Here is a 57,671-nt window from a genome sequence, read left to right as displayed (position 1 = left end):
ATCATGCAGATGGAGATGGCGTTTGCCAGTTCGATGCAGAAATCACGGTCGGACACGCCGTCCAGACTGTTGGCGCAGGGAGCCGCAAAGCCCAGCTTTTCGGCGGTGAACTGGCGGTCCAGCGGGTAGGTGGTGCCAGCCAGCGCGCCGCTGCCCAGCGGGCACTGTGCGTCCATGCGGGCGGTGGCATCCTCAAAGCGCTGCAGGTCGCGCAGCAGCATGGAGGCGTATGCCATCAGGGCGTGGCCAAAGGTGATGGGCTGGGCGCGCTGCAGGTGGGTGTAGCCCGGCATGACGGCGGTGGTGTTCTCACCGGCCTTTTTGCAGATGACCTTGATGAGCTCCACAATGTAGGCCTGCAGGGTGTGGCTGTAGTCCCGCAGGGTCAGGCGGATATCCAGCGCCACCTGATCGTTGCGGCTGCGGCCGGTGTGCAGCCGCTTGCCCGCATCGCCAATGCGGGCGGTGAGGGTCTGCTCCACAAAGGTGTGCACATCCTCGGCATTGGGGTCGATCTCCAGCCTGCCGGCTGCCAGATCGTCGGCGATGGAAGCCAGACCGTTGAGGATGTCCTCACAATCCTTTTCCGAGATGATGCCCTGCTTTGCCAGCATGGCGGCGTGCACGCCGCTGCCGCGCATATCCTGCGCGATCATGCGCTGGTCGAACCGGATGGAGGAGTTGAAGTCGTTCACGCGGGAATCCACGGCCTTGGAAAAACGGCCCTTCCAGAGTTGTTCTGCCATAAAATTGTCCTCTTTTTATTTACCTCTAAAAACGGCAAAGCCGCCGCAGGGGAAAACGCTCCTGCGGCGGTGCCGCCGGCAACGATGCCGGTTGGATGGAACTTCCGTGTGAAAGTGTGAAAACACACGAAAGGGAAGATGTTATAGCTGCTTACTTGACCTCCGGCCAGTTCTTGGACAGCTTTGCGCGCTCCTTGATGGACAGGCCGAACAGGTTGATGAAGCCTGTTGCATCAGCCTGATTGTAGTCCTCGTCCTCACCGAAGGAAGCAGTCTGCTCGTCGTACAGGGTGTACGGAGAGGTGACGCCGGCGTTGATCATGTTGCCCTTGTAGAGCTTGAGCTTCACATCGCCGGTGACGGTCTTTTCCAGACTGTCGGCAAAGGCATCCAGAGCCTCGCGCAGCGGGGTGAACCACTGGCCGTTGTAAACGATATCGGCATACTTCTGGGCCAGCTGAGCCTTGAAGTGAGAGCTTTCCTTATCCAGAGTGATGGTCTCCAGAACATTGATGGCCTTGTACAGGATGGCACCGCCGGGGGTCTCATACACACCGCGGCTCTTCATGCCCACCAGACGGTTCTCCACGATATCCAGCAGGCCGATGCCGTTCTCGCCGCCCAGCTTGTTCAGGTATTCCACCAGCTCCACAGCGCCCATCTCCTTGCCGTCCACGGCGGTGGGGATGCCCTTTTCAAAGTGGATGGTCACATAGGTGGGCTTATCGGGAGCCTGCTCGGGGCTGATGCCCAGCTCCAGGAAGCCGGGCTTGTTGTACTGCGGCTCGTTGGCGGGGCTTTCCAGATCCAGACCCTCGTGGCTCAGGTGCCACAGGTTCTTGTCCTTGGAATAGTTGGTCTCGCGGTTGATCTTCAGGGGGATGTGGTGAGCCTCGGCGTAATCGATCTCCTCGTCACGGCTCTTGATGTCCCACTCACGCCACGGAGCAATGATGGCCATATCGGGGCACAGGGCCTTGAGGGTCAGCTCAAAACGCACCTGATCGTTGCCCTTGCCGGTGCAGCCGTGGCAGATGGCGTCTGCGCCTTCCTTGATGGCAATATCAGCCAGAGCCTTTGCGATGCACGGACGTGCAAAGCTGGTGCCCAGCAGGTAGTCCTCGTACTTTGCGCCGAACTTCAGGGTGGGGAAGATGTAGTTCTCCACAAAGTCCTTCTTCAGGTCCAGCACGTACAGCTTGGAAGCGCCGGTAGCCTTGGCCTTTTCTTCCAGACCATCCAGCTCCGTGCCCTGACCCACGTCACCGGAGACAGCGACGACCTCGCAGTTGTTGTAGTTTTCCTTCAGCCAGGGAATGATGATGGAGGTGTCCAGACCGCCGGAGTATGCCAGCACGACTTTTTTGATGTTTTCCTTTTTCATAGGTGACGCTCCTTTTTCATAAAAATACACTTTTGTCTTCTGATGCGCACTTTCCCTTCGCATCCTCTTCCGTTGCGTTTCGGTTGATGCTTTTATTATACGCCGCGCTGTTTTTTCGTCAATAACAAAACCATACAAACCTTTTTTGCTTCCGGCACCCGTTTTTCGTTCATGTTGCATCTTTATGCGTTATTTGCAGAATATATTCATATTTTATGCATTTTCACAGTATATATTCGGGGCACATGCATCCCGCCCGGGGCATGTGCGGACTACAGCACACGGAAAGAATTCACACCGCAAAAACAAAAAGCCCGGGACCCTTTTGTGAGCCGTCTGGCCCTGAAAGAGTCCCGGGTTTCGTTTTCGCTTTATGCGCCGGAAAATGGCCCGCCCGCCGCGCTCCATGCGCGGCACAGCAGTTCCTTCTGGGCCTTGGGCAGCTGCTTGAGGGCATACTCCCGCCGCAGGGCGGCGCGCTTATCCGCGCACAGTTCGAGATAGGCAAAACCCCCGGCCCCTCTGGCACGGGTGTACTTTGCGCCGCGTCCGCTCTGGTGGGCGCACAGGCGGGCGGCAGGGTCGGTGGTCCAGCCGGTGTACAGCGTACCGCCGGTACACCGCACCATATACACAAAGGCGGGCTTTGGCCGGGCGCACGGCTCAGATGCGGCCATTGTTCTTTAACACCTGACGGCAGGCCGCAAGGGCGGTCTCCTTATCCTTGGCCGTGATGAGGAAGCGGCTGGCGTGGCAGAAGCTGATGCCCGGGATGCCGCTCTTCTGCTCAATGACCTCCTGCGGCTGGCCGGCCCAGCTCTGGGGGAAGGGCAGCTTGGGGCGCTTGGTCTTGTGGTCGGTGACGCACTGGGCGCTCCAGCCGCCGCGCTGGCTGGGGTAGATCACGAACAACGCGTCCGTCTTGTACAGGCCGTTCTTCCACGGCAGATAGCAGGGCAGCACCACGATGCCGTCCCGGGAGTTTTTGTAAGCCTGCTGCACCTTTTCGTCGGCGCGGTTCACGGCGTTGGCGCTGGCGATCTGGTTTTCCAAGATCTGCTTTGCCACGGCCACCGCCTTGAAAAAGCAGGTGTCCTGATCCTCTTTGGAGTCCCACACCGGGTTAAAAAAGCCAATGGCATCGCACAGGCTGTTCTGCTCGCCGGTGTTATCGTTGAGGTCCAGCGGCTGGATAAAGTTCTCGTCAATGAGCCGGGCCTGCCGCTCGCCCACAAGGCCGGGGCCGAGCACCCGCCACAGCAGGCCGAAGGCCGCATAGGGCACGCCATTGGGGCGGCACTCCCGCGGCTCCTGATGGTGGTCGAACATACCAAAGCCCACATCGTACACGATGCCGTCAAAATCATCCGGCACCACAAAGCCGCGGGTGATCTTGATGTCCGGGCGCAAAATTTGCAGCAGGGCAGTGGCAAACACATCGTCGGCGTGGAACTTGCCGGCGTGGGTAAAGCCGTTTGCAGGAATTTTCATAGATGTACCTCGTTCCCAATAAAATGTCTGGCAACAGTATAGCACACTTTGCAGAAAGGGACAACGAAAAGCCCCGGAACGGGCACGCCATTCCGGGGCTTCTTGAGCGTATTCTTACTTTTTCTTTGTGGTGCGTGCCTTTTTAGCGGCAGGAGCGGCGGGCTTTTCCGCCGGGGCGGTCTCCGGCTCGCCCAGAGCCAGAATGCTGCTCAGTTCCTTCTGAGCTGCGGCATTCGTGGCATCGGTGGTGGCCAGCACGTCGGCGTAGAACTGCTCCATGCCCTCGCGGGTGGAGAAGGTGGCAACGTACATCTGGTTGCCCATGGCACCGCTCAGGGCGTCCGGGATGCGGTCCACCATGCGCATGTTCTGCTGGTACTTCTGCATGATCTGCTCGTGGCTGTACACAAAGTGCTTGCCGTCGCGGCGGCCTGCAAACGGGCAGTAGAAGTGCTCGCCCACCGGCATATCGGTGCCGCCAAAGGCGATCATGTCCGCCCAGATCTTGTAGACGTTGGTGGAGCGGGCAAAGTTGATCATGTCCGGGGTAAAGCCGCCGCAGGGGCGCATGTTGACCTCCAGCGCCACGATCTGGCCCTTTTTGCCCATGCTGGCCTGATTCTCGGTCATGCGGAAGAACTCAAAGTGGATGAAGCGGCTCTTCACGCCAAAGCTCTTGACGGCGGCACGGCCTGCAGCGCGGGTGTCCTCGGGCAGGTCCTTGATGATGTAGTAGATGGAGTTGTCGTTGTCGTTGACGATATCCATGATGGACATGGGGCTGACGTTGCCGGCCTCAAAGATGGGGTTGCCGTTGGCATCGATGATGGCATCGTAGCTGTTCACCTCGGCCCGGACGAACTCCTCCATGATGTACTCCACATCCGGGTGATGGGCCGTCTTCTGCACGAGGAACTTTTTCAGGTCCTCGTCGCTGGACAGCTTGTGGGTATCGGATGCGCCCACGCCGTTATCCGGCTTTACCACCACCGGGTAGCCCACCTCGTCGATGAACTTCCGGCAGCCCTCGTAATCGTCCACCATGTGGTAACGTGCGGTGGCGATGCCGGCCTTCTGGTAATACTCCTTCATCTTGCTCTTGTACTTGATGCGGGGCATATCGGAGGTCTGGAAGCCGGAGGTGATGTGGAAATCGGTGCGCAGGGCTGCGTCCCGCTCCAGCCAGTATTCATTGTTGGACTCCAGCCAGTCGATGCGGCCATACTTGAAGGCAAAGAAGGCCACGGCGCGGTAGACCTCGTCGTAGTTTTCCAGACTGCCCACCTTGTAGTACTCGTTCAGGCTGTCCTTCAGCTCTGGCTTCAGCTCATCGTAGGGCTGGTCGCCGATGCCCAGCACATTCATTCCGTTGTTTTTCAGCTCACGGCAGAACTGCCAGTAGTTGGTGGGGAAGTTGGGCGAAATAAAAATGAAATTCTGCATGGTTTTATGATTCCTCTTTCCTCTATAAACCTCTATAAAGGCGGCCTCGCCCTCTCCGTCCGCTCGCAAAGCTCGCGTCCACCTCGTTCCCCTTTCTGTCGCTTGCGCGACATCTTCCCCCGACCGGGGGAAATCTGTCAAAGGGAGAGGCCTTGGCAGTACGGCAAGGCCTTTTGGTTTTGCCAAAGGCTCCCCCTTTGGGGGAGCTGTCACCGAAGGTGACTGAGAGGGCGAGCCATTTTACTCGCCCAGAATATACGGCATGTAATATGCAGTCTGCTTATACCACCAGTTCCAGTCGTGGTTCACATCGTGGCCCCACAGGTCTACCCAGATGGGGATGTTCTTGGCCTCGAAGATGCGCTTGAGGAACCATGTGGTGTCCGGCTGCTCCCAGTCGCCCTGACCGCAGCAGATGACCGCCTTCTGGCTACGGAACAGCTGCATATAGGGGTGATCCTCCGGGAAGTTCTTCATGTAGTCCACGGGCGAGTTCATGTACACCAGCTCGTCCATATAATTGCCGAAGCCATAGTGGGCCGTGTAGATGCCGCTGAGGGCCAGACAGCCGCAGAACACATCCGGGCGGCGCAGGTACAGGTTGACCGCATGGGTAGCGCCCAGACTGCAGCCAAAGGCAATGACACCGGGCAGGTCGTCCCAGCCGTTGCGCTCCTTGGCCATATACTGGATCTTGGGCACAGCCTCCTCCACGATATAGCGCAGCCACTGCTCATAGCGGCGAATGCGCCAATAGGGGTCACCCTGCGTGTCGGACCAGGTCTCCTTGTCCATGGTATCAATGGAGATCACCATGATCTTACCGGCATCGATCCACGGGGCAAGGGTGTCGGCCATGTGGAAGTTCTCAAAATCGAAGAAGCGGCCATCCTGACAGGGGATGTACAGCATCGGGCGGCCTGCGTGGCCGTAAATTTTACACTCCATGTCGCGGCCCAGCGCCGGGCTGTAGTCCTTAAAATACTGCATTTCCATGGTGTTTCCTCCTTTTAGGGTTTACTCCTCCACCTCATACATCAGGGTGTGGAACATAAAGGGCAGCTGTTTTTCCCAACTGGCTTCGCTGTGGGTGCCGCCGGGCACGATGCGGCTGGTAAGGTGGATGCCCCGGGTCATGACCTTTGCGCACATCTCTGCAAAGCCGCAGCGCATCCCGTCGTGGTTGCCCATCTCGCGGGAGCCGTAGTCCATGTACAGCACGGTGCCCGGCTCCAGCTTTGCGCGGCCCACAAGGCCGGAAAGCTTTTCCGGCGACACCCAGATAGACGGTGACAGCGCCGCCGCACGGCTGAAAGTGTCGTTGTACTGCAAAAGGGCGTACAGGCTCATCAGGCCGCCCATACTGCTGCCGCCGATGAAGGTGTGCTCCCGGTCGGGCAGAGTGCGGAAGTTGCGGTCGATGAAGGGTTTGAACCGGTGGATATACCAGCTCATGGTGGCCTGACCCGTGCCGTCGAAGTGGCCGAACTGCGGGTCGTCGAACCGGTAGGGCGAATACTCCACCAGCCGTTCGTTGTTGGCTCCGGCGTTGCACTCCACCGCCGCCACGATCAGCGGGGTGTCGGTGTAGTCCAGATAATCGGCCACGCCCCAGCTTTTGCCAAAGGTGGCATCCTCGTCAAAAAAGACGTTCTGGCCGTCGAACATATACAGCACCGGATACCGGCGGTCGGGGTCAGCTTCATACATCGTGGGCAGATAAACATATACTCTGCGCTGCTCGGTGCCGTTGACGGCAGGGTAGCTCACGCTCCATTTTTTGACCATGGATCCATTCCTCTCAATCTTTCCCGCACGCCTGCCGCAATGCAGGCCGCTGTTCTGTTTTCAGTTTAGCACTGCAGGGCACAGAAAGCAATTGCGCCGGGAAATTTTGGAGGTTTGACGGATACTCCTTCCGTCATCGCTGCGCGATGCCACCTCCCTCAATGAGGGAGGCTTTGGCAGTACGGTAAAGTTTCCGGTTTTGCCAACGGCTCCCTCTTAGAGGGAGCTGTCGAGCGTATGCGAGACTGAAGGAGTTTTCCGATATACGGCAAACGCCGCCGAGCGGAGGCCTGGCGGCGTTTGCTGCTATTCTGAATAAAAAGGTTCTCTCCGGAGAATCGGGATCAGTTCTTTTTCTCAACAGGCACGATCCAGCCCTTGGTATCGGGGATCTTGCCCCACTGCATACCGGTCATGGTGTCGTACAGCTTCTGGGTGACAGGGCCGATCTTGCCGTCGCCGATGTAGGCGTGCTCGCCCTTCCAGACCAGCTCCTTGACGGGGGAGACGACAGCAGCGGTACCGGTGCCGAACACCTCTTCCAGCTTGCCTTCGCGGGCAGCAGCCATGATGTCGGCAATGGCGATCTTGCCCTCAACGACCTCATAGCCCCAGTCCTTCAGCAGCTCGATGCAGCTGCGGCGGGTAACGCCGGGCAGAACGGTGCCGACGGTAGCAGCGGTGTACACCTTGCCGTCGATCTTGAACATGATGTTCATGCTGCCAACTTCCTCGACGTACTTCTTCTCCACGCCGTCCAGCCACAGCACCTGTGCGTAGCCCTGCTCCTCGGCCAGCTCGCCGGCCTTGATGGAAGCAGCGTAGTTGCCGCCGCACTTGGTGAAGCCGGTCAGGCCGGGAGCGGCGCGGATGTACTCGTCTTCCACGTAGATGCGGACGGGGTTGATGCCCTCGGCATAGTAAGCGCCCGAGGGAGCGCAGATGATGCAGAAAATGTAGTGCTTGGAAGCGTGCACGCCCAGACCCACGTCGTTTGCAAACACGAAGGGACGGATATACAGGGAAGCACCGTCGGAATGGGGCACCCAGTCACGGTCCACGTCCACCAGCGTCTCAACGGCCTGAATGTAGTCTTCCACAGGGATCTTGGGGATGCACAGACGGTCGGCGGAGTCCTGGAAACGCTTTGCGTTGCAGTCCGGGCGGAACAGCTGGACGGTATCATCGGCCGTGCGGTATGCCTTCATGCCCTCAAAGATCTCCTGAGCGTAGTGGAACACGACAGTAGCCGGGTCCAGTTCAAAGGGGCCGTAGGGGACAATGCGGGCATCGTGCCAGCCTTTGCCCTCGGTGTAATCCATCACGAACATATGGTCGGTGAACTTCTTGCCAAAACCCAGATTGCTCTCGTCAGGCTTTGCCTTCGGAGCAGTGGTACGGGTGATCTTGATATCCAACATGATTTATTTTCCCTCTTTCCTGATCTCGGGCGCAGCGAGTGAAAACGCGCCCGCAAACACCGAATGTTGTTTTCTATTATAATAATATGAATGTGATTTACAAGGAAACGAAAAATCTTTCATCTTTGGATAGGTTAAGTTGCGCTAAATTGCCTGCTTTTCCATGTGCAAACTGCCCAAAATATGATACAATGAGGGCATAAGCCGGATCTTACAGGCTCAGAAAGGAGCTTTTGCACAATGATAAAAGGTGTTATTTTTGATATGGACGGGCTGATGTTCGACACCGAGCGCATCTGGGCCACCCTGTGGAAGCCCGCACTGGCCACACTGGGCCTTCCTTATAAGGAAGGGCTGGACGCTGCCGCGCGCGGCTCGGCAGGCGATTCCATGCGGGCCGTGCTGCGCCGCTTCTACGGCCCGGACTGCGACACCGATGCCATCATGGATGCCCTGCACGCGCAGGCGGAGACGGCCTTTCAGGCACCGCCGCCCAAAAAGCCGGGTCTGGATGAACTCATCGCCTATCTGGAAGCGCAGCACATTCCCATGGTGGTGGCTTCCTCCAGCCGGATGGCATCCATCCTGCGGCACCTCAACAACTGGCACATGACCGATCACTTTCAGGCCCTTATTTCCGGCGAGCAGTTCACCTCGTCAAAGCCCGACCCGGAGATCTTCCTCACCGCGGCCAAGGCGCTGGGCACAGCCCCGGCTGAAACGCTGGTGCTGGAGGACAGCTACAACGGCGTGCGGGCCGGTGCCCGGGGCGGCTTTGTCACCGTGATGGTGCCGGACCTTGCCCCCGCCGACGACGAGATGCGCCGTCTGTACACCGCCGAGTGCAAAGACCTGCGCGAGGTGAAAAAGATGCTGGAGGAGGGGAAGCTTCTTTCCGAAGCCTGAAATATACAGTTGGTCTTTTACATTTTCACGCTAAAAAAAGCGGAGAACATCCTCAAGGAAGTCTTTGTCCGACTTATCCAGCAGTCCTCCCGTGTGGAGCTGGGCAAGAAGTTTGAAAGCGGCTTCTATGCCAAACCCGACACCTCCAGCCCGCAGGCTGTACCCGCCGCAGGCGAACCCACCATCTCCATGACGGCTCTCTTGGAATTGCTCAAGGATGCCGACCCGGAAATGAAGGCAAAGCTGCGCCTGGCACTGCTCACCTGATGCAAAAAAGGGCACTGATTGCAATGCAATACAGCGCCCTACATCATCGGACATGGAAAACACCGACCGTGCAAAAACCGTGCAGAAACCGTGCACCCATGGCTTACAAAACAAAAAAGCCATGAAATCTTTCGATTTCACGGCATTTTCTGGTGCGATGGAAGGGACTCGAACCCCCGGCCTACTGATTCGTAGTCAGTCACTCTATCCAGCTGAGCTACCAACGCATACGTTCCGCTCGGAACATGATGTATTTTATCACTCAGACTGGGTTTTGTCAACCGTTTTTTGCAAATATTTTTATCTTTTTCAAAAAGCAGCATTTTTTATGATTTTTCTTGTATCGTTTTTGTCGTTCTTGTGCTATAATAACCTTACTATATGTTTTTAATCTGTGTCCGTGCAGGGGTACAGGAGCTTTGCGGGCAGCACCGCGTGGAGGCTGCGCCGCCGGGTTTTCTCTGCAGCGAGACACCACGGAGGGTAGATCCTATGAAACTGGTAAGCGTGGAAACTCCCGAAAAGAGTGTCTGCAAAATGACCTTCAGCGCCAGCCCCGAAGAGCTGGAAGCTGCATCCAACGCCGTTTACGAACGCACCCGCGCCTCCTATACGATCCGCGGCTTCAAGAAGGGCGAAGCGGACCGCGCACAGATCGAGGCTGACCGCGGCGAGCACACCTTCTGGTACGATGCCATCAACGATCTGATGGACAAGGACGTGCCCGCGCTGTATGATGCCGCCATGGCAGAGCACGGCTTTGTGGCTGTTGACAATCCTGTGTACGATCTTGTGAGCGTGAAAAAGGACGAGGGCTTTGTGGCCACTGCCACTGTTGCCCTGCAGCCTGAGCTGAACCTGACCAAGACCACCGGCTTTACCGCCGAGTGCGTCACCCCGGAAGTGACCGACAAGGAGATCGACAATGTGCTGGAGCGCCGCCGCGCTGCTGCCGCTGAGCTGGTGCCGCACAAGGGTCCGGCCGTAAAGGGCAACATCGTACATATCGATTACGAAGGTCTGCTGGAGGGCAAGCCCTTCCAGGGCGGCACCGCAAAGAACCAGGCCGTCCAGCTGGGCAGCGGCCGCATGATCCCCGGCTTTGAAGAGGGCATTCTGGGCCATAAGGCAGGCGAGGAATTCGAGATCTTCGTCACCTTCCCGAACCGTTACCACGCAAAGGATCTGGCCGGTAAACCCGTCGTGTTCAAGATCAAGCTGATCGACGTATGTGTGCGCCAGATCCCTGCTCTGAACAGCGACTTTGCCAAGAAGGTTGCCAATGTGGACACCATGGACGAGCTGCGTGCACAGGTCAAGCAGCAGCTGCACGACGGCAAGCACGCCGGTGCGCTGAACCGTGCCAAGGATCAGATCCTGACCCAGCTGGCCGATGCTTCTGAGGGCGAACTGCCCAGCGTGCTGGTGGAGACCACCTACCAGCAGCAGATGGAGCAGATCCAGCAGCAGCTGCAGATGCAGCGCCTGAGCCTGGATCGCTACCTGAGCCAGATCCACGAGACCCGCGAGAGCTTTACCGCCAAGGTGCGCTCTTCTGCCGAGAAGACCGCCCGTGTGCACATGGCTCTGCTGCAGATCGCACAGCAGGAAAATCTGGTGCCCACCGAGGAAGATATCGATAAGGCTCTGGCCGCTCGTGCAGAGCGCGCCAAAAAGACGCTGGAAGAGATCAAGGAAAAATCCGATATTCCCGCCATGCGCCGCAACGAGGGCATCCGCAAGGCTGCCGACTGGGTGATCGAGCACTCCACCATTGAAGAAAAGTAAGTTCTGATACAGAGAAAGCCCGTGCAGTTTCCGGCTGCACGGGCTTTCTTTTTTCATTTGAAGGGCAGGGGATATCAGCTCAGAAGGTTAAAGCCCATAATGACCACGCCCAGCACCACCAGCACAATACCGGTGGCACGGTTCAGGGTCTTGGGGTCTGCCTTATTGGCAAACACAGCGGCAATGCGCGCCCACAGCAGGGTGAACACCACGCACAGTGCCCAGACGAACCAATTGGGCGCACCGCCGATCATAAAGTGGGAGACAGCACCGGTCAGGGCGGTGAAGGCCATAATGAACACGCTAGTGCCCACGGCGGTCTTCAGCTCGTAGCCCAGCACACTGGTGAGGATGAGCAGCATCATCATGCCGCCGCCTGCGCCGATGAAGCCGCAGATGAAGCCGATGAGCACACCGCACACGATGGACTGGATGGCACGCTTTTTGGCGCTGACACCCTGCATAGCTTCCTTGGTCGTCATGACCGGGCGCACAATGAACTTGATGCCCAGCAGGAAGGTCATGAACACCGAGAAGCCGCCCATGGTGGCAGCGGGCATTCTGCTGGCCACCCAGCTGCCCACCACCGTGAACACCAGCACGCTGGCCATCATGATCAGGCCGTTTTTGATATCCAGGTTCTTGTTTTTGTGGTAGGTATAGGCCGAGACGGCGCTGGCCAGCACATCCGAAGAAAGGGCGATGCCCACCGCCATATAGGGGTCCATGTGCAGGAAGGTGATGAGCATGGGGCTGATAACTGCAGCCGCGCTCATACCGGCAAAGCCGGTGCCAAGGCCGGCCCCCATGCCGGCAAAAAAGGTGACAAGAACCGTAAACAACACGTTCATTTTATGCGTTCTCCTTTATAATTTCGTCCAGATTTTTCCCGATCAGCTCCATGGTCCGGAAAAAGACCTCCTGATCGGCCGGCTCCACATGATCCAGCAGGCGCTTGAAAAAGGCATTCTGCACCACACGCCCCTTGCGGATGATCGGGTCTGCCTTGCCGGTGCAGAGAAGCTTTGTTTTGCGGCGGTCGCTGGCCACGGCATAGCGTTCCAGATAGCCCTCCTGCACCAGCTTATCCACATTCATGGAGACGAGATTTGCCTTGATATGGCGCACCTCCACGATGTCCCGGGCCGTTTTATAGTCCGGGTTGTTGGCGAGGAACAGCAGGATGTCCAGCGCCGTCTGCGACAGGCCAAGCTCCTGACACAGCGGTTTGCAGACGGCATTGTACGCCTGCGCGGTCTTGATGGAAAATTCGATATTCGGGTTCACAGCAGGCCAGTCCTTTCATCTTTGAATGATTCATTTTTGAAGTATTATAGTGCAGAAGAGGAGAGATGTCAAGTGGGAACTCCCTCAGTCGCGGCTTACGCCGCGCCAGCTCCCTCAAGGAGGGAGAGAGCAAACCCTCTCAGGCGCTCCCGCGCCAGCTCCCCCGAAGGGGGAGCTTTTTGTCATCTTCCGGTTAGCACAAATAAAGCTCCCCCTTCGGGGGAGCTGGCGAACGCAGTGAGCCTGAGAGGGTTCTTCCCGCCGCGCGGCTGTTTCCGCAGGAAATCAGCGCGGCAGATGCTGTTTTCCTCCACGACCCCACCCGTGAAAACGCAATGCCGGGCGGTCCGCAGACCGCCCGGCATTGCTCTATTATAAATAATTCTTCCGCTGAATATGCGCAGAGCAGCGCGGAGCGCATTCCAATCGTTTTTCTCAGAACAGCACCACAGCCGCCAGACGCACCAGCAAAGCGCACAGCCATGCCACGGCGCACTGGTTCACCACCATGATGACCGCCCACTTATTGCCCAGCTCCCGCTTGACCGATGCCACTGCCGCGATGCAGGGGGTGTACAGCAGGCAGAACACCAGCAGGGGAGCCGCCTGCGCCGGGGTGAGGGCCGCCGACAGCGCAGCTTCGGAGCCAAAGAGGATGAGCAGCGAGGACACCACGCTCTCCTTTGCCATGAAGCCGGTGATGAGGGCGGTGGAGATGCGCCAGTCCGCAAAGCCCAAAGGCCCGAACAGCGGGGCGATGTCGCCCGCAATGCGGGCAAGGATGCTGGCCTGCGGGTCGGCGGTCAACCGCAGCTGCAGGTCAAAGTTCTGCAAAAACCAGATGACGATGGTGGCCGCAAAGATCACCGTGAAGGCCTTCTGCAAAAAGTCCCGGGCCTTTTCCCACAGCAGCTGTGCCACGTTTTTCAGGCCGGGCAGGCGGTAGTTGGGCAGCTCCATGACAAAGGGCACCGCCTCGCCCTTGAACACCGTGCTCTTGAGCAGCAGTGCCGCCAGCACGCCCACCGCGATACCGGTAAAGTACAGCAGCACCATCACAAGGCCCGCATACTGCGGGAAGAACGCCGCCGCAAACAGGCTGTAGATGGGCAGCTTTGCCGAGCAGCTCATGAACGGGGTGAGCAGGATGGTCATTTTGCGGTCGCGCTCCGAGGGCAGGGTGCGGCTTGCCATGACACCGGGCACGGTGCAGCCAAAGCCGATGAGCATGGGCACGATGCTGCGGCCCGAAAGGCCGATGCGGCGCAGCAGCTTATCCATCACAAAGGCCACGCGGGCCATGTAACCGGTATCCTCCAGCATGGAGAGGAAGAAGAACAGCACCACGATGATGGGCAGAAAGCTCAGCACGCTGCCCACGCCGGTAAAGATGCCGTCGATGAGCAAGGAGTGCACCGCCGCATTGACGTTCCAGTTGGTAAGCGCCGTGTCCACGATGCCGGTCAACGCGTCGATGCCCGTTTCCATCAGGTTCTGGAAGAACAGGCCGATGACGTTGAAGGTGAGGAAGAACACCAGACCCATGATGGCGATAAAGGCCGGGATGGCGGTGTACTTGCCGGTGAGGAATTTGTCGATGCGGTTGGAGCGCAGCTGCTCTTTGCTTTCGTGGGGCTTGACCACTGTCTTGGCTACCAGCTCCTGAATAAAGGAGAACCGCATATCCGCAATGGCGGCGGCGCGGTCCAGCCCGCGCTCCCGCTCCATCTGCACGATGATATGTTCGATCATCTCTTTTTCGTTCTGATCCAGCTGCAGGGCTTCCTCGATGCGCCGGTCGCCCTCCACCAGCTTGGTGGCGGCAAACCGCACCGGAATGCCCGCCGCCCTGGCGTGGTCCTCGATCAGATGGATGATGCCGTGGATGCAGCGGTGCACCGCGCCGCCGTGGTCGTCCTCACTGCAGAAATCCATGCGGCCGGGCCGCTCCTGATACTTTGCCACATGAAGTGCGTGGTCTACCAGCTCATCCACGCCCTCATTCTTGGCGGCGGAGATGGGGATGACCGGGATGCCAAGCATGGCCTCCATCTTGTTGATGCGCACCGTGCCGCCGTTGCCGCGCACCTCGTCCATCATGTTCAGCGCCAGCACCATGGGGGTGTCCAGCTCCATGAGCTGCATGGTCAGGTAGAGGTTGCGCTCGATGTTGGTAGCATCCACGATGTTGATGATGCCGGTGGGCTTTTCGCCGATGATGAATTGGCGGGTGACGATCTCCTCGCTGGAATAGGGGGACATGGAGTAGATGCCCGGCAGGTCGGTGACCTCGGTCTCCGGGTGGCCCTTGATGGCACCGCTCTTGCGGTCCACCGTCACGCCCGGGAAATTGCCCACATGCTGGTTGGAACCGGTGAGCTGGTTGAACAGGGTGGTCTTACCGCAGTTCTGGTTGCCAGCCAGCGCAAAGGTGAGGGTCCTGTCCTCGGGCAGGGGATTCTCCCCCTTTTTGATATGGTATTTTCCGCCCTCGCCAAGGCCGGGGTGATCCACCATTTTATCATCTGCCAGAACCGCCGACATTGCCGGGGCCTTTTCGGTTGGGGTGATGCCGATCTGCGCGGCATCGTCCAGCCGGAGGGTCAGCTCATATCCATGGATGCGCAGCTCCATGGGGTCGCCCATGGGTGCCAGCTTGACCAGCGTGACCTCCGCCCCCGGGATCAGGCCCATATCCAGAAAATGCTGGCGCAGTGCGCCGCTGCCGCCGACGGTATCCACAACAGCGCTTTTTCCGATCTGCAATTCTTTTAATGTCATAAGATCGACCTTCTCATTTTATCCACTGTCAACGTGTGTTAGTTTGTGTTAACAATAGTAATATAGGCTAACTTTGCGCGGTTGTCAATAGATAAAATGGGGGAGATGCCTGCAAATCGAACCCTCTCAGACTCACTTTGTTCGCCAGCTCCCCCGAGGGGGGAGCTTCTTGGCTTCTTCCGGTCAGCACAAATAAAGCTCCCCCTTCGGGGGAGCTGGCATCGCGCAGCGATGACTGAGAGGGTTCGGCTTTTGGCATGGCGGCACAGTTTCCGGTTGAATTGCGAAGTGCACGGTTTCACCAGAGGCTCCCTCCCCGAGAGAGCCGGCAAAGTCGTCAGGTTTTGGCTGAGGGAGCTCACGCAAAAAAGCCGTGCCCCCTCTTTTCAGAGAATGCACGGCTTTGAAAGTTTATGCGTTTACTTCACAGTGTGGTAGCCATCGGGGTTGTTCTTCTGCCAGTTCCAGCTGTCGGCACACATTTCCTCGATGCCGTATTCCGCCACCCAGCCAAGCTCGTTCTTTGCCTTGGTGGGGTCTGCATAGCACTCGGCAATGTCGCCGGGGCGGCGCGGGTCGATCACATAGGGGATCTCCTTACCGCAGGCCTTGGAGAATGCGTGGATCACATCCAGCACGCTGTAGCCCTTGCCAGTGCCCAGATTGCAGATGAACAGGCCGCAGTTCGTTTCCAGCTTCTTGATGGCGCACACATGGCCGCGGGCCAGATCCACCACGTGGATGTAGTCGCGCACGCCGGTGCCGTCCGGGGTGGGATAGTCGTTGCCAAAGACATGCACCTTTTCCAGCTTGCCAACGGCCACCTTGGCGATATAGGGCATGAGGTTATTGGGGATGCCGTTGGGGTCCTCGCCGATGAGGCCGGACTTGTGCGCACCAATGGGGTTGAAGTAGCGCAGCAGGGCCACGTTCAGGCTGGGGTCTGCCTTGCACACATCCTGCAGGATGCGCTCGGTGAACACCTTGGTCGTGCCGTAGGGGTTGGTGGTGGCACCGGTGGGGAAGTCCTCGGTGATGGGCACGCTGGCGGGGTCGCCATAGACGGTTGCGGAAGAGCTGAACACGAAGTTGTGGCAGTTGTGATGGCGCATCACGTCCAGAATGACCAGCGTGCAGTTGAGGTTGTTGTAATAGTATTCAATGGGCTTGGAAACACTCTCGCCCACTGCCTTGTAGGCTGCAAACTGGATCACAGCAGTAATGTCCGGGCACTCAGAGAAGATGTGCTCCACATCCTCGTGCTTGGTCATATCTGCCTTGTAAAAGCGGAAGTCCTTGCCGGTGATCTGCTTGATGCGGTCCAGCACCACCGGAGATGCATTATAATAGTTATCTGCCACAACAACGTCGTAGCCAGCGTTCAGCAGTTCGATGCAGGTGTGGCTGCCGATATAACCGGCGCCGCCGGAAACCAAAATTGCCATAGCCTAGTACCTCTCTCACTCATTTACATTACAGTTGATGCCGGCATTCCCCGGCCTTGCCTAAAGAATACCGCTTTTATGGTTCAGAATCAAGGGATGCGTCTTCTATTTAGATAAATTTTTGTTGCATCTTTGTTTTCGAGGTTTTGATTTAAAAACGTTTTTTGGCATTTTGTCATGGATAAAAGGCACGGTTTGTGCAAAACATAGAAATGGCGCGAAAACTCCCTCCGTCAAAGCCTGACGGCTTTGCCAGCTTCCTCGGAGAGGGGGCTGGCATCGAGCGCAGCGAGATGACTGGGGGAGTTCTCCTCCTGCCACGCAAAAAACGCCTGCCGGAGCAGACGTTTTTTGTGGTACATCATTTTTTACAATTTTCCGCACTGCTTGCCGGTGAAAAAGCGCAGGGTGGTGGTGGCGCGGAACACCTTGCCTGCCCGCAACACCGTGGTGGGGAACTCCGGGTGGGAAGGGCTGCAGGGGTAGTGCTGGGTCTCCAGCGCAAAGCCGCCGTACTTCTGCATGGGCACGCCGCCCTTGCCGGGGGTGGGGCAGTCCTGCAAAAAGTTTCCGGTGTACAACTGGATGCCCGGCTGGGTGGTGTACAGCTTCATGCTGATGCCGGTCTTTTCACTGGTGACCCATGCGCAGATGCTCTGGCTGGAGCCGCGGGCGCGGTCGATCACAAAGCAGTGGTCGTAGCCACCGCCCACCATGGTGGTCTGGGCAAAGCCGGTGTCGATATCCCGGCCAATGAGCTTTCCCTCGGTAAAATCCATGGGGGTGTTTGCCACCGGCAGAATGGCACCGGTGGGGCAGGTCTGATTGTTGCCTTCCAGATAGTTAGAGGCATAGATGCGCAGCTTCTGGCCCAGAATATCGCCCTCACCGTTCAGGTTGAAGTAGCTGTGGTTCGTGAGGTTCACGATGGTATCCGCATCCGAAGAGACGCGGTAATCCATGCGGAAGGTATTGTCCTCGGTGAGGGTATAGCGCACCGCCAGCTTCAGGTTTCCCGGGAAACCGTCCTCACCGTCCGGGCTCTCGGCCTCCATCAGCAGGGTGTCGCCAAAGGCCTTCACCCGGTACAGCTTACGGGAGAAGCAGCCGTGCAGGTGGTTGGGGCCGTTGTTGGCTTCCAGCTGGTAGGTCTTGCCGCCCACGCTGAAGGTGGCATTCTCGATACGGTTGGCATAGCGGCCCACGAACGCGCCGCAGCAGGTGCTGCCGGAGGACGTGAAGTCATCCTCATAATCTGCCATGGTGTCGTGGCCCAGCACGACATCCACCGGGCCGTTCTTGGCCGGAACGATGATGTTTTTAATGATGCATCCGTAGTCCAGAACGCTCACCGTCAGGCCGCCGGGGTTGGAAAGGATGTACTCTGTAACATTTGCGCCCTGTTTGGTCACACCGAAGGGCTTGGAGCGGATCTGTGCCATTGGGCATTCGCCTCCTCAGATTTTACTCGGACATACAGTCAGGCAGACTTCCACTGTATTCTATCTTATTTATGATTATATCACAGTTTTATATCTTTGTGGGGAACGGATTTTAGAATTTGCATCCAATTTTTCCAGCTATTTTTTGTTGAAATTATTCAGTTGGCGGGGTATGCAGCACAAAAAATCCAAGCCGCTCCGCTAAAGAATTTTTTGTGTTACGCCGATTTACAGTCGCTTGCGCGACGAAACGTAAGGGCAGCAGCATGTTTTCATGCTGACGCGAATGCTCCCGCAGGGAGCCAGCATCAGCACATGCCGTTTGCCGTTACGACCTTTCCCGTGAAAACGCAATGCCGGGCGGTCCGCAGACCGCCCGGCATTGCTTTATTATATATAAATAATTCTTCCGCTGATGATACGCAAAGCAAAGCGGCGCGCATTCTAAATCGTCATGCTGTCGTCAGGTTTCCGGCTGTGCCGTGCCCGCAGACTTCTGCGCCGCAATGAACTCGGCTGCATCGTCCGGAATGTCGTCCAGATCATCGTCGCTGCCAACATCCACGTTGAGCGGCGGCTTCTTGAACAGGATATCGTACAGCACCGGAACGATATACAGGGTCATCAGGGTAGCGTAGCTCAGGCCGCAGATGATGACGATGGCCATGCCGCTCATCAGCTGGCTTGCCATATCGCCGCTGAACACCAGCTGCAGCATGGCCAGCACGGTGGTCAGGGTGGTCATGAGGATGGGGCGCATACGGGTCTTGCCGGTAGCCACCAGCGCAGCGCGGCGCTCCATGCCGCCAATGCGCAGCTGGTTTGCATAGTCCACGAACACGATGCCGTTGTTGACAACAGTGCCCATCAGCACGATGAAGCCCATCAGGGAGATCATGGTGAGCTGCTGGCCGGTGATCAGCAGGCCCAGCAGGCCGCCGGTAAAGGCCAGCGGCACCGTGAACAGCACGATGAAGGGGGACAGCAGGCTCTGGAACTGTGCCACCATGACCAGATATACAAAGGGCAGGGCCAGAGCCATCCACTGCACCATTTCGTTCACCATGTAGTCGGTGCCCTCGGTCTCGCCGCCCAGCGTGGTGCTGCAGCCCTCCGGCATCTCACCGCTGGCTGCGTACTCATCCAGCTTCTTCTGCAGCACGCGGGACTGCACCATGGTGTTGTAGCCCTTCAGCGTATCTGCCGTCACAGTGACAAACTCGGTCTGGTTCTCGCTGGTAATGGCATCCGGTGCGGTGCCGGTGGTCCAGCTGGCGATGTCGTTCAGGGTGCAGGTACCATTGGTCACTGTGCCGTCTGCCGACATTTCGGTGGTCTCAAAGGTAAGCTCCATCATGTTTTCCTTGGTGACGGGGTCCAGATTGTCCGTGATCTGGACATCCATGGTGGTGCCGTTCACCGTGACGGGGGTCTGGGCGGTGGCGGTGGTGGTGAGCTTTGCCGCGATCTGCTGGTACACCTGCGCAACGGTCAGGCCGTAGGCGCGCACCTTGTCGCGGTCCACCTTCAGGATGATGGTGGCATCGCCGCTGCCAAGACCGTTGTCCGCATTGGCAAAGCCCTCGGTATCGTTGACGATCTCCATTACCTTCTCGGAAACGGTGGTCAGCGTTTCCGGATCCTTGCCGTAGACCTTGACCGACAGGCCGGTGGCCAGCTGGCTGGTCAGATCATCGGTCATGCCGTACAGCTTGACCTCAGCGGTGCAATTCTCGATCTGGGACACTGCATCCTCCATGGCCTGCCGGGTCTTTTCCACCTCACGGGAGGAAAGGCTCTTGCTCATCATAACATTGATCTTGTATCTGCCGTAGGCATTGGCGGAGTTCAGGATATCGGTAATGGCGGTGGGCAGGCCCAGCTGGCTGATATCCAGACCGGCCATGCTGGTGTCGGTGGTGATGCCCACCTCTTCCACGTTTTCTACATTCAGGGCCGCCTCTGCCACCTGACCCGCAATGGCATAGGATTCCTCCTTGGTCAGGCCGTCGGCGGTGGACAGGGTGATCTGCGCCTCGTTGCTGGTGATGCTGGGCAGCAGCTCCACGCCCATGTTCAGCACCTGCCAGCCGCTGAACACCAGCAGTACCACCGCCGCAATCAGGGGCAGGGCACGGTGCTGCAGGCACCATTCCAGACTATGGGCATACTTTTCCTGCACCTTTTCAAACCAGGCAAGGCGCTTGGGTTCAGCTTTTTTCAGCACAGTAGAGGATGCCGCCGGGACCACCGTGAGCGCCACGATGAGGGAGGCCATCAGGCAGTAACCGATGCACAGGGACATGGGCATCATCAGGCTGCGCACAATGCTGGCCGAGAACACCACCGGCAGGAACACGCACACCGAGGTAAGGGTGGAGGCCACCACCGACATGCCCACCTGTTTTGTGCCCTGCACGGCAGCGCGGGCCGCAGGCACGCCGCGGCTGCGCAGACGGTAGACGTTCTCAATGACGACCACCGAGTTATCCACCAGCATACCAATGCCGAGGGAAAGGCCGGCCAGGGTCATCACGTTCAGGTCCAGCCCGGTAAAGTACATGAGCACCACCGCGAACAGAACGGACAGCGGGATGCTGATGCCGACCACGAGGGTGGGCTTGATATCCTTCAGGAAGATGGCCAGCACGATGATGGCCAGTGCAGCGCCCACCACCATGCTGGTGAGGATGCTGTTGATGACAATGGTGATGTAGTTGCCCTGATTGGACAGCACCACCATGTGCAGGCCGTCGTATTGTTTTTCCAGCTCTTTAAATGCGGTCAGGCAGTTGTCGGAGACCTCGCCTGCACTGGAAGTCGCATTCTTATAGATTTTGAGGATGGATGCCTTTTCGCCGTTCAGGCGGGTGTAGCTGTCGGCGGAGTTATCAATGACCTCCACATCCGCCACATCAGAAAGGCGCACGTCGCCGTAGCCCTCCACATGCAGCAGCAGGGCACCGCTGATGTCCTTCACACTGTCGTACTCTTCGCCGACTTTCAGCAGCCAGGACTCGCCGTCCTTATCCTGCACGTAACCGGCCGGCATGGAGAAGTTCTGGGCATAGATGAGCTGCGCCAGCGTTTCAATGTCCAGCTGCTTTGTCACATCGGCCTGTGCCAGAGCGTTGGTCTTGGCCGTCTCGTACTCTGCCTTGGCAGCCTCCAGCTGCTTTTCGTACTCGTTCAGCATTTCACGCGCTTCGGTGAACTGCATATAGGCGTTGAGCTGCTGCTGGGAGAAGCTGCCCAGTGCGCCGGAGAACTCGGTCATCAGCTGGGGCACATTGTCCATGGCCTTGATGGTGCTTTCCAACGTGTTATAGACCACATTCAGGCTTTCCTGCAGCTGCATCTCATTGGCAAGATCCTCTGCGGTGCTGCCTTCGGAGCCGGTCTCGGTGTTCACGCGCTCCTGCAGCTTCTGCAGGGCGGTAGTGAGCTTATCGGTAATGGTGCGCAGCTCAGCCACAATATCGATCAGAGAGTCGATATCCCGCATACCGGTCTCGTTGAACTTGTCCATGACCTTCTGCAGACCGTCGCGCACCTCGATCAGGGCCTGCTGGATCTCAGGCTCCTTGAACACAGCGATCAGGCTGTTCACACTTTCCAGAAGAGCCTGCGCCTGCGCACGCACCGTTTCCACTGCGGCGCCCACCTCGGTGCTCATCTGGCTCATGACCGAGTTGGACACCGTACTGCCAAAGTTTTTCAGCTGCTTTTCGTATTCCCTGCGTCCGGCGGTGATCTGTGCCTCGGCGCTTTCCAGCTGGGAGCGGGCTTCAGCCAGCTGGGTATCGATCAGTTCCAGCAGCTTTGCGTTGATCTCGTCGATCTTATCCTGATTGAGCTGCACCTGCACCAGCTTTTCCACCAGACCGCTGGACGAAACGCTGGACACACCGCCCTTGCGCTGCACTTCCGGCACAAGGGTGTTCTGGATAAACTCAGAAAGCTCGTACTGGTCGGCACCTTCGCGGCTGACAGCCACCGTCATGAAAGCGTTCATGTTCAGGCTGTACTCAATGATGGAGGGGGTCAGGCAGGTGCTGGGCAGGTCGCTTTTGGCCTGATCCAGCTTGTTGGACACCTTGACCAGCGCGCTGTTCATATCCGTATCCTCGGTAAACTCCATCAGCAGCAGGCTGTAGTTTTCTGCCGATGTTGCGGTGATCTTGGACACGCCCGGCACTGTGAGCGAGTTCTGCAGCACATCCGAGACCTCGCTCTCCACGCGCTCCGGGCTTGCACCAGGATACACGGTGACCACCATCAGATACGGTGTGTTCACGTTGGGCAGCAGGTTCGTATCCATCTTTGTGACCGCTACAAAGCCCAGGATCAGGATCATGACCACTGCAACCAGCACCGTAAACGGCTTTTTGACACTGAATTTTTCCATTTTCTCCTACCGTTTCTCTGCCTTGCCGCAAAGCAGGACAGCTGCTTTCCCTGCGGGAAAGGCTACACTTCAACATTTTTATTATACACGCAAGCCCCCGCCTTGCAAGAGCGGGGTGGGATTCTTTTGCGATTCTTTGGATACTTTCGCAAGATTTTAACATTTGCCGTTCCGTTTTTCCATTTTCCGGCTGCGGGTGCGACCAAATTCGGTCAGTCTTCCTTTATGGATACGCGGCAGCAGGGCAGATTGTTGCACCTTTTTAAAATTTTTCTGCCGAAGCGCCAGAGCCGCTTTTTGTTTTTTGCGTGGAAATGTGCATTTGAATATGTTATACTAGAGTACAGAATGGATCAGCAGGCTCTTTTTCGGGCCTTATCCTATAGATTCGACCGATAAAAACGAGGAACACTATGAAAAAAGTCATTTCCGTCCGTTTCAAAGAGAACGGCAAAAGCTATTATTTTGATCCCGCCGGGGCCGACATCAAAACCGGCGAATATGTGATTGTGGAGACCGCCCGCGGCGTTGAGTGCGGCGAGGTGGTGCAGGGCGTGAGGGAGATCGCCGATGCGGCAGTGCCCAAGGCCCTCAAGCCCATTACCCGCATGGCCGACAGCGTGGATATCCGCCGGATGCGCCAGAACCGTGAGGACGAAAAGCGCGCCTACCGCACCTGTCAGGAGTGCATTTCCCGCCACGGCCTGGAAATGAAGCTTGTGGAGGCCGAGTATACCCTAGACCGCTCCAAGATCATGTTCTACTTTACCGCCGATGGCCGCGTGGACTTCCGCGAGCTGGTCAAGGATCTGGCCGGTATCTTCCACACCCGCATCGAGCTGCGCCAGATCGGCGTGCGGGACGAGAGCAAGATGATCGGCGGCCTTGGCATCTGCGGCCAGCCCTTCTGCTGCAGCCGCTTTTTAAAGGACTTCCAGCCCGTGTCCATCAAGATGGCCAAGGAGCAGGGCCTTTCGCTGAACCCCACCAAGATCAGCGGTGCCTGCGGCCGGCTGATGTGCTGCCTTGCCTACGAGGAAAGCGCCTACGAGTACCTGAACAGCATCATGCCCATGGTGGGCAGCACCGTGCGCACGCCGGACGGTCTTGGCACCGTGCTGGAGGTGAACCCGGTCTCCGGCTACCTGCGGGTACGCTGCGGCACCGAGAGCCTTTCGCCCCGTTACTATAAGGTGGGTGTGTGCGAATATATCAGCGGCGGCAAGCGTGCGCCCCGCCGCCCGGACCCGGACGACGATTACTCCGGCGTGCGCAACCCGGCCCCGGTGGTGGCTTCCTCCGACGATGGCGAAAAGCGCTGCGCGGGCGGCTGCTGCGCCCGGAAGCGCGCTGCCGAAAAGGAGTGAGGGACGCGCCGGAGGTTCTGAGGGGTTAGTCTGCTAAAACTAACCGTTCTTCGTGATTTTTGCCAAAAAACTCCTGCAAATTTGGCCATAAGTTAGCCTGTGCTTTTGTGCAACCCAACAAAAAACAGACTTTTGTGTTTTTCGGGTCACGGTTAGTCTTGCCTTTTCTCACCTGCTTTGTTAAAATGCAGGCAAGGATATGATTTCCGGAGAGACATGCACAGCCGTGCCATACATGACTCTTCATACAATACTTCGGGCACGGAGATAAAAAGGAGAGTTTATTATGGCACACAAGGTTTCTGACGCATGTGTTGGCTGCGGCGCTTGCGAGGGCGCTTGCCCGGTTGGCGCTATCACCGTTGATGGTGTTGCTTCTGTGAACGCAGACGCTTGCATCGACTGCGGCGCTTGCGAGGGTGCTTGCCCCACCGGTGCTATCACTGCTGAATAATTTTAGCAGCTGCACAAAAAACGCATCAAAAGCAGCAGGCCTGTCCAAAACAGGTCTGCTGCTTTTTTGTTTTGCAGTAATTCGCACAAATTCCCCGAGCAATTCCACGCATTTTTTTGAGAGGGTACGGCACACTTATCTATGGAACATTCTACCGAAGTCTTGTATAATAGAACTATGGTTTATTGCTCGCCGGAGCATCGTTTTGGCTCCGACGCGCTGCTGCTGGCCCGTTTCTGTGAGCCAAAGCGCGCCCAGAAGGCCGCAGACCTGTGCTCCGGCTGCGGCATCGTGGCGCTGGAATGGCACGACCGCGGCCACCGCGGCCCCTGCATAGGGCTGGAGCTGCAGCCCGAGGGCAGCGCTCTGCTTTCCGCTGCGGTGCAGGAGCAGGACATCGGGCACATTGAGCCTGTCTGTGCCGACCTGCGCGCTTTCCGGCAGGGCGAGGGCAGTTTTGACGTGTGTGCGTGCAATCCGCCCTATTTCACGGATGGGCCCCAAAGCCAAAACGCAGCCCACGCCCTTGCCCGGCACGAGAACACCTGCACATTGGACGATGTGTGCCAGTGTGCGTTCCGCCTTTTGAAGGACGGCGGGCGCTTTGCGCTGTGCCACCGGCCGGAACGGCTGGCGGAGGTGCTGGCGGTGCTGCGGGTCAACCGGCTGGAGCCGAAGCGGCTGGCCTTTGTAAAGAACAAGGCGGACGGCGCGCCATGGCTCTTCCTTGTGGAAGCGCAGAAGAACCGCAAAACCGGACTGCGGGTGGAGCCGGATGTGTTGATCAGCGCCGGTGCGGCGTTATATGGGAGGTAAACTATGGCAGGAACTCTTTATATCGTGGCAACGCCCATCGGCAATCTGGACGATATGCCGCCGCGCGTAGCAGCCACCTTTGGCGCGGCAGACTTTATTGCCGCCGAGGACACCCGTGTGACCATGAAGCTGCTGAACTTTCTGGGCCTGAAAAAGCCCATGGTCAGCTACTATGAGCACGCCCTGCAGAAGGGTGAGGGCATCCTGCGCCGCATTGAAGCAGGCGAGAGCTGTGCCCTGTGCAGTGATGCGGGCATGCCCTGCGTCTCCGACCCGGGCGAGGTGATCGTGCGGGACGCACTGGCCCGGGGCATCAAGGTAGTGCCAGTACCGGCGGCTTCCGCCTGCGTCACAGCGCTGGCCGTGTCCGGGCAGGACACCTCCCGCTGGGTGTTCGAGGGCTTTCTGCCCGTGAACCGCAAGCAGAAAAAAGAGCGGCTGGCTGAGCTTTTGCAGGAAAAGCGCACCACCATCTTTTACGAAGCGCCCCACAAGCTGCGCACCACGCTGGACGATCTGGCCAATGCCTTTGGCGCAGACCGCAGCATCACCCTGTGCCGGGAGCTGACAAAGCTGCACGAGGATATCTGGAAGACTACCCTCGGCGAGGCGGTGGAGCACTACAAGACCAACGAGCCGCGCGGCGAATATGTGCTGGTGATGGCCGGTGCGCCGGAGACCGCCGACCCGGAGCAGGAGCTGACGCTGGAGCAGGCAGCGCAGCGAGCGCTGGAGCTGACCGGGCAGGGCTTTGGCCCCACCGCCGCAGCCAAGGCGGCGGCACAGGGCACACCTTATTCTAAAAGCGAAGTGTACAAGCAGCTGCTGGTATTGCAACAGGGCCAGCAGGCTGGTGAATGACAGCATCTCAGGTAAATGGTAATAGAGGAGGACCCCTTTTGTGACAAAGCTTCTGGTTTTGAGCGACAGCCACGGCGGACGTGCCGCCATTGAGCGCGTGCTGATGAAAGAGAGCAAAAGCATCGATGCCCTGATCTTTCTGGGCGACGGCCTGCGGGATCTGGAACTGGCTCTGACGCTGTACCCCAAGCTGCGGGCCTACTCGGTGGCGGGCAACTGCGATTACGGTGCACTGGAACCCACCGACGGCCTTGCCGCCTTTGACGGCGTGGTGATCTTTTACACTCACGGTCATATGTACGGTGTGAAATACGATCTGGATACGCTGGCAGATGCCGCATCTGCCCGGGGTGCCGAGGTGGCGCTGTTCGGTCACACTCACATCCCCCATGCAGAGACCCGCAGCAAGGTGTTTTTGTTCAACCCCGGCTCCTGCGGCCGGTGCTACACCGGGCCGGACACCTACGGCATCCTGACGCTGGACGAAGGCAAAGTGACCGCCTATGAACATAAAGAGGTACCCAAACAATGAGCATCAATGAGGTGCGCTATCTGCCGGAATGCGGCAGCACCAACGCTTACGTGAAGGAACATTTTGAAGAGTTCGGCCCGGTGGGTGCGGTGTATACCGAGAACCAGACCGCAGGCCGGGGCCGCCTTGGCCGCAGCTGGGTGAACGCCGAGGGCAAGGCCCTGTATTATACAGCAGCCATCCGGGAACCGCTGGCCCAGCCTGCCACCCTGCCGCTGCTGGCAAGCCTTGCCGTGCGCACCCAGCTCAAGCTGCGCTACGGCGTGGACTGCCAGATCAAGTGGCCCAACGACCTTCTGCTCAACGGCAAAAAGATCGTGGGCATCCTGTGCGAGGGCGTGAGCTACGGCTACCAGCAGCAGGGCCGGGGCATTTTGTGCGGCATCGGCATCAATCTGGCCCAGCCGCAGAGCTACTTTGATGCCGCCGGTCTGCCCAATGGCACCTCGCTGGCGCTGCAGGGCGCAAAGGTGGATCTTTCCACCGACCCCGCATGGCTGGCCGAGGGCCTGACCGACTTTGGCTTTGACCGCAACATGTATGTGTTTGCCCGCGATGGCTTTGCACCCTTCCGGGAGGAATACAAGGCCGCCTGCGTCAATCTGGGCCGCCGGGTCACCTTCGACCTGCCGGACGGCGGGCAGGGTGCAGGCGAAGCCGTCGATGTGGACGAAGAGGGCCGTCTGGTGGTGCGCACCGACAGCGGCGAAGTGCACGTTTTTACCGGCGAAGTATCGGTGCACGGCATCTATGGGGCCGTGTAAAAGCACTCTTTATAATATATGAGCGTCCCGGGAATTTTCCTCGGCTGGTTCAGTCGAGGAAAAACCCGGGGCTTTTTTCAGCTTTGTCCAAGGCCCGCCGAAAGCAGGGAAAAGGAAAGCTTTTCCATCCTTCCTCTGGACAGGCGCGCACGCTGTTAAAAGGCATTCTTTTCCTGCAGAACTGTTCTTCATGTGCGCACAGTTTTGGAATTATATGGAAATTTTTCGCACGCTTTTGCCCAAATTTCCCGCAAAATGCTTGAATAAACGAATTTTTTGTAAATTTCTTGTGTACATTTCCAGTTGCCAATTCAGTCATACTTTAGTATAATAGAGTACGTGCCAGCGCGTCCTTTTGGATGGGATGCGCGTGTTTAGGAAATCGGAAAACGGACAGCACAAGCGCCCTGCCCCAAAAAGCAAGGCGCTTGTGCTGTCGCAAGGAGAGCAAACATGAAAGATCAAGAATCCTTCAAGCCGTATATTCCTGCGGAAAAGATCACCGCAGAAATGACGGCGACCTCTGTGATCATGGGCATCATCCTGTCCGTGGTCTTCGGCGCTGCAAACGCTTATCTGGGCCTGCGCGTCGGCATGACTGTTTCTGCCTCCATCCCGGCAGCAGTCATTTCTATGGGCGTGATCCGCGTCCTGCTCAAGAAGAACTCCATTCTGGAGAGCAACATGGTGCAGACCATCGGTTCCGCAGGCGAGAGCCTGGCCGCCGGTGCCATCTTCACCATGCCCGCACTGTTCCTGTGGGCAAAAGAGGGCCTGTGCGACAAGCCCAGCATCCTGGAGATCACCCTGATCGCCCTGTGCGGCGGCATTCTGGGCGTTCTGTTCATGGTGCCCCTGCGCAACGCCCTGATCGTCAAGGAGCACGCCACCCTGCTGTACCCGGAAGGCACCGCCTGTGCAGACGTTCTGCTGGCCGGTGAAGAGGGCGGTGCAAACGCCTCCACCGTGTTCTCCGGCATGGGTCTGGCAGCCATCTTCAAGTTCATCGTCGATGGCCTGAAGATGATCCCCGCCGACATTGCCGTGGCCTTCAGCTCCTTCAAGGGTGCTCTGGGCATGGAAGTGTACCCCGCTCTGCTGGGCGTGGGCTACATCGTCGGCCCCAAGACCGCTTCCTACATGTTCACCGGTTCTCTGGTGGGCTGGATGGTCATTATCCCGCTGATCTGCCTGTTCGGCGCAAACATCTCCCTGTACCCGGCAGCAGCCGGCACCACCATTGCTGATCTGTATGCAGCAGGCGGTGCAGACGCCATCTGGTCCAACTACGTCAAGTATATCGGCGCAGGTGCCATTGCTACCGGCGGTATCATCTCGCTGATCAAGAGCCTGCCTCTGATCGCATCCACCTTCCGTGATGCCATGAAGAGCATGAAGGGCGGCAGTGCTTCCGGCACCTCCCGTACCGAGAAGGACCTGCCCATGCCCTTTATTCTGGGCGGCATCCTGCTCATCATCCTCATCATCTGGCTGGCTCCGGCCATCCCCGTCAGCCCGCTGGGTGCTCTGCTGATCGTCATCTTCGGCTTCTTCTTCTCCACCGTCTCTGCACGTATGGTCGGCATGATCGGCAGTTCCAACAACCCGGTCTCCGGCATGACCATTGCCACCCTGCTGATCGCTACCATGATCCTGAAGGCCACCGGCAACGTTGGCATCGAGGGCATGATCGGCTCCATGGCCATCGCCTCTGTCATCTGCATCTGCGCTGCCATTGCTGCGGATACCTCTCAGGACCTGAAGACCGGCTACCTGCTGGGTGCGACCCCGGTCAAGCAGCAGATCGGTGAGCTGATCGGCGTTATTGCCGCCGGTCTGGCCATCGGTGGTGTGCTGTACCTGCTGGACAGCGCATGGGGCTACGGCGGTGCCGAGGTCCCCGCACCGCAGGCTACCCTGATGAAGATGATCGTCGAGGGCATCATGGGCGGCAACCTGCCCTGGAACCTGGTGTTCACCGGTGTGTTCCTTGCCATTGCTCTGGAGGTCCTGCGCATCCCCGTGATGCCGTTCGCCATCGGCCTGTATCTGCCCATCTACCTGAACACCTCCATCATGATCGGCGGTGTTGTGCGCTGGTTCATGGACAGCCGCAAGAATGTTGACGCGAAGCTCAAGGAAGAGCAGACCACCCGCGGCACCCTGTTCTGTGCCGGTATGATCGCAGGCGAGGGCCTTGTGGGCATCCTGCTGGCTGTGTTTGCCGTGTTTGGCATCAGCACTGCCCTGAGCATTGATCTGGGCAACATTGGCGGCGTGGTTCTGATGATCGTGATGATCGCATGCCTGCTGGCCTTCTCCATGAAGAAAAAGAAGAACTGATGAGTAAGAAAAAGCAGTCCATCAACTATCTGGACCTCATTCCGCAGCGGGCGGAAACCCTGCGCTGGCACACAGACGAAGCCACCGGCCTTATCACCCTTGAGGTGGAGAACACCGGTGTGTTCAATACGATCGCGCAAAAAGTGTTTCATAAACCGCGCACCACACAGGTGCATCTGGACGAGACCGGCAGCTATCTCTGGCCGCTGATCGACGGCCAGAAGACCGTTGCAGACCTTGCTGAATGCATGAAGCAGCAGTTCGGCGAAAAGGCCGAACCCCTGTACCCGCGCATCATCAAGTATTTCCAGATCGTGGAATCTTACCACTTTATCAAGTTCCTCAACCAATAAGCACAAAAGAAGCGGCGCTCAGAGCCTGTTGCAAGGTACTGAGCGCCGCTTTTCTTATTCTTTTTTGCTGCTCCAATCTACCGCATCTGCGGCCACGGCATTTTATCTTCTGCGCCTTCTCTTTTTGAGGTTCAGCGAGCTGCCGCCCGCGGCAAGAGTGACCGCCGTTAATGCAGCGAGGATGAACAGCAGTGCACACAGCAGAAGCACTGTGGCTTTGGTGTCGGTGCGGAAGTCGGAGACGTACTCCCGGTGGGTCACAAGGTCCACCGTGCCCACTTCATCGCCGTCCAGATACACGGTGGCTGTACCCACCACACTGCCGCTTTTAACGGTGGCCGCAATGCTCTCCGGCAGGTCGAAGGAGTAGGTGACGATATCATCCGCGTGGCCGTAGCCGCTCACCGGTGCGGCAGCATACAGCTCCACTGCCGGTTCAGTGCGGCACTTGGTCAGGTCTACGGTGGTCAGCACGGTCTGGGTGTCCACCAGCGGGCGGTCGGCAAAGCTGGCAAAGGCCCAGTCGAACAGATCATCGCACTCGGCAAAGAGGTGGTCCGGCGTATCGCAGCCAAGGATCACCAGCCCGTAGGTGTGGCCGTCCTTTTCCGCAAAGGCCACGATGCAGCGGCCTGCCAGCGTGGTAAAGCCGCCCTTGACCCACCGGACATACTCCCGGTAGTTGGCGCTCTCGCTGTTCATCAGGCTGTTGGAGCTGCTGATGGTGTGCTCAGCCTTGCGGAGGTTCGTGGCCGGCAGCACATAGCTGGCGGTGCCCGCCACCTGTGCAAAGGTCTGGTTTGCCGCACAGGCGGCGGCGATCTTTGCCAGATCCTGCGCAGTGGACACGTTGCCGTAGTCAAACAGGCCGTGGGCACAGGTAAAGTTCGTGCCGGTGCAGCCCAGCTCCTGGGCACGGGCGTTCATCTGCTTGACGAAATCCAGCACGCTGCCGCCCACATCGTAGGCAATGACGCTGGCGGCGTCGTTGGCGCTGACGATGAGCATGGCGTTCAGCAGGTCGATGCGGCGCACCGTCTCGCCGATGCGCAGGCCCATAGTGGTGCCGTTGGCGTTCTGGATATCCCGGAACTCCTGGGTCAGCGCGGTAGGCACGGTCACTTCACCGTTCAGATCCTTGCCGCTTTCCAGCAGCAGCAGGGCCGTCATGAGCTTGGTCAGGCTGGCAACATACTGCTGCTGGTCAGCATTCTGGTTCAGGATGGTCTTGCCGGTGTCGGCGTTGAACAGGTACACCGCCTCGGTCTCGCTGGCGGTCTGGATGGGCATGGGATATACCGCAAGGCCCGGCAGTGCAGCAGCAGCGGCCAGTGCCAGCGTGAGCACCAGCGCCGTCATGCGGCGGAAGATGGTGTTTTTGAACATGAGCGTGCCCCCTTGTATCTGCTTGCCGACGCACGGCAAAAATTTTTGTTTTGAAACAGCTCCTACTTGCCGGAAAGGCTCTGGCTTGCTATACTACTTTAAAGAATACCATAAACCAGCCAAAAGAGAAAGAGAGAAAGGCGGTTTTTAACAATGTTTCTGTCCTTTTGTGGAAAAGTTCCCCGCGACGAGGGGGCTGCTTTTGTAGCGCCCAACGCCACCGTGCAGGGAGATGTGATCCTGAAAGCCGGTTCCACGGTGTGGTACGGGGCCGTGCTGCGCGGCGACGACGGCACTTTGACCATTGGCGAAAACTCCAACGTGCAGGATAACGCCGTGCTGCACTGTGATGTGGGCGGTGCTGTAATGCTGGGCAAAAGCGTCACCGTGGGCCACGGTGCGCTGGTGCACGGGTGCACGGTAGGGGATGGCAGTCTGATCGGAATGCACGCCACCCTGCTCAACCACTGTGTCGTGGGCAAAAACTGCATCATCGGCGCGGGTGCGCTGGTGCCGGAGGGCATGGTGATCCCGGATAACTCGGTGGCTGTGGGCGTGCCCGCAAGGGTCATCAAGCAGGTAAGCGCGGCCCAGATCGAGGCCAACCTGCACAACGCCGCCCACTACGTAGAACACGGCAAGCTTCACGCCGCCGAGCTTGCCAAGGGCTGACCCTGTGCCGATTTTACAGTTTTTTGCCACATTTTTTCGTCTTTCCGCCAAAAAGCCGACATTTTAATTGACACCTGCGGTCTTGTCTGCTATAGTGAAATTGGCAGTTTATGTCATTCTGGAATACCAGAATTTTTGTACACCGCGCTGTTTGGTTTTTATCATTGGGGGAATTTTGTAAAAAGTTCATTGCAGGATGTTTTTTCACAAAAATGTAATGACTTTTCACTTAAAATCGGGTATACTATATCCTGCGGGGAGACGGGGCCGCAACCGTCTTTCCGCACATGATTCCTCCTCACACCAAAGCAATACCCCAAACAGAAACTCCCTCCGGTGTACCGCAAGCGCCGGAGGGAGTTTCTGTTTGCATCAGCTTTTGTATTTTATGATTTCCTGCAATCAAAGGAGAGATTTTTATGTCTGAACTGATCACCCGCCGTACCTTTTTAAAGACCACCGGTGCTGCTGCACTGGTCGCTGCCGCCGGCAGTATGCTGGTTGGCTGCGGCGAAGGTTATGGTGCAACCCCCGGCAACCCGACCCTGCCCACCATTGACACTGGTACTTTTGCTACATTCGGCAGCACATATGTGGATATGGGGCCGCTGACTGGCACTTGGGTCTCCCGTCCTACTTACGAATCGGACGGATGGCGGCATAATTATCTTTACACCGGTCTTTCTATTGATAACTCCTATAACACAACTTCTTCCGTTACGATTTCTACCAGTAATTTTACCTGCAAACATAATGGTACTACCGAATCTGGTCTGAAAGTGTGCAGTCTGGGCAATTTTGGCCTGAACAGCGCCGGAACCGGTTTCAAGTATGTTTCTTCCGTAACCGTTGCCAAAGGTGATCGTAAAACTTTTCCTATCTATATTGACCTTGGCCCGGTGAATACGACTTCCCTCAATGTCAGAGGCGTTTTTACGGTTGAGCTGAAACTGGGCGGAAAAACGGCCACCTTTAAATATCAGCCCATCTACGATGACCCCACTATTGAATAAAAATCATGATGCTAAAAACCGGAAGGGCACAATGCTCTTCCGGTTTTTCTTTTTGCATTACAGCGCGCGGAACTTTGCCGCAAACACGCTGAGCACGATTTTAGGGTTCACCTGCGCGCCAAGGCGCTGGATGGCGGCTTCGGCCAGCCGCAGGGCACGCTGGGCGGCAATGCCCTGCACCGGTGCGTGGGGGCTTTGCCGCAGGCCCGCTGCCGCCACCGCACGGAAGTCCGTCAGCAGGGCGGCGGCACCGGCCTTGTCCTTTTCGTAGGCGGCCAGCAGGCAGGCTGCGGCATAGCTGTCACGGTCGGCAGCGGCCTTTGCCAGCTGCAGGGCCTTTTCCACCTGCGCGGTGCGGGCTTCGTCCTGTGCGGCGGCAAGCACCGTGCCAATGTGCCCGTCGAACAGTTCGCTGTACAGCGCGGCCGTCTTTTTGTCCACCCCCTGTGCGGCGCAGTAGCGGGCGCACTGCTCCGGCGAGACAGGAGCCACTGCAAAGCTGACGCAGCGGCTGCGGATGGTGGGCAGCACGCCTGCCAGCGAATCCGCCGTAAGCAGGAACAGCACCCCCTCCGGCGGCTCTTCCATCACCTTCAGCAGGGCATTGGCGGATTCCTCGTTCATCTTTTCCACGTGGTAGAGCAGCACGGCACGGCCCTCGGCCGAAAGGCTGGTGTTGAAGATCTCGCTGCGCATAGCCTTGACCTGACTGACCAGATATTTTCCGCCTGCGCCCATACCGGCAACGCTGATCGCTTCACGCACGATGCCAGTCTCCACATGGCCGCTGTCGCGGTCGCCAGGCTTACCCACAGCACGGCAGCATTCGCCCCGCAGAAGGGCCTCAGCGGGCGCTCCGCCTGCAGGGTAAAGATAATCTGCCGCAATGCAGCGGGCCGCAAAACCGGCTCCAAGGCCCTCTTCACCCACCAGCAGCACGCTGTGGGTCAGGCGGCGGGCTGCCAGCATCAGCTGCACGCTGCTTTTCAGTTCTGCATTGCCCTCCATGCGGTCCAGCATCATGATGTTTCTCCTTACCTTCTGTTTCTCCGCTTCCACTGCTCACGGCGTACCCACGCGCGGACAGAACGATAGGCCATCGGGCCAAAGAACAGCCAGACGTTCGCCATGCTGAGCAGCAGGCTCAGCTTTTGCGGCAGCGGCGCGCCCAGAAAGCTGAGCACCCACAGTGCTGCCGCAAAAAAGCCAAAATATTTTACCCGGATGGGGATGACAAAGAACAGCAGCACCTGTACCTCCGGGTACAGCATGGCAAAGGCCAGCAGCAGCGAAAGCGACAGGCAGTAGGTGCTGCCGGTCACGCCGGTGAGCAGACAGGCCAGCACGGTGCCCAGTATCCCGGAGAGCAGATACACCGTATAGCGGAAATCGCCCCACTCCTGTTCCAGCGCTGTGCCGATGAACCATGTGAAATAGATGCCCAGCACCGCGCTGAGGATGCTGCCGCCGTAAGAGGGGATGAACGCAAAGGTGATGATGCGCCAGATCTGGCCGCGCAGCAGAAAATAGCGGCTGAGTGCCAGCCAGACACTGACGGTCTGGTTGACAAACAGCTCGATGGCCAGCACAAGGATCTGCCCGCCCACCAGAATGTTGGTCAGATTCGGGATGCCGAAGCGTCCGTATTTGCGCTCCAGCTGGTTGAGCCAATTGTTCATATAGGGTGCCTCCAACGCATTGTATTCCGATATCGGTGAGTTTTGCCGCATTTTTCTGCTGTTATTGTACCATGATTGGCCGGGGCATTCAAGGCAATGCCACAGTGTGGAAAACTGCCGCATCTTCCGCCCAAAAATACAGCTGTCAAGCGGATCTTGCGGCACAAAAGCACAACCGGAAAGTGTACGGAGTTTCCTGTCTGGAATGAACTTTTCACTTTTTCCACCGGGTTTTCCACCGTTTTTGTGAAGAAAAGGGCAAGTTTTCCATGAGGTTTTCCACTTTTTCCACCGGGTTTTCCACAACAAAAGGGCATCAGCCCTATACACACCGTAATTCAGGCCGCAGCTTTCTGGTAAGTTTTGGGCAAAAATGCGGGCATTCTGCCTTTTATAAAAAAGAAAGTCGAAGGATTTTCTTTGCATTCTACAAACCGTTCCTGAGCGGTGATTTATTTTTCTCCAATCTGGAATGAACCGGCCACAAGTTTTCAACACCGGGCCGCTGCCGTTTTTCTGTGTGGAAAAGGCGGGGAAACATGCAGTTTTCCACACCGGAAAAAGCAATGCCGGGCAGTCCGCAGACTGTCCGGCATTGCTTTATTATTTACATCATATTGTGGAACACCAGCTGTGCGATCTGGAAATACAGGATCAGGCTGCAGGCATCCACGATGGTGGTGATGAAGGGGGTAGCCATGATGGCCGGGTCGGCACCCAGCTTCTTGGCTGCCAGCGGCAGCATACCGCCCACCAGCTTTGCCAGAATGACGCTGAAGAACAGCGAAACGCTGACCACGATGGCATAGCCCATCACGTTGGCGTACTGGCCGGGGAACAGGAAGGTGTACATCAGGTAGATGCGCAGGCCGTTCACGATGCCCAGCACCGCGCCCACGATGGCAGACACCCGCAGCTCCTTGCCCAGCACCTGCAAAAAGTCGCTGGGCTCCACCTCACCCAGAGCCAGGCCGCGCACCATCAGGGTGCTGATCTGGTTGCCGCAGTTGCCGGCGGTATCCATCAGCATGGGCATGAAGGAGACCAGCAGCGGCAGGCTGACAAAGGCCTCCTCATAGTGGGTGGTGACCATGCCGGTAAAAGTGGCGGACAGCATCAGGATCAGCAGCCAAGGGATGCGCTGCTTGGCGTGGGTCCAGACGCTGGTGCCGAAGTAGGTGGTGGCATCGTCGTCCGGCAGAATAGCAGCCATCTTCTGCATATCCTCGGTGCTCTCGTCGGTCAGAACGTCGATTGCATCGTCGATGGTGATGATACCCACGAACATGCCCTCGTTGTCCAGAACAGGCATGGCGGTAAAGTCGTAGCGCTGCATCTCACGGGCCACGTACTCCTGATCGTCGGTCACTTTCACAGTGACCACGTTATCATCCATGATCTCGTTGATGGGAGTATGCGGCTCTGACAGCAGCAGGCTTCGGGCAGAAACAACGCCCTTCAGGCGGTTGCGCTCCACCACGTAGCAGGTGTACACGGTCTCTGCGTTTTCGCCCTGCTTGCGGATGGCTTCAAAGGCCTGCGCCACGGTCATATCCTCGCGCAGACGGACATATTCGGGGGTCATCAGGCTGCCGGCAGAGCTTTCGGGGTAGTTCAGCAGCTTGTTCAGGCTCTCACGGGTCTGCTTGGAGGATTTTTCCAGCACCCGCTTCACCACGCCTGCAGGCATATCCTCCAGCAGATCGGCGGCATCGTCCAGACTCATCTCTTCAATAGCGCCCACAAGCTCCACATCTGAGAAGGCGTTCACCAGATCGTCGCGGGCTTCGTCGGACATATAGGCAAAGGCCTCGGTGGCCACTTCCTTTTTGAGCAGGCGGAACACCACAAGGCGGTTGTTTTCGTCCAGCTCTTCCAGCAGCTCGGCAAGGTCGGCGGGCTGCTCTTCCTCGGTGACTTCGCGCAGCTTGACGTACTGCTTCTTGATGAGCAGCTTGAGCAGGCGGCTCTTGGTGAGCATCTCAGGGTTGGCCTTGACCTCTTCGTCGTTGGCTTCCTCTTTTTCGGCCTCGCGCATGTCCTGCTTGAGGTCTTCAGTAGCTTCCTCGTTCAGATCTTCAGCCAGCTTCTGGCGGACCTCGGCGGGGATATCAGCAGGCAGCTCCTGCACCGGCAGCGCCTGTTCCGCAGCATCAGCCGTCAGCTTCTTTTCTTCCATATCCATTGGGCGTACCTCCTCAGTTTTTACGGAACAGGAGCAGCTCCTGTATCCGGAGGACGCAGCAGATCGGGAAACAAAAAACGCGCCGCCTTGCCTGCCGGAATGCCGCAAACGCCGCATTCTGCGCACACAAAGCCGCGCCTTCCTCTGCTCTGTTTTGCGGAAAGATGCACCGTTGAAGCGGTGCTTTTCCGCAGGACTCAGCGAAGGAGGCGAACGGTTGGGGAAAACGCAGTTGTTTTTGTTTTCTGATCCACCGCGCCGGTGGTTCTACTTCGACTATGATCCGGGTCCATTTTCCTGCGTTCACCTCCAAGTTTTCATATTCATTTTTATTATAGCGCCGCAAAAAAACGGGGTCAACCCTAAACCACCGATTTACCGGAATTTTGCAAAACAAAACACCCTCTTCCGTGTTGCGGCGCACGAAAAAGGGTGTTTTGTTTGGATATTGCCTTGGTGTGAGGAGGAATCATGTTACTTGGGTAAGCGGTTGCGGCCCCGCTTCCCATGGCAAAAGTATAACAGCTTTCACAATTGAATTCGTTAAGAAGCTATGAAGAAACTGTAAAAAGGGAATGGTATCTTTTGGAAGATTTTGTGATAACATTTTTTGATTGACCTTCGTTTTTTCACATGCTAAAATGGAACTGTAAAAGCGGCTGTTGTGATGCCAGATCACAGCAGCCGCTTCTCTTTTACACAAAAAATACGCCCCGGTCACCTTGCGGTGAACGGGGCGCTAAAACGAAGCTCGTTTTTACTGCGGCAAGATCCCTGCAAAGCAGGTCTTATGCAGCAGGCGGAGCAAGGTATCTGCAAGCAGACCTTATGCTCCTGACACACGCGGGGTGTGCTTTCAAGGACCCTCGCGGGCGCTTTGGTATCTCATATCCCGCTGCGGTGCTTCGCACGGAACAAAGCACCGCCCGGGAAGTGAAATCAGATAGAACTCGTATGGCGAATGCTGTACTTCAGCACATCACCTGCATGGATGGATGCGTTTCTCCGCTTCGTACCGCTGCATTGCGCAGTAACCGCCGGTACGGGGCAGCCGCCCTCTTGCATTGTGGGGCTAAGGTGCCGCAAATATCTGCATCCAAAGCGCAGAAGAATGCTTACTTGTACAGGTCGACCAGACGGGTCAGGTGCTCGTAGCGGTCGTTTGCAACTTCCTGGTTGCGTGCGAACAGCTCCTTAGCACGGTCGGGGAATGCACGAGTCAGGCGGCTGTAACGGGTCTCGTTAGCCAGCAGTGCCTGATACTTCTCGTTATCCACAGCCTTGGAGGTCAGGGTGAACGGATTCTTGCCCTGAGCCTTGTTTGCCGGGTTGAAGGTGAACAGGTTCCAGTAACCGGCCTCAACTGCCTTCTTCATCTCGTTCTGGCAGTTGGTCATGCCGCCCTTGACACCGTGCAGCTCGCAGGGAGCGTAGCCGATGATCAGAGACGGGCCGGGGTAAGCCTCAGCCTCAGCGATGGCCTTGACAGCCTGAGCCGGGTTAGCACCCAGTGCGATCTGAGCAACATAGATGTAACCGTAGGTCATAGCGATCTCGGACAGGCTCTTCTTGCTGATTTCCTTACCAGCAGCAGCGAACTGGCAGACTTCACCAATGTTGGAAGCCTTGGATGCCTGTCCACCGGTGTTGGAGTACATCTCAGTATCGAAGACCATCACGTTGACATCCTCGCCGGAAGCCAGAACGTGGTCCAGACCACCGAAGCCGATGTCGTATGCCCAGCCGTCACCACCGAAGATCCAGACGGACTTCTTGGCGATGAACTGCTTGCTCTTCAGGATCTCTGCAGACTTCTCGCAGCCGGCAGCAGCAGCCTTCTCCAGCTCAGCGATCAGGGCCTTTGCGGGCTCGTCGTTGGCCTTGGTGTTGTTCTTGGTCTCCAGGAACTTCTCAAAGGCAGCCTTCAGCTCAGCAGAAGCCTTGTCGGAACCAGCAACCTCTGCGATCTCCTTGATCAGGTTCTCGCGGACGGTCTTCTGGCCGATGTACAGGCCCAGACCATGCTCTGCGTTATCCTCGAACAGGGAGTTGCACCATGCAGGACCATGGCCGCTGTCCTTGTTGACGGTGTACGGAGAGATGGAAGCGGTGCCGCCCCAGATGGAGGAGCAACCGGTAGCGTTGGAGATGTACATCTTCTCGCCGAACAGCTGAGTGATCAGGCGAGCGTAAGAAGTCTCGGCACAGCCTGCGCAGGAGCCAGAGAACTCCAGCAGCGGCTGGTTGAACTGAGAACCGATAACGGTATCGTCAGCAAACTTGGAAGGCTTCTTGGAGATGTTGGCCACGCAGTAGTCGAACACTGCCTGCTGATCGGCCTGGCTGTCCTGCGGCACCATGGTGATAGCCTTGGTGGGGCAGACGGTGACGCACTCGCCGCAGCCCATGCAGTCCAGAGGAGACACAGCCATAACAAACTTGTACTCGTTTGCGGGCTTGTTGTCGCGGCTCTTGGTCTGTGCAGGAGCAGCTGCCAGCTCGTCGGCGGTCAGCTGGAAGGGACGGATGGTAGCATGAGAGCAGACGAATGCACACTGGTTACAGCCAACGCACTTTGCAGCATCCCACTCGGGGACGTTGACAGCGGTGCCGCGCTTCTCGTATGCAGAAGCGCCCTGCTCCCACTCGCCGTTTGCATTTGCCACGAAGGAAGAGACAGGCAGGCTGTCGCCGTCCATACGGGCAATGGGCTCCATGACATCGCGGATCTGCTTGACCAGCTCCGGACGGCCGGTGAGAGCCTTGGGTGCGGGATCAGCCTCGGGGTTGGACCAGGATGCGGGCACGTCCACCTTGTGGATGGCGTCAACGCCTGCATCGATAGCCTTCCAGTTCATCTCAACGACGTCCTGGCCCTTCTTGCCGTAGCTCTTCTGAGCTGCCTGCTTCATGAAGTTGACGGCATCCTCGATGGGCATGACGTCAGCCAGCTTGAAGAATGCAGACTGCAGGATGGTGTTGGTGCGCTTGCCCATGCCGATCTCGATAGCCTTATCGATAGCATTGATGGTATACAGCTGGATGTTGTTGTCAGCGATATACTTCTTTGCCTCGGCGTTCAGGTGCTGGCCCAGCTCCTCATCGGACCACTGGCAGTTGATCATGAACACGCCGCCGGGCTTGACATCCTGGACCATCTTCATGCCCATGTGGATGTAAGCGGGGTTGTGGCAGGCCACGAAGTCAGCCTGGTTGATGTAGTAGGGGCTGCGGATGGGCTTGTCGCCGAAACGCAGATGGCTGATGGTCACGCCGCCGGTCTTCTTGGAGTCATACTGGAAGTATGCCTGAACATACTTGTCGGTATGGTCGCCGATGATCTTGACGGAGTTCTTGTTAGCACCGACAGTACCGTCGCCGCCCAGACCCCAGAACTTGCACTCCTTGGTGCCAGCAGCTGCGGTGATGGGAGCGGGCTTGACTTCCGGCAGAGACAGGAAGGTGACGTCATCGGTGATACCCAGAGTGAAGCGCTCCTTGGGCTGATCCTTCTCCAGCTCCTTGAACAGAGCAAAGATGGAGGACGGCGGGGTATCCTTGCTGCCCAGACCGTAACGGCCGCCGGTCAGAACGACATCGTTCAGGCCAGCCTCACGCAGGGTAGCGGCAACATCCAGGTACAGGGGCTCGCCCAGAGAGCCGGGCTCCTTGGTGCGGTCCAGCACAGCCACCTTCTTGGCGGTCTTGGGCAGGACCTTCAGCAGGGAAGCGGAGACCCAGGGACGGTACAGGCGGACCTTGACGATACCGACCTTCTCGCCCTTGGCGTTCAGGTAGTCGATGACCTCATCAGCAACGTCGCAGATGGAGCCCATAGCCACGATCACACGGTCAGCATCGGGTGCGCCGTAGTAGTTGAACAGATCGTAGTTGGTGCCCAGCTTTGCGTTGATCTTGGCCATGTACTTCTCAACAACAGCAGGCAGAGCGTTGTAAACGCTGTTGCATGCCTCACGATGCTGGAAGAACACGTCGCCGTTCTCGTGGGAGCCGCGCATCTTGGGGTGTTCGGGGTTCAGAGCCTTCTTACGGAACTCCTCCACAGCCTCCATGTTGCACATTTCCTTCAGATCGGCGTAATCCCACTTCTCGATCTTCTGGTACTCATGAGAAGTACGGAAGCCATCGAAGAAGTTCAGGAAGGGAACCTTGCCCTCGATGGCGCACAGATGTGCGACAGGGGACAGATCCATAACTTCCTGCACGCTGCTCTCGACCAGCATTGCAAAGCCGGTCTGACGGCATGCCATAACGTCGCTGTGATCACCAAAGATGTTCAGGGACTGAGTAGCAACGGTACGTGCAGAAACATCGAACACGCAGGGCAGCTGCTCAGCAGCGATCTTGTACATGTTGGGGATCATCAGCAGCAGGCCCTGAGAAGCGGTGAAGGTGGTGGTAACAGCACCTGCACCCAGAGAGCCGTGCACAGCGCCAGCAGCGCCGGCCTCAGATTCCATCTCGACGACCTTGACCTGATTGCCGAAGATGTTCTTCTGGCCAGCTGCAGACCACTGGTCCACAGAGTCAGCCATCGGAGAAGACGGGGTAATGGGGTAGATGGCAGCCACGTCCGTGTAGGCATACGCTACATGGGCGGCAGCGGTATTGCCATCCATAGTTTGCTTTGCTCTAGGCATTTTTCTTCCTCCATTATTCAGAATTTGGTACCTTTTGCGCGGGGCAATATGCCCCACATGGGACCGGAGAACCCCATAAAGGCACTATTGCTTGTATACTATAATAGCAAATTCCGCCCATAAAGTAAACGCAAACCGCTCAACAAACGCACCAAAAATAAAGAATTTTTTTTAGCGCTTTTGTACGTCTTTAGTTCGTTAAAGTGAGCACTGGCGCGGATTTTCCGGTTTTGGCCTGCCTGCTTTGCCAGATCCTGTAATTTTTTTCGCAAAAAGGGGAGGGAACCCTCTCAGTCACGGCTTGCGCAGCGCCGCGCTTTCTCAGAAAGCGGCGCTGCAAATGCTGCTTTCCGTTACGACCCCTCCCGTGAAAAGGCAATTCTGGAAAATCCGCGTTTGTGTAGCAATGAAAGCCCCAGTGGGGCTTTCAAGCGGCAGAGCGGTCTGCGTTAGCAGATGGAGGGGCTTTGCCCCGACAAGCTCCGCAGATTTTCCAGAATTGCGAAATTATAAATATTCTTTCCGCTGATTATGCGCAAAGCAAACGCGGCGCGCATTTCAAATCGTCCCATCCTCTTATATTTATCATCTCTTTATTGACAACAAACCTCATTTTGCCGTAAACTGAAGCCATAGAAAACCGGCGCTGTGCCGGGCAAAGAGGGTAATAAAATGGAGAAGACCGTGCATTACGAAAAAACACTCACCAGCGAGGTGCTCTTCGAGGGCCGGGTGATCACCCTGACAAAAGACACTGCTCTGCTGGAAAACGGCAAGACCGCCGAACGCGAAGTGGTGCATCACCACGGCGGTGCGTGCATCCTGCCCTATTTTGAGGACGGCACCATCTGCATGGTGCGCCAGTTCCGCTACGCCATGCAGCAGGAGCTGTGGGAGCTGCCTGCCGGCAAGCTGGAAAAGGGTGAGGACCCCTTTGAAGCCGCCAAGCGGGAGCTGGGCGAGGAGTGCGGCCTGACCGCGGACAATTATATCTCTCTGGGCCAGTTTTTCCCCACCGTGGGCTATGACACCGAAGTGATCTATACATGGGTCGCCACCGGCCTGCACAAGACCCAGATGCATCTGGATGCCGATGAATTCCTGACCCCTGACCGTGTGCCGCTGGATAAAGCTTATGAGATGGTCATGAGCGGCGAAATCCGGGACGGCAAGACCATTGCCGGTATCCTGAAGCTCAAGGCCCTGATCGCCGAGGGCAGGCTGTGAACATCCTGTATGAAGATGCCGCCCTTGTGGTGCTGGACAAGCCCGCCGGACTTTCCAGCGAAGAGGGCGTGCCCGCAGCCCTGCGGCAGCTGTGGGGCCAGCCGGATGCCTTTGTAGGGGTGGTGCACCGGTTGGACACGGGTGTGTCCGGCCTGATGGTGTTTGCCAGAACGCCCGGGGCTGCGGCCGCACTCAGCCGTCAGATCACCCAGAGCCAGAACGCCTACGCTGTGCAGGATGGCAGGGCCGAAGGAAAGCCGGAAGTGCCGCAGTTCATCAAGCAGTACCGTGCCGTCATTGCAGGCGGGCCGGACGAAGCACTGCCCGCCGAAGGCACCCTGCGGGACTGGCTGTTCAAGGACAGCCGCCGGGGCCGGGTGTTCCCGGTCAGCCGCCCGCGCAAGGGCGTGCGGGAAGCCGTGCTGGAATACCGCATCGTGAAAACGGCAGGAGAGATGAGCCTTGCTGAGATCACGCTGCACACCGGCCGCACCCATCAGATCCGGGTGCAGTTTGCATCCCGGAAGCATCCGCTGGCCGGAGACGGCAAATACGGAAGCCGCGTAAAAGGCAGCATTGCCCTGCAGAGCTGCGGCCTGCAGTTTTTGCACCCGGAGACCGGAAAGCCCATGGCATTCACGCTGCCGCTGCCGGAGGGTGCGTTCTGGAAACCGTTTGAAGGATAATGCATTTCCATTAGGTGAGAGGTATGGAACAATACAAAACTGATGCTGAGATCTATGCTGTGCTGGAGCGGGAGATCATTGACCTGACCATCCGCCCCGGCTCTTCGCTGAGCGAAAATCCGCTCTGTGCCCGCTTTGGCGCACCGCGCACCCTGATCCGGGTGGTGCTGCAGAAACTGCAGGAAAACGGGCTGGTAAAGATCGTGCCTTACAAGGGCACCACCGTTACCCGGCTGAACCGCCGCATCGTGGACGAGCTGATCTACGAGCGCACCGCCGTGGAAGCCCGCGTATTGCGGGATTTTTCGCCCCGGTGCACCCCGGAGCAGCGGGCGTTGATCCGCAGGCGGGTGGAAGCCTACGAGGCCCTTGCGGCCATGGAGAGCCCGGATTACAACAAGCTGTACGAAGCCGACCGTGCCCTGCACGGGACATGGTTTGCCGCCATGGATAAAATGTACCTGTGGAGCACCCTGCAGAACGCCCACGCCGACTACAGCCGCTTCCGGATGCTGGACACCATGACCACCGGCGGCCTTGCCGAGGTGATCGCAGACCACCGCAACCTGATGAACGCCATCGAGCGGTGCGACCTTTCCGCCTTTGAACCGTTGGTGGAACGGCACCTGTACGGCGGCATCCGGCGGCTTGGCTCCAAGCTGACCGAGGAATATGCCGATTATTTTGAGCCGGAAAAGTAATTGTTCTATGTGGAACATTTTATAAAACGAAAGGGCACAGCGCATTGCAGCGCCGTGCCCTTTTGTTTTATGCTGTCTGAATTTCAGAACACCCCGGAAATAAAAATTTCCAGACCAATGCCAATGAGGATGATGCCGCCCAGAATGGATGCCTTGCCGGAGAGCTTGGTGCCAAACTTTTTGCCGATGCGCAGGCCCGCCATGCAGATAAAGAAGGTGACCACCGCAATGATGAGCGATGCCGCAAGTGCCATCAGCCAGCCGTATTCCGAAATGGTGAAGCCCACCGAAAGCGCATCAATGCTGGTAGCCACGCCCTGCATGAGCAGTGCACCCGCACTCAGCTCTGCGGCCTCTTCGGCCTCTTCGCCCTTGATGCCATCCACAAGCATCTTGCCGCCGATGTAGCCCAGCAGTGCCAGCGCGATCCACGGGATGAACTTTTCAAACGAAGAGAACAGCTCCACAATGGTGTGCACGCACACCCAGCCCGTCATGGGCATCACGGCCTGAAAAAGGGCAAAGGTGCCCGCGATCCTGCACATGGTTCCCCTGCTCATGCGGGGGTCGTGCAGGCCGTTTGCCATGGACACCGAGAACGCATCCATTGCAAGGCCCACGCCCAGCAGGGCACTGTTGAGGAAAAATACAAAACTCCATTCCATATTGTCTGCCTCCTGAATCTGACCAGAATATCGGGCAATACAAAACCCGGTCCCGGGCGCACATGTACGTCCGGGACCGGGTGATTTTTTTGAAACCAACTCCATGTGCACGGGCGCTGTTCTATGCGCCAAAAACACATGAGTCTCGCAAATGAAAGCAAGCCAGACCGGAACCAACGGTCATCATGTTGACTTGCTGCGCCCTGCAAAAGCGCCTGCTACTCCCCCACGGGTATTTGTGATTGTTTTGCCATTGTAGCATATCTTTGCAGGGAAGTCCAGACAAACCTGCGCGGTTACACGGTATTTTTCCATCGGCGGGCAAAATACCAGTCCTGTGAAATAATAAAACACAGGGTGTTGCCCAGTGCCCTCAGGGTAACAGCATGTTCCTGACGCAAGGCCCGGCGGGCGCAGCGCTCGTACTCCCGCGCCTGCTGCATCCGGGCACTCCGGCGCTCTTCGGCGGTCAGGTGCATTCCCACATCGATCAGGGAGTGCAGCAGTGCCCAGTACAGCTCACACAGCGAACCCGTGATGCCATGGCGGCGTACGCACTCAAACACAGTATAGTTTGCTTCCACACGGTCGAGATTGCGCAGGGTGACTTTGCTGTTGACGATGCTGCCCGCCACCTTGCGGTAAAGGTACAGCGCATCCGGGATATTCGCGATTCTGTCCGCTTTTTCGTAGGCGTAGGCGATCAGCAGGGTGTCCTCGTTCAGCTTGCCCTCTGCAAAGCGCAGCTGCGCAAAAATGCTGCGGTGGTACAGCTTGTTCCACACCACCATGTAGGGCAGAAGGGTGCTGTGCTCCAACGCCTGCTCCGGGGTCAGCACCTCCCGCCGCACATGCAGATACTGCTTCCGGATGGGGGTCATGGCTTCGTCCACCTGCCGGTAATTGCACACGGCCATCTGTGCACCGGCCTCCTGCGCCGCATGGTAAAGCTTTGCGCAGAAGTCCGGCGTGATGGTGTCGTCTGAATCCACAAAGGCGATCCATTCGCCCTCTGCCGCGTCCAGCCCGGCATTGCGTGCCCCGCTCAGACCACGATTCTTCTGGTGGATGACCCGGATGCGGCTGTCCTTTGCCGCTGCGGCATCGCACAAAGCAGGGCAGCTGTCCGGAGAGCCATCGTCCACCAGGATCAGCTCAAAATCCGTGAAGGTCTGGGCAAGGATGGAAGAGATGCAGGCGCTCAGAAAACGCTCTGTCTTATATACCGGCACGATGATGCTGATCTCCGGCTGTTTTTTATGTTGTTCCTGCACAATAAACTCCTCATTGCTTCAGGTCGTTTTCTGCCGTCTTTCCGCCCTTTTGCGGCATAGATCCAGATAACTGCAGGCCGATGCAGCGCAGACCACTGCCGCCCACAAATTTTTTAGTGTTACGCCGCGGGCTTGCATCAGCCGATGGCGGGCTGTACGCTCATACGCAAAGGCTTCCTTCATCCGGGGGCTTTTGCGCTCTTCCGGTGTCAGGTGCAGCCAGATGTCCCACACGGCAGTCAAAATCGGGCGATAGGCTGCACACAAAGCATCCCGGATGCCGTTTTGGTACAGCACATCAAACAGGCGGTACCATGCTTCCACCCAGTCCAGTGTTTTCAAGGTAGTCTTTCGGTGCATGGCACTGCCGGTAACGATGCGGTAATTGTATAAAAAATCCCATACACCGCAGGCAGAAGCTGCTCTTGCGTAAATGACCGGCATGAGACAGGTATCTTCAAATGCCTTGTTTTCTGGATAGCGCAGATTTTCCAGCAGTTTTCGGCGATAAAGCTTATTCCACGGAACCTGAAAATCCGACACCACCATCCGGCGCAGAACTTCCTCCTGCGGCAAAAACTCGTTCAAAAGGCGATGTTCTCCGCCTGCAAGCGTTTTGCCCGTTTCATCAATGCACTGACTGCTGCAGATTGCAAAATCTGCACCCGTTTCCAGCACTGCCTTATGCATTTTTTCCAGATACTCCGGTTCCACCGTATCATCCGAATCCACAAACGCGATCCAATTTCCCTGTGCTGCATCCAGACCCGCATTGCGGGCTGTGCTTACACCGCCGTTTTGCTTGTGGATCACCCGCACGCGGCTGTTCCTTTTTGCTGCTGCATCGCACAGGGCAGGGCAGTTGTCTGGTGAGCCATCGTCCACAAGGATCAGTTCAAAATCCGTAAAGGTCTGAGCGAGGATGGAATCAATGCACTCATTCAGATATTTTTCCACCTGATACACTGGCACGATGATGCTGATTTCCGGTCTTCCACTTTCTGTTCTTTCACTCACAGTATTTTCCTTCCGCTGTCATGCCCCATATTTATACGCAAAGAACCATTTTGGATTCAGGATGCACAAAGCAGTTTCCAGTTGATTACGCAGCGTGAAACCGCCTGCGCGGCTCAACTCGTCCTTTGCTTTTGCCACACAGGCGGCAGCCTGCTGCACCTGTTCGCTTTTGCGTTCTTCCTGTGACAGTTTTCTCTTGAGTTTACGGAAGATGCGCTTTGTAACTGTATACTGCAGGCAGGCTTCATCATATTTTCGGTATTTCATTGTATACTGAAACAGCGCATAGTTTGCATGGACTTCTTCCAGATTTTTCAGGGTTACAGCCGCGTGCATAATGCTTCCCGAACGCAGCCGATATTGATAAAGAGGCTCCGCCACACAAGCTGCTTTATTTACCCGTTCCAAAATTTCCGGTGCAGTGAATGCATCTTCATAATTTTTTCCTTCTGGAAAACGAATTTTCTCAAATACTTCGCGGCGGCACAGTCGTGTCATTACCATATAGAACGGTGACAGCTGGATACGGTGAACGATTTCTTCTCTTGAGAGAACTTCGTCTTTTAAACAATGTTCCTGATAACTGTCCAGTTCTTTATTTTCTTTCATGCGCAGAATATTGCACACAGCCATTTCCGCCCCAGCCTGCACTGCAGCATGAAGCATTTTTTCACAGAAGGTAGGGTCGATCATATCATCTGAATCCACAAAGCCAAGCCAATTTCCCCGTGCAACATTAATTCCGGCATTTCTTGCCCCGCTCAGCCCCTTATTCTGCTGGTGGATCACCCGCACGCGGCTGTCTTTTTCTGCCGCAGCATCGCACAGGGCAGGGCAGTTATCCGGGGAGCCATCGTCCACCAGGATCAGCTCAAAATCCGTAAAGGTCTGTGCCAGAATGGAATCAATGCATTCGTTCAGGTATTTTTCCACCTTATACACCGGCACGATGATGCTGATCTCCGGGGATTTTTTTTGCTCTGTCATGTTCCTTAAACCACTTTCTGTGTTTATTTTTATTCCTCACACGCTATTTCTATTATACATGGTTTGGATGGATTTGAAAAGAAGCCGCCGTGCAGAAATCTCTGCGCGGCGGCTTCTTTCAAATCTTATTGTGTTTTCAAGGTTTACTCTTCGCCCTTATCGTCGGCTTCCGGGGCTTCTGCAGCGGCAGCAGCATCCGCAGCTTCCATGGCGGCAAGCTGCTCTGCGGTGGGCTCTGCATCAGCATCGGAGGTGTCGATCTGCTCGGTCTGGGCCTCGTCGTCGTGGTCGGTGCGGGCAAGTACCATCACCTTGTCGTTCTCACCCAAGCGCATCACCCGCACGCCGGAACCGTAGCGGCTCTGCAGCGGGATCTCGTTTGCGTGCAGGCGGATGATGATGCCCTCCTGACTGCTCAGCAGTACATCATCCACATCGTCCACGATCTTGACCGCAGCCACCTTATCCTTGGCGGCATCGTAGTTGCGGATGCCCTTGCCGCCGCGGGCGGTGATGCGGTAGGTGTCGATGTCCGACCGACGGCCCTTGCCGTTCTCGGTGACGGTGAGCACCGTGCCGCCCTCGCGGCAGATGCACACGCCCACAACTTCATCGCCCTCGGCCAGACGGATTGCGCGCACGCCGTGGCCGCTGCGACCCATGGGACGTGCATCGGCTTCGTTGAAGCGGATGGCCTGACCGTTGCGGGTGGCAACAATGAGCATATCGTGGCCGGTGGTCAGGCGGGTCCATGCCAGAGCATCGCCCTCGTTCAGGGCAATGCCGATCAGGCCGGACTTGCGGATGTTGGCATACTGTTCCAGCGGGGTGCGCTTGATGAGGCCCTGCTTCGTGACCATGGTCACAAAGCCGCCCTCGGTGTCGGCTTCCTTCGACTGGCAGATCATGTTGGTGACCTTTTCGCCCTCGGCCAGCTGCAGCAGGTTGACGATGTTGCTGCCCTTGCTGGTGCGGCTGCCCTCGGCAATGGTGTAGCCCTTGATGCGGAACAGACGGCCCCGGTCGGTAACAAAGAGCACATAGTCGTGGGTGGAGCCGACGAACATCTCCTGCACGATGTCCTCTTCCTTGCGGGTCATGCCGGAGATGCCGCGTCCGCCGCGGCGCTGTGCCTGATAGGTGGCCTTGAGCTGACGCTTGATATAACCGGCCTCGGTCAGGGTGTAGACACACTGCTCCTCGGCGATCAGATCCTCGATATCCACCTCACCGGTCACGGACTGGATCTCAGTGCGGCGCTCGTCGCCGAAGCGCTTTTTCATTTCCAGCAGCTCTTCCTTGACGATGGCAAGCACACGGGCGTCGTCGGCCAGAATGGCTTCCCAGTTCTCGATCTTGGCCTGCAGGCTGGCAAGCTCTTCCTCGATCTTCAGGATCTCAAGGCCTGCCAGACGGCCCAGCTGCAGCTTGACGATGGCATCTGCCTGCGGGTCGTCAAAGCCGAACTGCTCCATGATGGCAGCCTTGGCCTCTGCCATGCCGCCCTTGCAGGCGCGGATGGTGGCGATCAGCTCGTCCACGATGTCGGTGGCCTTCTTCAGGCCTTCCAGAATGTGGGCGCGCTCCTTGGCCTTTTTCAGGTCGTACTGGGTGCGGCGGCGCACCACCTCGTCCTGAAATTCCACGTATTTCTGAAGCATCTGCTTCAGGGTGAGGACTTTCGGCACCTTGTGGTCGATGGCCAGCATGATAACGCCCACGGTATCCTGCAGCTGGGTGTACTGGTACAGCTGGTTCAGGATGACCTGTGCATTGGCATCCTTGCGGATGTCCACCACGATGCGCATGCCCTTGCGGTTGGTCTCATCGTTCAGGCCGGTGATGCCCTCAATGCGTTTCTCCTTGACAAGGTCGGCCATGTTCTCGATGAGGCGGGCCTTGTTGACCATATACGGGATCTCGGTAATGATGATCTGGGTGCGGCCGTTCTTGGTCTCCTCGATGGTGGCGCGGCCCCGCAGGGTGATCTTGCCCCGGCCGGTGGCGTAGGCGGCGCGGATGCCGCTGCGGCCCATGATGATGCCGGCAGTGGGGAAATCCGGGCCCTTGATGTATTCCATCAGGCCGGGCAGGTCGATGTCCGGATCGTCGATATAGGCGATGCAGCCGTCAATGACCTCGCTCAGGTTGTGGGGCGGGATGTTGGTGGCCATGCCGACTGCAATGCCCTGACTGCCGTTGACCAGCAGGTTGGGGAAGCGGCAGGGCAGCACGCTGGGTTCCTTCTTGGTCTCGTCAAAGTTGGGGTCCCAGTCGATGGTGTCCTTCTCGATATCGGTCAGCATCTCCACCGCCATGCGGCTCATGCGGGCCTCGGTGTAACGGTAGGCAGCCGGGGGGTCGCCATCCACAGAACCAAAGTTACCCTGACCATCCACCAGCGGATAGCGCAGAGAGAAGTCCTGTGCCAGACGGACCATGGCATCGTAGACCGATGCGTCGCCGTGGGGATGGTAGGAGCCCAGCACCGCACCAACGGTGTCGGCGGATTTGCGGTAGGGATGGCTGGGGTCGTTGCCGCGCTCGTGCATGGTGTACAGAATGCGGCGGTGAACAGGCTTCAAACCGTCGCGCACATCGGGCAGGGCGCGGGACACGATGACCGACATGGAGTAGTCCAGGAATGCGGTCTCGATCTCCTTTTTCACATCGCGGATGATCTTTTTGGTTCCGCTGCCCGGTATCATCACATAATCTTCTTCCATTGTTTCCTCCAATTACACGTCCAGCTTTGCGTACTGGGCGTTGGTCTCGATAAAGCGGCGGCGCGGCTCCACCTGATCGCCCATCAGGATGGTAAAGGCTTCGTCGGCCTTTTCTGCATCGTCAATGGTGATCTGCACGATCACGCGGTTATCGGGGTTCATGGTGGTCTCCCACAGCTGTTCGGGGTTCATCTCACCAAGGCCCTTATAGCGGTTCACCTTTGCGCCGGGCATTTCCTGCGAAAGCACGGCCATTTCGGCATCGTTGTAGGCGTACTTGATGGTGTTGCCCTTCTGCACCTTGAACAGAGGCGGCTGGGCCACATACACATGGCCCTGCTCAATGAGCGGGCGCATATAGCGGAAGAAGAAGGTGAGCATCAGGGTGCAGATGTGGGAGCCATCCACATCGGCATCGGCCATGATGAACACTTTATCGTAGCGCAGCTTGGAGATATCGAACTCGTCACCAATGCCACAGCCCAATGCCAGCACAACGGGCATCAGCTTGTCGTTGCCGTAAATTTTATCGGCGCGGGCCTTTTCCACGTTCAGCATCTTGCCCCACAGCGGCAGGATGGCCTGAATGGCAGAGTCGCGGCCCATCTTGGCGGAACCGCCTGCAGAATCGCCCTCGACGATGAAGATTTCGGTGCGGCTGGGGTCTTTTTCGCGGCAGTCTGCCAGCTTGCCGGGCATCCGGCTGGTCTCCAATGCGCTCTTGCGGCGCACCAGTTCGCGGGCCTTTTTGGCAGCGGCGCGGGCGCGGGCGGCCTGAGTGGCCTTTTCAAAGATGGCCTTTGCCACGCCGGGGTTCTCCTCAAAGAATTCCATCAGCTTGGAGTAGACCATATTGGAAACAAGGGTGCGGATCTCGGTATTGCCCAGCTTTGCCTTGGTCTGGCCCTCAAACTCCGCCTCCTGCAGCTTGACCGAGATCACGCAGATCAGGCCCTCGCGCACGTCCGCACCGGACAGGTTCTCGTCCTTATCCTTCAGCAGGCCGTGGCTGCGGCCATAATCGTTGAACACACGGGTCAGGCTGTTCTTGAAGCCCTCCTCGTGGGTGCCGCCGTCCGGGGTGTTGACGTTGTTGGCAAAGCTCAGCAGCAGCTCATTGTAGCTGGAATTGTACTGCAGTGCGATCTCCGCCATGCCCCGGTCGGTCTGGCCCTTGAGGTAGATCACATTGGGGTGCAGCACATCCAGCTTGCGCTTCTCACCCAGATAGGTGACGAAGCTCTTGATGCCGCCCTCGTAGCACATGACCTCGGTGCGGTAGCAGGGTTCCCCCTCCTTGCCGTCCTCCAGTACGGGAGTGTACATCTCACGCTCGTCGGTCAGGGTGATCTTGACACCGGCGTTCAGGAAGCTTTCTTCCCGCAGGCGCTTTTCCAGCGTGTCGAAGTCGTACACGGTGGTATCCCGGAACATCTCCGGGTCCGGCTTGAAGGTGACCCGGGTGCCGGTAACGCCGTCGGCTACGGTGCCGATGCACTTGAGCGGGCCGTCCGGGTCGCCGCGGCGGAAGGTCTGCTCGTACTCGTGGCCGTCGCGGCGCACGTTGACGGTGAGCCACTCGGAGCAGGCGTTGACCACCGAAGCGCCCACGCCGTGCAGACCGCCGGCCACCTTGTAGCCGGAGTTCTCGCCGCCGAACTTGCCGCCGGCGTGCAGGATGGTGTAGACGACGGTGACGGCGGGCAGGCCGGTGTCGGCTTGAATGTCCACAGGGATGCCGCGGCCGTTATCCGTGACCTGAATGATGTTGTCTTTCAGGATCTTGACCTCGATGTGGTCGCAGTAGCCGGCCAGCGCTTCATCGATGGCGTTGTCCACGATCTCGTAGACCAGATGATGCAGGCCGCGCTCGCCGGTGGAGCCGATATACATGCCCGGGCGCTTGCGCACCGCCTCCAGACCCTTCAGGACCTGGATCTCGCTGGCATTATACTCATGGTCGGTAGCGGTTTCGGCATTTGTGCTGGTAATGATTTCTTCTGCCATTTCCTTTCTCCCTTTTGTTCAATGTTTGCATTTTTGTTCGATCTATCGTAAAAGCAGAGCATATTCTCCGCCTGTTGGCTGGTTTACTCGATCATTTTTTCGGCTCTGCGCCGCATGGCAGCAGGCGACAGCTCCGAAAGATACACCGTGTCCACCACGGCCCCGTCTGCCAGAACATAGCTCTGGGGCAGCTCGTCCGAAAGGCTCACCACCGCGCCGTTCTTCTGGGCGTAGTTCAGAAACTCCCGGCCCCGGGGGGTGATGGTGGTGGTTTCCAGATTGAAGATGCCGATGATGTCCCGGTCATTCAGCACGTAGTCACGGCCCAGATGAATATACATACAGTATTTTCCTCATTCTGGCAGTTCATGCATAAAATGCCGTTTATTCACCGGCAGCTGCATGTACTTTTGCATCATTTCTTCATGCTTTGCTCAGCACACCGCCGTTCATGCGGTACACCTCGCCGTCCGTTTTCAGGAACGCGGTATCATCGCAGCTGGTCACAAAGGTCTGCTTTTCCTTCATGCGGGTGAGCAGATACTGCTTGCGGCCCTCGTCCAGCTCGCTGAGCACATCGTCCAGCAGGAGCACCGGGTGCTCTCCGGTGATCCGGGCAGCGGCAGCCGCTTCGGCCATTTTCAGGCTCAGCACCACGCTGCGCTGCTGTCCCTGACTTGCGAACACCTTTGCGGGCTGGTCGTCCAGCAGCAGCTCAACGTCCTCGCGGTGGATGCCGCACAGGCTCTGCCCGGCGCGCAGCTCTTCGTTCTGGCGCTGCTTCAAAAGTGCGGAAAGCCCGCCCGGCTCAAACTGGGCGGCATAGCGCACCGCCATGCGCTCTGCCCCGTGGGAAAGCTCGGCATAGTTGGCGCAGGCCAGCGGTGTGAGCAGGGCCAGATATTCCCGCCGCCGCTTCTGGATGGCCTCGCCCTGCGCTGCAAGCTCCACGTTCAGCACTTCCAGCAGGGCGCATTTTTCTGCCCACGGGCGCTCCGTGCCGCCTGCGGAATGACGCAGAAGCGCGTTTTTCTGCTGCAATGCCCGCACATAGCGACGGTAGGTGGCAAGGTAGCCGGGGTACAGCTGGCACAGCGCCGCATCCAGAAACCGCCGCCGTCCTTCCGGTGCACCTTTTACAAGGCTCAGGTGCCCGGGGTCGAACACCACAGCCGGAAAGCTGCCCGCAAGGCCCGCCGCCCGCTTGGGCGGAGAGCCGTTGACCGATGCATACCGGCCGGGGCGCTGTGCATCCGGCGTGCCCACCGTAATGCGCACATTTGCCGGTTCGTCCGGTTCCTGATCCTCCTGCCGGGTGCGCTGGGTGACGGCCTCCAGTACCGCGAATGTTTCTCCGCGGCGCACAAGTTCGGCGTCCTTGCCGCCCCGGAAGCTTTTGCCGCCGGTCAGCAGCCAGATGGCCTCCAGCAGGTTCGTTTTGCCCTGACCGTTGTTGCCGCAGATCACGGTCAGCTCCCGGCCAGGTTCCAGCTGCGCTGCCGCAATATTGCGGTAATTCGCAACTTCCAGTGAAAGCAGACGCATTACTGGCCCTGACCCACTTCCACGGTCTGGCCGTCCAGCTCGATCACATCACCGGCACGGCACTTCTTGCCGCGCATGGTGCACACCTCGCCGTTCACCTTCACGGCACCGCCCTGCACCAGCTCCTTGGCTTCGCCGCCGGTCTCACACAGGCCTGCATATTTCAGCAGGGCATCCAGCTTGATAAATTCCGTATGGATGAGAATTTTCTGCATAATTTCGCCCTCTTAATCGTTCTTGAAGCGCACCGGCAGCACCAGATACAAAAAGTCGTTGCCCTCGGCAGGCAGCACCTTGACCGGGCTCAGAGGGCCGCTGATCTCCATGCGGACCTTCTCGGTGCGGGCGTTGCGCAGCGCATCCAGCAGATAGCGGTTGTTGAAGCCGATCTCCACTTCGTCGCCCTCGCAGTCGGCGTTGAACTCGTCCACCACGCGGCCAAGGTTGGTCTGGCAGCGCACCACGACTCTACCCTCTGTAAAGGAGATGCGGAGAGGATTTTTTAAACGCTCTGTAATAATCAGCGAAGCACGCTCGATGGTCTCGATGAATTCCTTGGTGTCGATGGTCACGCGGGTGCGGCTGTCGGCGGGGATCACATTGCGGTAGTTGAGGAACTCGCCCTCGATCAGACGGCTCATGATGGTGTAGCCGCCGGCCATAAAGACCACATAGCGGCGGTTGGCGCTGATGTGCACCGGCTCTTCGTCGTCGTTGGGCAGCAGGTGGGCGACCTCGGTCATGGTCTTGCTGGGCACGATGATGCGGATATCCTTTACCGCCGTCACCGGGCGTTCCACGATGGCCAGACGGTAGCCGTCCAGTGCCACCACAGTCAGTTTGTCGGGCAGGATCTCGAACAGCTCACCGGTGTGGGCGGGTTTTTTCTCGTCCTGACTGACAGCATATAACGTACGATCGATCATATCTTTCAGTACGCCGGTCTTGATGGTCAGGGTCTCTTCCGCTCCGGTATTGGGCAGCTCCGGGAAATCGTTGGCCGGCATGGACTGGATCTCGAACTGGACTACGCCGCTCTGGATGGTGGTCTTGCCGTTCTCGGCAGAGAGGATGCTGACCTGACCGGCGGGCATCCGGCTGATCATACTGCTGAGCAGCTTTGCATTCAGCACCACCTCGCCGGCTTCCTTGACATTGGCTTCGATGGTGGTCACAATGCCCATTTCCAGATCGTAGCCGGTGAGGTTGAGCTGGAAGCCTTCGGCTTTCAGCAGGATACCTTCCAGCACAGGGATGGCAGAACGCATGGTGACGGCTTTGGACACACCATCGATGGCTGCGCTCAGCAGAACTTTATCACATACGATGTTCAAACTGAATTCTCTCCTTTGTTTTTCGTTTCTGATGTTGCTTTGTGTTTGAAAACAGTTTCAGAACCGGTCTATCTTATTGAACTTGTTGTAGTAACCGTAGTAGGGGGTGGGGAACTTGTGGAAAACCCCGAAAAGCCTTGTCGGAATGCGGGGGTTTTGGTTTCCACGGGGTTGTGAATGTGTTGTGAATGGATCGTGGAAAGGTTGGGATAGGTCTTTCTTTCCACAGACCATGTGGAGAACGGAGGTTGAATGTTGAAAACTCTGTGGAAAGTGTGGAAAGGTTTGCGTTTTTACCACAAGATATAGGTTCTTTTTCCCCGTTTTGTTCCGTTTTCTCCCCATATTTTGGGGTTTCACCCATAAATGAGTACGACTTTTGCACGATTTCTGCGGTCAGGCCTTCACGTTCTTGATGATGTCGCTCACGGTCTCGCGCAGGTGCTGGTCGTTTTTCATGTCACGTTCCATGGTCTTGAGGGAGTAGACGATGGTGGAGTGGTCACGGCCGGAGAATTCACGGCCGATCTCTTCCATGCTCATGCCGGTGACCTCGCGCAGGATGTAGATGGCCACACGGCGGGCAGAGGCAACGTTGGCGTTGCGCTTGGTGCCGCGGATGTCGGCAGGGGAGACGTTGAAGGTGCGGGACACCTCGCCGATGATCTTCTCGATGGTCACGGGCACCGGCTGGGTCTCGTTGAGGATGTCCTTGATGGCATTCTGGGCCACACTGATGACCGGCTGGATGCCCTCCAGCATGTAGTAGGCGTTCAGTTTTTTTACAGCGCCTTCCAGCTGGCGGATGTTGTTCTTCAGGTGGTTGGCAATGAACTCGGCCACATCCTCGGGCAGGTCCAGATGCAAAAGCTCTGCCTTGCGCTTGACGATGGCCACGCGGGTCTCAAAATCCGGCGGCTGCACATCGGCGGTCAGGCCCCACTCAAAGCGGGTGCGCAGACGCTCTTCCAGACTTTTGATCTCCTTGGCCGGGCGGTCGGAGGCAATGACGATCTGCTTGTGGGCATCGTGCAGGGAGTTGAAGGTGTGGAAGAACTCCTCCTGCGTGGACTCCTTGCCGGCGATGAACTGGATATCGTCCACCAGCAGCAGGTCTGCCACGCGGTACTTCATGCGGAAGTCCTCGGTGCTGCCGGCGCGGATGGCGGCGATCAGCTCATTGGTGAACTGCTCGCAGGTAACGTACATGATGACGAAATCGGGGTGGGTGCGCTTGATCTCGGTCTGGATGGCCGTGAGCAGATGGGTCTTGCCAAGGCCGGAGCCGCCGTAGATGAACAGCGGGTTGTATGCGCCGGAGGGATTGGCCGCAACCGCCTGTGCAGCAGCAAACGCAAACTGGTTGGAAGGGCCTTTGATGAAGTTTTCAAATGTGAACTCGTAGTTGCCCTGCGGGGAGGCGGGGTTCGCCTCGTACTGCTGGGCCAGCACCACCTCGTGCGGCGGCGTGCTGGGCACCACCAGCGTGATGTCCACGTCGAAGCCCAGCACGGTCTTGAAGGCTTCCTTGAGCAGGCCAAGGTAGCGGTCCGTCACGATCTTGCAGATGAAGTCGTTGCGCACCGAAAGGGTGATGTGGCTGGAATCCTCAAAGCTGATCGGCTCCAGTCCGTCGATATAGAGATTATAGGTCGGCTCGGCCATCTGCGTTTTGCAGTACGCCTGGGCGGCCTCTAAAACGTCCTTAAAAGAATCCATAAAACATCCACTCCGTTAAAGTTTTCAACAATGCTGCTGATACTAGGTTAGTATACCACAAAAAACGCTGTGCGTCCATATTTCTATAATGTAATTTATA

At 57.6% G+C, this 57,671-nt stretch carries 46 protein-coding genes and 1 tRNA gene (1 of these 47 running past the window's edge); 16 read left to right on the top strand and 31 right to left on the bottom strand.

The window, feature by feature from the left end; translation table 11 throughout:
- The 8 genes from argH to ACGHP1_RS00200 form a co-directional block, all read right to left on the bottom strand.
- A protein-coding gene (argH, locus tag ACGHP1_RS00235; protein ID WP_154255776.1) for an argininosuccinate lyase crosses the window boundary here: on the bottom strand, window positions 1-746 show its 5' portion. Its footprint begins 655 nt before the window's first position; 746 of the gene's 1,401 nt are visible here — the first part of the coding sequence; its start codon is at window positions 744-746; its stop codon lies beyond the left edge, outside the window.
- 151 nt (window positions 747-897) lie between these two features.
- Window positions 898-2,130 carry an argininosuccinate synthase gene (locus ACGHP1_RS00230; RefSeq protein ID WP_044953332.1) on the bottom strand — a complete coding sequence of 411 codons (1,233 nt, stop codon included), beginning with the start codon at window positions 2,128-2,130 and terminating at the stop codon, window positions 898-900.
- A 371-nt stretch (window positions 2,131-2,501) separates the two neighbouring features.
- Window positions 2,502-2,807, bottom strand: coding sequence for a GIY-YIG nuclease family protein (locus ACGHP1_RS00225; RefSeq protein ID WP_294648513.1), 306 nt, complete (start codon window positions 2,805-2,807; stop codon window positions 2,502-2,504).
- On the bottom strand, window positions 2,794-3,621 hold the full coding sequence (locus ACGHP1_RS00220) for an MYG1 family protein (RefSeq protein WP_390507095.1): 828 nt from the start codon (window positions 3,619-3,621) through the stop codon (window positions 2,794-2,796). The genes ACGHP1_RS00225 and ACGHP1_RS00220 overlap by 14 nt, the downstream gene beginning before the upstream one ends.
- Window positions 3,622-3,735: 114 nt before the next feature.
- On the bottom strand, window positions 3,736-5,064 hold the full coding sequence (locus ACGHP1_RS00215; RefSeq protein WP_390507093.1) for an acetyl-CoA carboxylase biotin carboxylase subunit family protein: 1,329 nt from the start codon (window positions 5,062-5,064) through the stop codon (window positions 3,736-3,738).
- A 240-nt stretch (window positions 5,065-5,304) separates the two neighbouring features.
- Window positions 5,305-6,060 (bottom strand): esterase family protein, encoded by a 756-nt coding sequence (locus ACGHP1_RS00210; RefSeq protein ID WP_390507091.1) that lies wholly within the window; start codon window positions 6,058-6,060, stop codon window positions 5,305-5,307.
- A gap of 21 nt (window positions 6,061-6,081) precedes the next feature.
- Window positions 6,082-6,852 (bottom strand): alpha/beta hydrolase, encoded by a 771-nt coding sequence (locus tag ACGHP1_RS00205; protein ID WP_097774505.1) that lies wholly within the window; start codon window positions 6,850-6,852, stop codon window positions 6,082-6,084.
- Window positions 6,853-7,196: 344 nt separating this feature from the next.
- Entirely contained in the window at window positions 7,197-8,273 is a 1,077-nt protein-coding gene (locus tag ACGHP1_RS00200) for a branched-chain amino acid aminotransferase (protein WP_390507090.1), read from the bottom strand.
- A gap of 240 nt (window positions 8,274-8,513) precedes the next feature.
- Between ACGHP1_RS00200 and ACGHP1_RS00195 the strand changes: the two genes are divergently transcribed.
- Together ACGHP1_RS00195 and ACGHP1_RS00190 are read left to right on the top strand one after the other, a co-directional pair.
- A complete protein-coding gene (locus ACGHP1_RS00195) occupies window positions 8,514-9,179 on the top strand; it encodes an HAD family hydrolase (RefSeq protein ID WP_390507088.1) in 666 nt (221 codons plus the stop codon).
- 9 nt (window positions 9,180-9,188) lie between these two features.
- Window positions 9,189-9,446 carry a hypothetical protein gene (locus tag ACGHP1_RS00190; RefSeq protein ID WP_390507086.1) on the top strand — a complete coding sequence of 86 codons (258 nt, stop codon included), beginning with the start codon at window positions 9,189-9,191 and terminating at the stop codon, window positions 9,444-9,446.
- A 150-nt stretch (window positions 9,447-9,596) separates the two neighbouring features.
- Here the strand turns inward: ACGHP1_RS00190 and ACGHP1_RS00185 are convergent.
- Window positions 9,597-9,673 (bottom strand) — tRNA-Arg (locus ACGHP1_RS00185).
- Between the two features lie 265 nt (window positions 9,674-9,938).
- Between ACGHP1_RS00185 and tig the strand changes: the two genes are divergently transcribed.
- On the top strand, window positions 9,939-11,234 hold the full coding sequence (gene tig / locus ACGHP1_RS00180) for a trigger factor (protein ID WP_097776813.1): 1,296 nt from the start codon (window positions 9,939-9,941) through the stop codon (window positions 11,232-11,234).
- A gap of 74 nt (window positions 11,235-11,308) precedes the next feature.
- Here the strand turns inward: tig and ACGHP1_RS00175 are convergent, their stop codons facing one another.
- From ACGHP1_RS00175 to ACGHP1_RS00150, 6 genes are all read right to left on the bottom strand, one after another.
- Entirely contained in the window at window positions 11,309-12,085 is a 777-nt protein-coding gene (locus ACGHP1_RS00175) for a sulfite exporter TauE/SafE family protein (RefSeq protein ID WP_390507084.1), read from the bottom strand.
- 1 nt (window position 12,086) lies between these two features.
- Complete coding sequence (locus ACGHP1_RS00170; protein ID WP_005939340.1) at window positions 12,087-12,521, bottom strand: MarR family winged helix-turn-helix transcriptional regulator; 435 nt, start codon at window positions 12,519-12,521, stop codon at window positions 12,087-12,089.
- Between the two features lie 435 nt (window positions 12,522-12,956).
- Window positions 12,957-15,302, bottom strand: coding sequence for a ferrous iron transport protein B (feoB, locus tag ACGHP1_RS00165; protein WP_338427817.1), 2,346 nt, complete (start codon window positions 15,300-15,302; stop codon window positions 12,957-12,959).
- A 419-nt stretch (window positions 15,303-15,721) separates the two neighbouring features.
- Window positions 15,722-16,747 carry a UDP-glucose 4-epimerase GalE gene (gene galE, locus ACGHP1_RS00160; RefSeq protein WP_005937424.1) on the bottom strand — a complete coding sequence of 342 codons (1,026 nt, stop codon included), beginning with the start codon at window positions 16,745-16,747 and terminating at the stop codon, window positions 15,722-15,724.
- Window positions 16,748-17,115: 368 nt separating this feature from the next.
- Window positions 17,116-18,189, bottom strand: coding sequence for an aldose epimerase family protein (locus tag ACGHP1_RS00155; protein WP_005938695.1), 1,074 nt, complete (start codon window positions 18,187-18,189; stop codon window positions 17,116-17,118).
- A gap of 463 nt (window positions 18,190-18,652) precedes the next feature.
- On the bottom strand, window positions 18,653-22,597 hold the full coding sequence (locus ACGHP1_RS00150) for an efflux RND transporter permease subunit (protein WP_390507081.1): 3,945 nt from the start codon (window positions 22,595-22,597) through the stop codon (window positions 18,653-18,655).
- A gap of 413 nt (window positions 22,598-23,010) precedes the next feature.
- On the opposite strand from ACGHP1_RS00150, the gene ACGHP1_RS00145 reads away from it, so the two are divergent.
- The 8 genes from ACGHP1_RS00145 (at window position 23,011) to ACGHP1_RS00110 (ending at window position 30,087) form a co-directional block, all read left to right on the top strand.
- Complete coding sequence (locus ACGHP1_RS00145; protein WP_390507079.1) at window positions 23,011-23,964, top strand: stage 0 sporulation family protein; 954 nt, start codon at window positions 23,011-23,013, stop codon at window positions 23,962-23,964.
- Window positions 23,965-24,250: 286 nt separating this feature from the next.
- Window positions 24,251-24,418: a DUF362 domain-containing protein gene (locus ACGHP1_RS00140; protein ID WP_005937576.1), complete on the top strand. Its 168-nt coding sequence runs from the start codon at window positions 24,251-24,253 to the stop codon at window positions 24,416-24,418.
- Window positions 24,419-24,559: 141 nt separating this feature from the next.
- Complete coding sequence (locus tag ACGHP1_RS00135) at window positions 24,560-25,234, top strand: tRNA1(Val) (adenine(37)-N6)-methyltransferase (protein WP_390507078.1); 675 nt, start codon at window positions 24,560-24,562, stop codon at window positions 25,232-25,234.
- A gap of 3 nt (window positions 25,235-25,237) precedes the next feature.
- Window positions 25,238-26,095 (top strand): 16S rRNA (cytidine(1402)-2'-O)-methyltransferase, encoded by an 858-nt coding sequence (gene rsmI / locus ACGHP1_RS00130; protein WP_005937572.1) that lies wholly within the window; start codon window positions 25,238-25,240, stop codon window positions 26,093-26,095.
- Window positions 26,096-26,135: 40 nt separating this feature from the next.
- Window positions 26,136-26,627, top strand: coding sequence for a YfcE family phosphodiesterase (locus ACGHP1_RS00125; RefSeq protein WP_223388447.1), 492 nt, complete (start codon window positions 26,136-26,138; stop codon window positions 26,625-26,627).
- Window positions 26,624-27,391, top strand: coding sequence for a biotin--[acetyl-CoA-carboxylase] ligase (locus ACGHP1_RS00120; protein ID WP_097774116.1), 768 nt, complete (start codon window positions 26,624-26,626; stop codon window positions 27,389-27,391). The genes ACGHP1_RS00125 and ACGHP1_RS00120 overlap by 4 nt, the downstream gene beginning before the upstream one ends.
- Before the next feature lie 453 nt (window positions 27,392-27,844).
- Window positions 27,845-29,734, top strand: a complete 1,890-nt coding sequence (locus ACGHP1_RS00115; RefSeq protein WP_097774115.1) for an OPT family oligopeptide transporter — start codon at window positions 27,845-27,847, stop codon at window positions 29,732-29,734.
- Window positions 29,734-30,087 (top strand): PqqD family protein, encoded by a 354-nt coding sequence (locus tag ACGHP1_RS00110; protein ID WP_154255970.1) that lies wholly within the window; start codon window positions 29,734-29,736, stop codon window positions 30,085-30,087. Before ACGHP1_RS00115 ends, ACGHP1_RS00110 begins: the two co-directional genes overlap by 1 nt.
- Before the next feature lie 102 nt (window positions 30,088-30,189).
- Here ACGHP1_RS00110 and ACGHP1_RS00105 read toward each other — a convergent pair whose 3' ends face one another.
- On the bottom strand, window positions 30,190-31,473 hold the full coding sequence (locus tag ACGHP1_RS00105) for a D-alanyl-D-alanine carboxypeptidase family protein (RefSeq protein ID WP_390507074.1): 1,284 nt from the start codon (window positions 31,471-31,473) through the stop codon (window positions 30,190-30,192).
- Window positions 31,474-31,626: 153 nt separating this feature from the next.
- Here ACGHP1_RS00105 and ACGHP1_RS00100 point away from each other — a divergent pair, with 153 nt between their 5' ends.
- Window positions 31,627-32,145 carry a gamma carbonic anhydrase family protein gene (locus ACGHP1_RS00100; RefSeq protein ID WP_120081293.1) on the top strand — a complete coding sequence of 173 codons (519 nt, stop codon included), beginning with the start codon at window positions 31,627-31,629 and terminating at the stop codon, window positions 32,143-32,145.
- Between the two features lie 419 nt (window positions 32,146-32,564).
- Window positions 32,565-33,158 (top strand): twin-arginine translocation signal domain-containing protein, encoded by a 594-nt coding sequence (locus ACGHP1_RS00095; protein ID WP_390507072.1) that lies wholly within the window; start codon window positions 32,565-32,567, stop codon window positions 33,156-33,158.
- Between the two features lie 57 nt (window positions 33,159-33,215).
- Here the strand turns inward: ACGHP1_RS00095 and ACGHP1_RS00090 are convergent, their stop codons facing one another.
- The 4 genes from ACGHP1_RS00090 to nifJ form a co-directional block, all read right to left on the bottom strand.
- Window positions 33,216-34,181: a hypothetical protein gene (locus ACGHP1_RS00090; RefSeq protein WP_044953337.1), complete on the bottom strand. Its 966-nt coding sequence runs from the start codon at window positions 34,179-34,181 to the stop codon at window positions 33,216-33,218.
- An 11-nt stretch (window positions 34,182-34,192) separates the two neighbouring features.
- Window positions 34,193-34,837: a rhomboid family intramembrane serine protease gene (locus ACGHP1_RS00085; protein WP_223388449.1), complete on the bottom strand. Its 645-nt coding sequence runs from the start codon at window positions 34,835-34,837 to the stop codon at window positions 34,193-34,195.
- 607 nt (window positions 34,838-35,444) lie between these two features.
- The gene (gene mgtE / locus ACGHP1_RS00080; RefSeq protein ID WP_097774110.1) at window positions 35,445-37,022 is read right to left on the bottom strand and encodes a magnesium transporter; all 1,578 of its coding nucleotides are present in this window, start codon (window positions 37,020-37,022) and stop codon (window positions 35,445-35,447) included.
- A 1,115-nt stretch (window positions 37,023-38,137) separates the two neighbouring features.
- Window positions 38,138-41,683 carry a pyruvate:ferredoxin (flavodoxin) oxidoreductase gene (gene nifJ, locus ACGHP1_RS00075; protein ID WP_005939143.1) on the bottom strand — a complete coding sequence of 1,182 codons (3,546 nt, stop codon included), beginning with the start codon at window positions 41,681-41,683 and terminating at the stop codon, window positions 38,138-38,140.
- 672 nt (window positions 41,684-42,355) lie between these two features.
- Here nifJ and ACGHP1_RS00070 point away from each other — a divergent pair.
- The 3 genes from ACGHP1_RS00070 to ACGHP1_RS00060 are packed head-to-tail and all read left to right on the top strand — an operon-like array spanning window position 42,356 to window position 44,297.
- Window positions 42,356-42,910, top strand: coding sequence for an NUDIX domain-containing protein (locus ACGHP1_RS00070; RefSeq protein ID WP_005940449.1), 555 nt, complete (start codon window positions 42,356-42,358; stop codon window positions 42,908-42,910).
- Window positions 42,907-43,596: an RluA family pseudouridine synthase gene (locus ACGHP1_RS00065; RefSeq protein ID WP_349935627.1), complete on the top strand. Its 690-nt coding sequence runs from the start codon at window positions 42,907-42,909 to the stop codon at window positions 43,594-43,596. The genes ACGHP1_RS00070 and ACGHP1_RS00065 overlap by 4 nt, the downstream gene beginning before the upstream one ends.
- Window positions 43,597-43,619: 23 nt before the next feature.
- Entirely contained in the window at window positions 43,620-44,297 is a 678-nt protein-coding gene (locus ACGHP1_RS00060; RefSeq protein ID WP_097774107.1) for a GntR family transcriptional regulator, read from the top strand.
- An 83-nt stretch (window positions 44,298-44,380) separates the two neighbouring features.
- Here the strand turns inward: ACGHP1_RS00060 and ACGHP1_RS00055 are convergent, their stop codons facing one another.
- The 11 genes from ACGHP1_RS00055 to dnaA form a co-directional block, all read right to left on the bottom strand.
- Window positions 44,381-44,962, bottom strand: a complete 582-nt coding sequence (locus ACGHP1_RS00055; protein ID WP_097781063.1) for a manganese efflux pump — start codon at window positions 44,960-44,962, stop codon at window positions 44,381-44,383.
- A 296-nt stretch (window positions 44,963-45,258) separates the two neighbouring features.
- Window positions 45,259-46,236, bottom strand: coding sequence for a glycosyltransferase family 2 protein (locus ACGHP1_RS00050; protein ID WP_390507067.1), 978 nt, complete (start codon window positions 46,234-46,236; stop codon window positions 45,259-45,261).
- An 18-nt stretch (window positions 46,237-46,254) separates the two neighbouring features.
- On the bottom strand, window positions 46,255-47,253 hold the full coding sequence (locus ACGHP1_RS00045) for a glycosyltransferase family 2 protein (RefSeq protein WP_390507065.1): 999 nt from the start codon (window positions 47,251-47,253) through the stop codon (window positions 46,255-46,257).
- An 18-nt stretch (window positions 47,254-47,271) separates the two neighbouring features.
- A complete protein-coding gene (locus tag ACGHP1_RS00040; RefSeq protein ID WP_390556594.1) occupies window positions 47,272-48,201 on the bottom strand; it encodes a glycosyltransferase family 2 protein in 930 nt (309 codons plus the stop codon).
- 182 nt (window positions 48,202-48,383) lie between these two features.
- Window positions 48,384-50,966 carry a DNA gyrase subunit A gene (gyrA, locus tag ACGHP1_RS00035; RefSeq protein ID WP_390507061.1) on the bottom strand — a complete coding sequence of 861 codons (2,583 nt, stop codon included), beginning with the start codon at window positions 50,964-50,966 and terminating at the stop codon, window positions 48,384-48,386.
- 12 nt (window positions 50,967-50,978) lie between these two features.
- On the bottom strand, window positions 50,979-52,973 hold the full coding sequence (gene gyrB / locus ACGHP1_RS00030; protein WP_097774101.1) for a DNA topoisomerase (ATP-hydrolyzing) subunit B: 1,995 nt from the start codon (window positions 52,971-52,973) through the stop codon (window positions 50,979-50,981).
- Window positions 52,974-53,056: 83 nt separating this feature from the next.
- Window positions 53,057-53,314 carry an extracellular matrix regulator RemB gene (remB, locus tag ACGHP1_RS00025; RefSeq protein WP_005937016.1) on the bottom strand — a complete coding sequence of 86 codons (258 nt, stop codon included), beginning with the start codon at window positions 53,312-53,314 and terminating at the stop codon, window positions 53,057-53,059.
- A gap of 82 nt (window positions 53,315-53,396) precedes the next feature.
- Entirely contained in the window at window positions 53,397-54,518 is a 1,122-nt protein-coding gene (recF, locus tag ACGHP1_RS00020; RefSeq protein ID WP_005937019.1) for a DNA replication/repair protein RecF, read from the bottom strand.
- Window positions 54,518-54,733: an RNA-binding S4 domain-containing protein gene (locus ACGHP1_RS00015; RefSeq protein WP_005937022.1), complete on the bottom strand. Its 216-nt coding sequence runs from the start codon at window positions 54,731-54,733 to the stop codon at window positions 54,518-54,520. The genes recF and ACGHP1_RS00015 overlap by 1 nt, the downstream gene beginning before the upstream one ends.
- Before the next feature lie 12 nt (window positions 54,734-54,745).
- The gene (gene dnaN, locus ACGHP1_RS00010) at window positions 54,746-55,852 is read right to left on the bottom strand and encodes a DNA polymerase III subunit beta (RefSeq protein ID WP_097776786.1); all 1,107 of its coding nucleotides are present in this window, start codon (window positions 55,850-55,852) and stop codon (window positions 54,746-54,748) included.
- 396 nt (window positions 55,853-56,248) lie between these two features.
- Entirely contained in the window at window positions 56,249-57,571 is a 1,323-nt protein-coding gene (gene dnaA, locus ACGHP1_RS00005) for a chromosomal replication initiator protein DnaA (protein WP_005937115.1), read from the bottom strand.
- Between the last annotated feature and the right edge of the window lie 100 nt (window positions 57,572-57,671).

Source organism: Faecalibacterium sp. i21-0019-B1 (assembly GCF_042852915.1).
Classification (GTDB): domain Bacteria; phylum Bacillota; class Clostridia; order Oscillospirales; family Ruminococcaceae; genus Faecalibacterium; species Faecalibacterium taiwanense.
The sequence above is the reverse complement of the archived record's forward strand: the minus strand, read 5'-3'. Positions and strand labels throughout refer to the sequence as shown.

Coding starts and splice junctions, on each gene's coding strand:
- ACGHP1_RS00155 (WP_005938695.1), bottom strand. CDS start 18,189: ATGGCACAGATCCGCTCCAAGCCCTTCGGTGTGACCAAACAGGGCGCA.
- ACGHP1_RS00225 (WP_294648513.1), bottom strand. CDS start 2,807: ATGGCCGCATCTGAGCCGTGCGCCCGGCCAAAGCCCGCCTTTGTGTAT.
- ACGHP1_RS00195 (WP_390507088.1), top strand. CDS start 8,514: ATGATAAAAGGTGTTATTTTTGATATGGACGGGCTGATGTTCGACACC.
- ACGHP1_RS00120 (WP_097774116.1), top strand. CDS start 26,624: ATGAGCATCAATGAGGTGCGCTATCTGCCGGAATGCGGCAGCACCAAC.
- ACGHP1_RS00015 (WP_005937022.1), bottom strand. CDS start 54,733: ATGCAGAAAATTCTCATCCATACGGAATTTATCAAGCTGGATGCCCTG.
- ACGHP1_RS00210 (WP_390507091.1), bottom strand. CDS start 6,060: ATGGAAATGCAGTATTTTAAGGACTACAGCCCGGCGCTGGGCCGCGAC.
- gyrB (WP_097774101.1), bottom strand. CDS start 52,973: ATGGCAGAAGAAATCATTACCAGCACAAATGCCGAAACCGCTACCGAC.
- ACGHP1_RS00230 (WP_044953332.1), bottom strand. CDS start 2,130: ATGAAAAAGGAAAACATCAAAAAAGTCGTGCTGGCATACTCCGGCGGT.
- rsmI (WP_005937572.1), top strand. CDS start 25,238: ATGGCAGGAACTCTTTATATCGTGGCAACGCCCATCGGCAATCTGGAC.
- feoB (WP_338427817.1), bottom strand. CDS start 15,302: ATGACATTAAAAGAATTGCAGATCGGAAAAAGCGCTGTTGTGGATACC.
- ACGHP1_RS00060 (WP_097774107.1), top strand. CDS start 43,620: ATGGAACAATACAAAACTGATGCTGAGATCTATGCTGTGCTGGAGCGG.
- ACGHP1_RS00205 (WP_097774505.1), bottom strand. CDS start 6,852: ATGGTCAAAAAATGGAGCGTGAGCTACCCTGCCGTCAACGGCACCGAG.
- ACGHP1_RS00115 (WP_097774115.1), top strand. CDS start 27,845: ATGAAAGATCAAGAATCCTTCAAGCCGTATATTCCTGCGGAAAAGATC.
- galE (WP_005937424.1), bottom strand. CDS start 16,747: ATGGCAATTTTGGTTTCCGGCGGCGCCGGTTATATCGGCAGCCACACC.
- ACGHP1_RS00200 (WP_390507090.1), bottom strand. CDS start 8,273: ATGTTGGATATCAAGATCACCCGTACCACTGCTCCGAAGGCAAAGCCT.
- ACGHP1_RS00110 (WP_154255970.1), top strand. CDS start 29,734: ATGAGTAAGAAAAAGCAGTCCATCAACTATCTGGACCTCATTCCGCAG.
- ACGHP1_RS00220 (WP_390507095.1), bottom strand. CDS start 3,621: ATGAAAATTCCTGCAAACGGCTTTACCCACGCCGGCAAGTTCCACGCC.
- ACGHP1_RS00215 (WP_390507093.1), bottom strand. CDS start 5,064: ATGCAGAATTTCATTTTTATTTCGCCCAACTTCCCCACCAACTACTGG.
- ACGHP1_RS00150 (WP_390507081.1), bottom strand. CDS start 22,597: ATGGAAAAATTCAGTGTCAAAAAGCCGTTTACGGTGCTGGTTGCAGTG.
- remB (WP_005937016.1), bottom strand. CDS start 53,314: ATGTATATTCATCTGGGCCGTGACTACGTGCTGAATGACCGGGACATC.
- mgtE (WP_097774110.1), bottom strand. CDS start 37,022: ATGGATATGGAAGAAAAGAAGCTGACGGCTGATGCTGCGGAACAGGCG.
- ACGHP1_RS00085 (WP_223388449.1), bottom strand. CDS start 34,837: ATGAACAATTGGCTCAACCAGCTGGAGCGCAAATACGGACGCTTCGGC.
- ACGHP1_RS00105 (WP_390507074.1), bottom strand. CDS start 31,473: ATGTTCAAAAACACCATCTTCCGCCGCATGACGGCGCTGGTGCTCACG.
- ACGHP1_RS00100 (WP_120081293.1), top strand. CDS start 31,627: ATGTTTCTGTCCTTTTGTGGAAAAGTTCCCCGCGACGAGGGGGCTGCT.
- ACGHP1_RS00140 (WP_005937576.1), top strand. CDS start 24,251: ATGGCACACAAGGTTTCTGACGCATGTGTTGGCTGCGGCGCTTGCGAG.
- ACGHP1_RS00175 (WP_390507084.1), bottom strand. CDS start 12,085: ATGAACGTGTTGTTTACGGTTCTTGTCACCTTTTTTGCCGGCATGGGG.
- ACGHP1_RS00055 (WP_097781063.1), bottom strand. CDS start 44,962: ATGGAATGGAGTTTTGTATTTTTCCTCAACAGTGCCCTGCTGGGCGTG.
- tig (WP_097776813.1), top strand. CDS start 9,939: ATGAAACTGGTAAGCGTGGAAACTCCCGAAAAGAGTGTCTGCAAAATG.
- gyrA (WP_390507061.1), bottom strand. CDS start 50,966: ATGGAAGAAGATTATGTGATGATACCGGGCAGCGGAACCAAAAAGATC.
- ACGHP1_RS00070 (WP_005940449.1), top strand. CDS start 42,356: ATGGAGAAGACCGTGCATTACGAAAAAACACTCACCAGCGAGGTGCTC.
- ACGHP1_RS00090 (WP_044953337.1), bottom strand. CDS start 34,181: ATGATGCTGGACCGCATGGAGGGCAATGCAGAACTGAAAAGCAGCGTG.
- dnaA (WP_005937115.1), bottom strand. CDS start 57,571: ATGGATTCTTTTAAGGACGTTTTAGAGGCCGCCCAGGCGTACTGCAAA.
- ACGHP1_RS00135 (WP_390507078.1), top strand. CDS start 24,560: ATGGAACATTCTACCGAAGTCTTGTATAATAGAACTATGGTTTATTGC.
- ACGHP1_RS00145 (WP_390507079.1), top strand. CDS start 23,011: ATGAAAAAAGTCATTTCCGTCCGTTTCAAAGAGAACGGCAAAAGCTAT.
- recF (WP_005937019.1), bottom strand. CDS start 54,518: ATGCGTCTGCTTTCACTGGAAGTTGCGAATTACCGCAATATTGCGGCA.
- nifJ (WP_005939143.1), bottom strand. CDS start 41,683: ATGCCTAGAGCAAAGCAAACTATGGATGGCAATACCGCTGCCGCCCAT.
- ACGHP1_RS00095 (WP_390507072.1), top strand. CDS start 32,565: ATGTCTGAACTGATCACCCGCCGTACCTTTTTAAAGACCACCGGTGCT.